61 protein-coding genes and 1 tRNA gene (2 of these 62 cut by a window edge) are annotated in these 57,080 nt (G+C 42.7%); 17 read left to right on the top strand and 45 right to left on the bottom strand.

The window, feature by feature from the left end:
* The 3 genes from NPE20_RS24190 to NPE20_RS24180 form a co-directional block, all read left to right on the top strand.
* Window positions 1-911: the 3' portion of a helix-turn-helix domain-containing protein gene (locus NPE20_RS24190; RefSeq protein ID WP_256541283.1), read on the top strand. 46 nt of this gene lie to the left of the window's left edge; the window shows 911 of its 957 coding nt (coding positions 47-957); the start codon falls outside the window, past its left edge; it ends in the stop codon at window positions 909-911.
* A gap of 396 nt (window positions 912-1,307) precedes the next feature.
* On the top strand, window positions 1,308-1,595 hold the full coding sequence (locus NPE20_RS24185) for a hypothetical protein (RefSeq protein ID WP_256541282.1): 288 nt from the start codon (window positions 1,308-1,310) through the stop codon (window positions 1,593-1,595).
* Window positions 1,596-1,695: 100 nt separating this feature from the next.
* The gene (locus NPE20_RS24180; RefSeq protein WP_256541281.1) at window positions 1,696-2,028 is read left to right on the top strand and encodes a hypothetical protein; all 333 of its coding nucleotides are present in this window, start codon (window positions 1,696-1,698) and stop codon (window positions 2,026-2,028) included.
* Window positions 2,029-2,068: 40 nt separating this feature from the next.
* Here NPE20_RS24180 and NPE20_RS24175 read toward each other — a convergent pair whose 3' ends face one another.
* From NPE20_RS24175 to NPE20_RS24165, 3 genes are read right to left on the bottom strand one after another with little or no spacing between them, the layout of a single operon-like run.
* Window positions 2,069-3,448: a RagB/SusD family nutrient uptake outer membrane protein gene (locus NPE20_RS24175; RefSeq protein ID WP_256541280.1), complete on the bottom strand. Its 1,380-nt coding sequence runs from the start codon at window positions 3,446-3,448 to the stop codon at window positions 2,069-2,071.
* A 25-nt stretch (window positions 3,449-3,473) separates the two neighbouring features.
* Entirely contained in the window at window positions 3,474-6,686 is a 3,213-nt protein-coding gene (locus tag NPE20_RS24170; RefSeq protein ID WP_256541279.1) for a SusC/RagA family TonB-linked outer membrane protein, read from the bottom strand.
* A gap of 35 nt (window positions 6,687-6,721) precedes the next feature.
* Window positions 6,722-8,056 (bottom strand): TlpA family protein disulfide reductase, encoded by a 1,335-nt coding sequence (locus tag NPE20_RS24165; RefSeq protein WP_256541278.1) that lies wholly within the window; start codon window positions 8,054-8,056, stop codon window positions 6,722-6,724.
* Window positions 8,057-8,739: 683 nt separating this feature from the next.
* Between NPE20_RS24165 and NPE20_RS24160 the strand changes: the two genes are divergently transcribed.
* Entirely contained in the window at window positions 8,740-8,946 is a 207-nt protein-coding gene (locus NPE20_RS24160) for a helix-turn-helix domain-containing protein (RefSeq protein WP_256541277.1), read from the top strand.
* A gap of 16 nt (window positions 8,947-8,962) precedes the next feature.
* On the opposite strand, the gene NPE20_RS24155 is transcribed toward NPE20_RS24160, so the two are convergent.
* The 5 genes from NPE20_RS24155 to NPE20_RS24135 form a co-directional block, all read right to left on the bottom strand.
* On the bottom strand, window positions 8,963-9,913 hold the full coding sequence (locus tag NPE20_RS24155) for a DUF5712 family protein (RefSeq protein ID WP_256541276.1): 951 nt from the start codon (window positions 9,911-9,913) through the stop codon (window positions 8,963-8,965).
* A gap of 12 nt (window positions 9,914-9,925) precedes the next feature.
* Entirely contained in the window at window positions 9,926-10,477 is a 552-nt protein-coding gene (locus tag NPE20_RS24150) for a BfmA/BtgA family mobilization protein (RefSeq protein ID WP_256541275.1), read from the bottom strand.
* 9 nt (window positions 10,478-10,486) lie between these two features.
* Window positions 10,487-10,804: a hypothetical protein gene (locus tag NPE20_RS24145; protein ID WP_256541274.1), complete on the bottom strand. Its 318-nt coding sequence runs from the start codon at window positions 10,802-10,804 to the stop codon at window positions 10,487-10,489.
* A 73-nt stretch (window positions 10,805-10,877) separates the two neighbouring features.
* Complete coding sequence (locus NPE20_RS24140; protein ID WP_256541273.1) at window positions 10,878-11,216, bottom strand: hypothetical protein; 339 nt, start codon at window positions 11,214-11,216, stop codon at window positions 10,878-10,880.
* Complete coding sequence (locus NPE20_RS24135; RefSeq protein ID WP_256541272.1) at window positions 11,213-11,479, bottom strand: helix-turn-helix domain-containing protein; 267 nt, start codon at window positions 11,477-11,479, stop codon at window positions 11,213-11,215. The genes NPE20_RS24140 and NPE20_RS24135 overlap by 4 nt, the downstream gene beginning before the upstream one ends.
* A gap of 290 nt (window positions 11,480-11,769) precedes the next feature.
* Between NPE20_RS24135 and NPE20_RS24130 the strand changes: the two genes are divergently transcribed.
* Window positions 11,770-12,477, top strand: coding sequence for a hypothetical protein (locus NPE20_RS24130; RefSeq protein WP_256541271.1), 708 nt, complete (start codon window positions 11,770-11,772; stop codon window positions 12,475-12,477).
* A gap of 384 nt (window positions 12,478-12,861) precedes the next feature.
* Here the strand turns inward: NPE20_RS24130 and NPE20_RS24125 are convergent, their stop codons facing one another.
* The 5 genes from NPE20_RS24125 to NPE20_RS24105 form a co-directional block, all read right to left on the bottom strand.
* Entirely contained in the window at window positions 12,862-13,287 is a 426-nt protein-coding gene (locus tag NPE20_RS24125; RefSeq protein WP_256541270.1) for a toll/interleukin-1 receptor domain-containing protein, read from the bottom strand.
* A 367-nt stretch (window positions 13,288-13,654) separates the two neighbouring features.
* On the bottom strand, window positions 13,655-14,659 hold the full coding sequence (locus NPE20_RS24120) for a DUF4407 domain-containing protein (protein WP_256541269.1): 1,005 nt from the start codon (window positions 14,657-14,659) through the stop codon (window positions 13,655-13,657).
* 2 nt (window positions 14,660-14,661) lie between these two features.
* The gene (locus tag NPE20_RS24115) at window positions 14,662-15,231 is read right to left on the bottom strand and encodes a hypothetical protein (protein ID WP_256541268.1); all 570 of its coding nucleotides are present in this window, start codon (window positions 15,229-15,231) and stop codon (window positions 14,662-14,664) included.
* 4 nt (window positions 15,232-15,235) lie between these two features.
* Window positions 15,236-15,616, bottom strand: a complete 381-nt coding sequence (locus tag NPE20_RS24110) for an HNH endonuclease (protein ID WP_256541267.1) — start codon at window positions 15,614-15,616, stop codon at window positions 15,236-15,238.
* Between the two features lie 32 nt (window positions 15,617-15,648).
* Window positions 15,649-15,936 (bottom strand): DUF3892 domain-containing protein, encoded by a 288-nt coding sequence (locus tag NPE20_RS24105; RefSeq protein ID WP_256541266.1) that lies wholly within the window; start codon window positions 15,934-15,936, stop codon window positions 15,649-15,651.
* 330 nt (window positions 15,937-16,266) lie between these two features.
* On the opposite strand from NPE20_RS24105, the gene NPE20_RS24100 reads away from it, so the two are divergent.
* Entirely contained in the window at window positions 16,267-16,476 is a 210-nt protein-coding gene (locus tag NPE20_RS24100; protein ID WP_256541265.1) for a hypothetical protein, read from the top strand.
* Between the two features lie 285 nt (window positions 16,477-16,761).
* Complete coding sequence (locus NPE20_RS24095; RefSeq protein ID WP_256541264.1) at window positions 16,762-17,520, top strand: SH3 domain-containing protein; 759 nt, start codon at window positions 16,762-16,764, stop codon at window positions 17,518-17,520.
* Between the two features lie 40 nt (window positions 17,521-17,560).
* Here NPE20_RS24095 and NPE20_RS24090 read toward each other — a convergent pair whose 3' ends face one another.
* Together NPE20_RS24090 and NPE20_RS24085 are read right to left on the bottom strand one after the other, a co-directional pair.
* Entirely contained in the window at window positions 17,561-18,226 is a 666-nt protein-coding gene (locus NPE20_RS24090; RefSeq protein WP_256541263.1) for a response regulator transcription factor, read from the bottom strand.
* 5 nt (window positions 18,227-18,231) lie between these two features.
* Entirely contained in the window at window positions 18,232-19,881 is a 1,650-nt protein-coding gene (locus tag NPE20_RS24085; protein ID WP_256541262.1) for a tetratricopeptide repeat-containing sensor histidine kinase, read from the bottom strand.
* 442 nt (window positions 19,882-20,323) lie between these two features.
* Here NPE20_RS24085 and NPE20_RS24080 point away from each other — a divergent pair, with 442 nt between their 5' ends.
* Window positions 20,324-21,295, top strand: a complete 972-nt coding sequence (locus NPE20_RS24080; protein WP_256541261.1) for a hypothetical protein — start codon at window positions 20,324-20,326, stop codon at window positions 21,293-21,295.
* 299 nt (window positions 21,296-21,594) lie between these two features.
* On the opposite strand, the gene NPE20_RS24075 is transcribed toward NPE20_RS24080, so the two are convergent.
* The 7 genes from NPE20_RS24075 to NPE20_RS24045 all read right to left on the bottom strand — a co-directional run bounded on the left by NPE20_RS24075 (window position 21,595) and on the right by NPE20_RS24045 (window position 27,994).
* Window positions 21,595-21,978: a hypothetical protein gene (locus NPE20_RS24075; protein ID WP_256541260.1), complete on the bottom strand. Its 384-nt coding sequence runs from the start codon at window positions 21,976-21,978 to the stop codon at window positions 21,595-21,597.
* 65 nt (window positions 21,979-22,043) lie between these two features.
* Entirely contained in the window at window positions 22,044-22,547 is a 504-nt protein-coding gene (locus tag NPE20_RS24070) for a hypothetical protein (protein ID WP_256541259.1), read from the bottom strand.
* Window positions 22,544-24,178: a hypothetical protein gene (locus NPE20_RS24065; RefSeq protein WP_256541258.1), complete on the bottom strand. Its 1,635-nt coding sequence runs from the start codon at window positions 24,176-24,178 to the stop codon at window positions 22,544-22,546. The genes NPE20_RS24070 and NPE20_RS24065 overlap by 4 nt, the downstream gene beginning before the upstream one ends.
* Window positions 24,175-25,134, bottom strand: coding sequence for a DUF4407 domain-containing protein (locus NPE20_RS24060; protein WP_256541257.1), 960 nt, complete (start codon window positions 25,132-25,134; stop codon window positions 24,175-24,177). The genes NPE20_RS24065 and NPE20_RS24060 overlap by 4 nt, the downstream gene beginning before the upstream one ends.
* A gap of 4 nt (window positions 25,135-25,138) precedes the next feature.
* Window positions 25,139-26,485 carry a DUF4407 domain-containing protein gene (locus NPE20_RS24055; protein ID WP_256541256.1) on the bottom strand — a complete coding sequence of 449 codons (1,347 nt, stop codon included), beginning with the start codon at window positions 26,483-26,485 and terminating at the stop codon, window positions 25,139-25,141.
* Window positions 26,466-27,029 (bottom strand): hypothetical protein, encoded by a 564-nt coding sequence (locus NPE20_RS24050; RefSeq protein WP_256541254.1) that lies wholly within the window; start codon window positions 27,027-27,029, stop codon window positions 26,466-26,468. The genes NPE20_RS24055 and NPE20_RS24050 overlap by 20 nt, the downstream gene beginning before the upstream one ends.
* Before the next feature lie 113 nt (window positions 27,030-27,142).
* Window positions 27,143-27,994, bottom strand: a complete 852-nt coding sequence (locus tag NPE20_RS24045; RefSeq protein WP_256541253.1) for an ion transporter — start codon at window positions 27,992-27,994, stop codon at window positions 27,143-27,145.
* Window positions 27,995-28,058: 64 nt separating this feature from the next.
* Between NPE20_RS24045 and NPE20_RS24040 the strand changes: the two genes are divergently transcribed.
* Window positions 28,059-28,295 carry a hypothetical protein gene (locus NPE20_RS24040; protein ID WP_256541252.1) on the top strand — a complete coding sequence of 79 codons (237 nt, stop codon included), beginning with the start codon at window positions 28,059-28,061 and terminating at the stop codon, window positions 28,293-28,295.
* Here the strand turns inward: NPE20_RS24040 and NPE20_RS24035 are convergent.
* A complete protein-coding gene (locus NPE20_RS24035) occupies window positions 28,288-29,076 on the bottom strand; it encodes a DNA/RNA non-specific endonuclease (protein ID WP_256541250.1) in 789 nt (262 codons plus the stop codon). The genes NPE20_RS24040 and NPE20_RS24035 overlap by 8 nt on opposite strands.
* A 98-nt stretch (window positions 29,077-29,174) precedes the next feature.
* On the opposite strand from NPE20_RS24035, the gene NPE20_RS24030 reads away from it, so the two are divergent.
* The 3 genes from NPE20_RS24030 (at window position 29,175) to NPE20_RS24020 (ending at window position 32,874) form a co-directional block, all read left to right on the top strand.
* Window positions 29,175-29,327, top strand: coding sequence for a hypothetical protein (locus tag NPE20_RS24030; RefSeq protein ID WP_256541249.1), 153 nt, complete (start codon window positions 29,175-29,177; stop codon window positions 29,325-29,327).
* 380 nt (window positions 29,328-29,707) lie between these two features.
* On the top strand, window positions 29,708-30,607 hold the full coding sequence (locus NPE20_RS24025) for a Hachiman antiphage defense system protein HamA (RefSeq protein ID WP_256541247.1): 900 nt from the start codon (window positions 29,708-29,710) through the stop codon (window positions 30,605-30,607).
* Window positions 30,577-32,874: a helicase-related protein gene (locus NPE20_RS24020; RefSeq protein WP_256541246.1), complete on the top strand. Its 2,298-nt coding sequence runs from the start codon at window positions 30,577-30,579 to the stop codon at window positions 32,872-32,874. Before NPE20_RS24025 ends, NPE20_RS24020 begins: the two co-directional genes overlap by 31 nt.
* Here the strand turns inward: NPE20_RS24020 and NPE20_RS27025 are convergent.
* The 3 genes from NPE20_RS27025 to NPE20_RS24010 all read right to left on the bottom strand — a co-directional run bounded on the left by NPE20_RS27025 (window position 32,858) and on the right by NPE20_RS24010 (window position 35,375).
* Window positions 32,858-33,205 (bottom strand): ORF6N domain-containing protein, encoded by a 348-nt coding sequence (locus NPE20_RS27025; RefSeq protein ID WP_354003292.1) that lies wholly within the window; start codon window positions 33,203-33,205, stop codon window positions 32,858-32,860. The genes NPE20_RS24020 and NPE20_RS27025 overlap by 17 nt on opposite strands.
* A gap of 229 nt (window positions 33,206-33,434) precedes the next feature.
* A complete protein-coding gene (locus tag NPE20_RS24015; protein ID WP_256541245.1) occupies window positions 33,435-34,655 on the bottom strand; it encodes a site-specific integrase in 1,221 nt (406 codons plus the stop codon).
* Between the two features lie 363 nt (window positions 34,656-35,018).
* On the bottom strand, window positions 35,019-35,375 hold the full coding sequence (locus tag NPE20_RS24010; RefSeq protein WP_256541244.1) for a winged helix-turn-helix transcriptional regulator: 357 nt from the start codon (window positions 35,373-35,375) through the stop codon (window positions 35,019-35,021).
* A 242-nt stretch (window positions 35,376-35,617) separates the two neighbouring features.
* Here NPE20_RS24010 and NPE20_RS24005 point away from each other — a divergent pair, with 242 nt between their 5' ends.
* The 4 genes from NPE20_RS24005 (at window position 35,618) to NPE20_RS27020 (ending at window position 38,075) form a co-directional block, all read left to right on the top strand.
* The gene (locus tag NPE20_RS24005) at window positions 35,618-36,358 is read left to right on the top strand and encodes a 3-oxoacyl-ACP reductase family protein (protein WP_256541243.1); all 741 of its coding nucleotides are present in this window, start codon (window positions 35,618-35,620) and stop codon (window positions 36,356-36,358) included.
* A gap of 492 nt (window positions 36,359-36,850) precedes the next feature.
* On the top strand, window positions 36,851-37,264 hold the full coding sequence (locus tag NPE20_RS24000) for an Arm DNA-binding domain-containing protein (RefSeq protein WP_256541242.1): 414 nt from the start codon (window positions 36,851-36,853) through the stop codon (window positions 37,262-37,264).
* 30 nt (window positions 37,265-37,294) lie between these two features.
* Entirely contained in the window at window positions 37,295-37,729 is a 435-nt protein-coding gene (locus NPE20_RS23995) for a phage integrase SAM-like domain-containing protein (protein ID WP_256541241.1), read from the top strand.
* Window positions 37,668-38,075, top strand: a complete 408-nt coding sequence (locus tag NPE20_RS27020; RefSeq protein WP_354003287.1) for a site-specific integrase — start codon at window positions 37,668-37,670, stop codon at window positions 38,073-38,075. Before NPE20_RS23995 ends, NPE20_RS27020 begins: the two co-directional genes overlap by 62 nt.
* Here the strand turns inward: NPE20_RS27020 and NPE20_RS23985 are convergent.
* From NPE20_RS23985 to NPE20_RS23895, 19 genes are all read right to left on the bottom strand, one after another.
* Window positions 38,000-38,230 carry a hypothetical protein gene (locus NPE20_RS23985; protein ID WP_256541317.1) on the bottom strand — a complete coding sequence of 77 codons (231 nt, stop codon included), beginning with the start codon at window positions 38,228-38,230 and terminating at the stop codon, window positions 38,000-38,002. The two genes, NPE20_RS27020 and NPE20_RS23985, sit on opposite strands and share 76 nt — an antisense overlap.
* A 354-nt stretch (window positions 38,231-38,584) precedes the next feature.
* On the bottom strand, window positions 38,585-38,755 hold the full coding sequence (locus NPE20_RS23980; RefSeq protein WP_256541240.1) for a hypothetical protein: 171 nt from the start codon (window positions 38,753-38,755) through the stop codon (window positions 38,585-38,587).
* 8 nt (window positions 38,756-38,763) lie between these two features.
* On the bottom strand, window positions 38,764-39,249 hold the full coding sequence (locus NPE20_RS23975; RefSeq protein ID WP_256541239.1) for an SRPBCC family protein: 486 nt from the start codon (window positions 39,247-39,249) through the stop codon (window positions 38,764-38,766).
* Complete coding sequence (locus NPE20_RS23970; protein WP_256541238.1) at window positions 39,246-40,127, bottom strand: ribose-phosphate pyrophosphokinase; 882 nt, start codon at window positions 40,125-40,127, stop codon at window positions 39,246-39,248. Before NPE20_RS23970 ends, NPE20_RS23975 begins: the two co-directional genes overlap by 4 nt.
* Window position 40,128: 1 nt before the next feature.
* On the bottom strand, window positions 40,129-41,640 hold the full coding sequence (locus tag NPE20_RS23965; RefSeq protein WP_256541237.1) for a thymidine phosphorylase family protein: 1,512 nt from the start codon (window positions 41,638-41,640) through the stop codon (window positions 40,129-40,131).
* A gap of 12 nt (window positions 41,641-41,652) precedes the next feature.
* Window positions 41,653-42,249, bottom strand: a complete 597-nt coding sequence (locus tag NPE20_RS23960) for a DUF1003 domain-containing protein (RefSeq protein WP_256541236.1) — start codon at window positions 42,247-42,249, stop codon at window positions 41,653-41,655.
* A 28-nt stretch (window positions 42,250-42,277) separates the two neighbouring features.
* On the bottom strand, window positions 42,278-44,977 hold the full coding sequence (locus NPE20_RS23955; protein ID WP_256541235.1) for a cation-translocating P-type ATPase: 2,700 nt from the start codon (window positions 44,975-44,977) through the stop codon (window positions 42,278-42,280).
* Window positions 44,974-45,825 (bottom strand): ATP cone domain-containing protein, encoded by an 852-nt coding sequence (locus NPE20_RS23950; RefSeq protein WP_256541234.1) that lies wholly within the window; start codon window positions 45,823-45,825, stop codon window positions 44,974-44,976. Before NPE20_RS23950 ends, NPE20_RS23955 begins: the two co-directional genes overlap by 4 nt.
* A 31-nt stretch (window positions 45,826-45,856) precedes the next feature.
* Window positions 45,857-46,957, bottom strand: coding sequence for an efflux RND transporter periplasmic adaptor subunit (locus NPE20_RS23945; protein ID WP_256541233.1), 1,101 nt, complete (start codon window positions 46,955-46,957; stop codon window positions 45,857-45,859).
* Window positions 46,957-48,186, bottom strand: a complete 1,230-nt coding sequence (locus NPE20_RS23940) for an efflux RND transporter periplasmic adaptor subunit (protein ID WP_256541232.1) — start codon at window positions 48,184-48,186, stop codon at window positions 46,957-46,959. The genes NPE20_RS23945 and NPE20_RS23940 overlap by 1 nt, the downstream gene beginning before the upstream one ends.
* Before the next feature lies 1 nt (window position 48,187).
* Window positions 48,188-49,447, bottom strand: coding sequence for a TolC family protein (locus NPE20_RS23935; protein ID WP_256541231.1), 1,260 nt, complete (start codon window positions 49,445-49,447; stop codon window positions 48,188-48,190).
* A complete protein-coding gene (locus NPE20_RS23930; RefSeq protein ID WP_256541230.1) occupies window positions 49,444-51,354 on the bottom strand; it encodes an efflux RND transporter permease subunit in 1,911 nt (636 codons plus the stop codon). Before NPE20_RS23930 ends, NPE20_RS23935 begins: the two co-directional genes overlap by 4 nt.
* Window positions 51,351-52,628 (bottom strand): efflux RND transporter permease subunit, encoded by a 1,278-nt coding sequence (locus NPE20_RS23925; RefSeq protein WP_256541229.1) that lies wholly within the window; start codon window positions 52,626-52,628, stop codon window positions 51,351-51,353. Before NPE20_RS23925 ends, NPE20_RS23930 begins: the two co-directional genes overlap by 4 nt.
* Window positions 52,629-52,766: 138 nt before the next feature.
* Window positions 52,767-53,231, bottom strand: coding sequence for a 5-fold beta-flower protein (locus tag NPE20_RS23920; protein ID WP_256541228.1), 465 nt, complete (start codon window positions 53,229-53,231; stop codon window positions 52,767-52,769).
* A gap of 134 nt (window positions 53,232-53,365) precedes the next feature.
* Window positions 53,366-53,551: a DUF302 domain-containing protein gene (locus tag NPE20_RS23915; protein WP_256541227.1), complete on the bottom strand. Its 186-nt coding sequence runs from the start codon at window positions 53,549-53,551 to the stop codon at window positions 53,366-53,368.
* A gap of 526 nt (window positions 53,552-54,077) precedes the next feature.
* A complete protein-coding gene (locus NPE20_RS23910) occupies window positions 54,078-54,692 on the bottom strand; it encodes a zeta toxin family protein (protein WP_256541226.1) in 615 nt (204 codons plus the stop codon).
* Window positions 54,693-54,736: 44 nt separating this feature from the next.
* Window positions 54,737-55,009 (bottom strand): hypothetical protein, encoded by a 273-nt coding sequence (locus tag NPE20_RS23905; protein ID WP_256541225.1) that lies wholly within the window; start codon window positions 55,007-55,009, stop codon window positions 54,737-54,739.
* An 87-nt stretch (window positions 55,010-55,096) separates the two neighbouring features.
* A complete protein-coding gene (locus NPE20_RS23900) occupies window positions 55,097-56,317 on the bottom strand; it encodes a site-specific integrase (protein ID WP_256541224.1) in 1,221 nt (406 codons plus the stop codon).
* Window positions 56,318-56,566: 249 nt separating this feature from the next.
* Window positions 56,567-56,638 (bottom strand) — tRNA-Glu (locus tag NPE20_RS23895).
* A gap of 215 nt (window positions 56,639-56,853) precedes the next feature.
* Here NPE20_RS23895 and NPE20_RS23890 point away from each other — a divergent pair.
* Window positions 56,854-57,080, top strand: the 5' portion of a protein-coding gene (locus NPE20_RS23890) for a DUF427 domain-containing protein (RefSeq protein WP_256541223.1). Its footprint extends 55 nt past the window's final position; the window shows 227 of its 282 coding nt (coding positions 1-227); it begins with the start codon at window positions 56,854-56,856; the stop codon falls past the right edge of the window.

Genomic DNA, 57,080 nt, shown 5'->3' with positions numbered 1-57,080 from the left:
GGAGCCCCATTCGTCAAAAACCGCCAGGGTACAGTCGTTACCCGGTAAACTATACCGATGCCGAGTTGATCCGACTGGAAGGGGGTACATTACTTCGCCAGTATCATAACCATTACCTGTTTTATATTGAACTGTATGAATTTAACCTGGACAGGGAGTTGTCCCTGAGTTACCAGGTGGATGAACCAGCCCTGTTCCTTTTTTTCATGCTGGAGGGACACATTCGTTTTTCCACTCCAGATGGTACTCTCATTACCGAAGCAGACAAGGGTTCCTGCTATGCTACTTTCAACAAACCAGGCGAATACTTCGGTAGCCTGCAGCCCGGTATTCACCGTATCTTTTACATTGCTCCAAGAATGGAGTGGCTGAAAAAAGATATCGGCCAATATCCCAAACTGAAAGCATTTGTTTTTGACCTCGATAACGGAAGTTCCTTATATGGACATATGCCCAGATGCCCGATAGCAGGACCCATCTACCGGACACTGCTCCAGTTATACGAGCTGAATGATCATAAAGTAACGGATGTTGAAGCAGAGCTGCTCCGGTTCTTCAAACAATTGCTGGCCCAATATGACGAACTGGTTTCAATCAAATTGGAACAACCGGCCTACCGCGTTAAGGACTTCCTGGAAAAAAATTATACAGACTCCGAACTCAGCAACCAAACACTGATCCGCACTTTTCATATCACGGAGAAAACACTGATCGAAAATTTCAAAGAAGAATTTGGCACTACACCACATGCATTCCTGATCAACCTCCGTCTACAGAACGCAAAACGACTGTTTGCAGCGGGCCAACTATCCACCAATGAAGTATATAAGTTAGTGGGATATAAGGATGTGCAAAGCTTCCGTATACAGTTCAAGAAGTTTTTTGGATACCCGCCTTCAGATAGTCTTTAAGGCTTGTTTTACCCCATTCACTTCTTTTTCTCAAAGACAGGCATAAAAAAACTTACCTCCTTTAGTGTTTTTCCATCCTCATTATCTCTGTTTTTTTATGCTTTTGGGGAAAGCAGATACCGAGATTTACTAAATGCAACGATCAATACAGTTGCAAAAATATGCAGGGGAGTACCGGGAGCCGAGCCGCCATTTCCTGGCGGCAGAGCATCAGCAACATGATAGCAGCCCCTAAAGTAAAAACTATCAGTGGGATATCCGGCCGGTACTGTTAAGATGGCACCGGATGCTGATGCATGGAACGCGGGTACAGCGATAAAGTGCACAAACCCAGGATAGGTGACGCCAAGGCTGCGCCGCTGGTGTTAAGTTGATTAACAAGAAAAAATGTAGAGGATGAAAACGTTTGATGCAGCAACAATCAGGGACATGGCAGAGGATTATAACTCAAAGGTCATGCTGGCCGCTATGGCAGCGCTTTGCATCCGTTTTATCCAGAGGTACATGGCAGCATGTCTGTGGTTTTATACCATCAACATCCGGCCTCTTTTTAATCATGCTTACGTCCGAAAGAGAATTACCCACACCAGTGTTCACGACCGTAAAGATGCATTATTCACGAAAAACCCGAATAGCCGTGCCGGGCTATTCGGGCAAATGGAAACAGCAGCACCCAGGGTGTAAAAGTTTCCGGTGAGGCCTGCCTAAAGGCAAAACGTCACATAACTATACGAATATAAAGTTTTTGGAGCCCTTTTTTGCTATTATAAAAAGTTCACCCATTATGAACATTAAACTGTTCAAAAACAAAGTTGTGGCTATAGTAGCCATGCTTACAATTATTTTAGGAGTTGGTGCGGCAGTCGCTATGAAAGTCCCCGAAAAAAAGACGCTGGCCAATCCGTACTGGCAGTATGATGGCAGCGGAAGTGTAACCTCCCCAAGCAATTATGTTGAACTGTCAGGCAGTCCATCTTGTAGTGGGAACGCCAATATCTGTGCAATACAGGCAGCCGAAGATCCTAACAATCCCGGTGAGCCACAAATTGACACAGGCCTGAGCGGACGTATCACTGCTAAAAACACATCGGCCGGAGATGTGTTTCTTAAAAACTAATTTGAGTTAATAAAGAAAGGGGAGAAATTCTCCCCCTTCTTTATCTGGTATTCTGACTTATCCCGCTCTCTTGTATCACACTTACCGGTATCAGCCAGGCATATCGCTTGTCGTTGGGCGGTAAAGTATAGATCTGGCCATTAATTACCCTTGTTAACGTCTTCGCATATTGAGGTTCTTTATTGAGCCTTCTCAAATCACTCCATCTGATCTCACTTCTGAAAGCCAGTTCCTTTCTGCGTTCCTGCAAAATTAATGGCAATGGGTTTGCATAATTCTCCGGGTAAGGTATAAAGCTCGATTTGGAGTATCGTTTGACCAATAACAGATTCAAATCGGCAATGGCATTGGAGTTGTTGCCCAGTCTTGCATAGGTTTCAGCCCTGACCAGCAGCATTTCGTCTACAGCGATGCCACCAAATAATGAACCATAACTCTGCCCGGTATAATCTCCTTTAAACTCATAATAACCATCATCCGCGTAGGTATAAAAAATATGCTTACGAAGATCATTATTCGTATAGGTTGCATAGAGATTGGTATCTACCCGTGCATAATAGGGGTTTAAAACACCATCCCTGCCCGATGTTGTTGCATGAAAGATCACTTCATCATTGAACTGGCTGATCGGATTGGCGATTGTACTGTCCAGTGTATTGTAATCCATTAATTTGTTGTACAACTGCAAACAGGAATCAGCATATTTATTGGCATTCGTATAATCACCCATCGCAAGATAGGTGCGCGCCAATGCCCCGTAAGCAGCTGGCTTGGATGGCCTTGTTTTTACCTTTGGTGATACCTGTAATAAAGGCAGGGATGATCTCAGATCACTGATGATCTGCTGATAGGTTTCCTGCATGGAACTCCGGGTTGTCTTAACGGTAATATCAGCACTTAAACGTAATGGTATTCCCGGTAAGCTATTACTGTTCCCGGCGTCATAAGGTAATGAAAAAACATTGGCCACCTGGAAAAAGGTATATCCCCGGAAGAATAAGGCACTTCCCTTAATGGATGCCCCGCCCTGAACATTGTTCTTTTCCAAACCATCCAAAACCACATTGCAGCGCTCAACCATATTGTACGCATAATTCCAGTCCAGATCATTGGCGGTATTCGCACCCCAAACGTAAGTAAGCTGATCATTGGTTGAAAAATTTGACAGATCACTTGCTTTTAAAAAATAATCATCGCTACCAATATCTCCCGCAAAGGGGTAATCCAGGTTTAAGAAATTGTTATCCAGAATAGCCTGGAAATCCTGCAACGTTGATGGTACAGCCAAAGTTTTGTCGGGCTTGGCATCCAGGTATTTTTTACAGGAAGCGAGTACCAGGCAGGTTAAAAGTAATAGCAACCATTTCGTGTAACTGCATTGGTGCATTAGTCGTATATAAAGGGAGTTTTGCTTTTTCATATTAATTCTAATTTTAGCAGTAGTATCATAAATCTATTTTGCATCCAAAGGCTATTGTTCTCACCGCAGGAAGCGACTGTCCGTAATCAGGGTCGAGGCCCAGTTTATTTGCCCGCCAAAGGATGGCAATGTTATTGGCATAGGTATAAAACAAAATACCCTTTACCGGCAGTCGTGGATAGTTCGACCTGTTGAACTGATAACTTAACCGGATATCCTGCAAACGGATATTGTCCCCTTTCTCCACTGTAACGCTGGAATAATCATAAACCGCGTCACGGCTGCTGTTGGCCGGATAGATCATGGAGGGTACATTGGTGATTTTTTCATCACCGGGTTTCTGCCAGCGGTTTTCGTATTCACTATAGCCTATCCAGCTATTAAAAAGGCTGTAATAACTGAGCGCGTTCCTGCGGAAATAATAATCAAAACGATAAGTCAGGTTAACAGAAAGCGCGAAACCTTTGTATTCAAAATCATTGCGCAGCGAACCGAAGTACTGCGGTAAGGCAGAGCCATGAAATACCAAGTCATTGAAACCCGCCGAACTGGTAATAGCATTATAATCCTGGCTTACTTTTCCGTTCAGGTAAGCTTGTGGATTCCCGGTAGCCGGGTCAAGCCCCGCCCATTTATAGCTTACAATTTCGTAAGCCGCTTGTCCGATAATGGGTGAAATTAAGGAGCCGTTACCGATATAAGCGGTGGGGCTTGACGGGGTGTAGAGATATTGGGCGACCTTGTTTTTATTCATAGAAAACAAAAGAGCCGAGTTCCAGTTAAACCTGCCCCGCAAATTGATCGTATTCAGTGTAAAATCCAATCCATGTGTCTTTAGATCTGCGCTGTTTTCATTGAGGTAGTCACCCGCGCCAATCGTCAGATCGGCGGGAACAAGACCGATCAAATCTGTTGCATTCTTATAATAATATTCCAGGCTTCCTGAAATGCGGTTACCCTGGCTGCCAAAGTCAAGTCCTAAATTAAACATGCCTATCTTCTCCCATCGCAGGTTGGGATTAGGGAAATTGGTAATATTGGCAAAGGGTAGTCCGGTAATACTGTTAGCGGAGTTTGGCGTGTTATACTGTATCGTTGTTAATGCCGGTATGGTATTATTGACATTACCGCTAAAGCCATAGGTGGCCCTCAATTTTAGATAGGGCAATGCTTCTATATGATAAAAGCCTTCATCTGATAATAACCAGGATGCACCAGTTGACCAAAGAGGAACCCATTTACGATTCGTTTCTACCCCAAAAAGATTAGATGCATCCCGGCGTGCGCTCAAGCTAAGGGTATAGCGGTTATTATAGGTATAAGAACCGTTGCCGTAAACAGAAACAGTCCGGTTTAGCAGACCGCTAAAGGAATTGACATAAGGAACCGCGGCATTGACCCCTAAATTGCCATACTGCGGGTAGAGATTAACCAAATCCACAGCAGAAGAGGTCAACGATTCACTATTGTAGCCATAGGTTCTTTCTTTGCTGATGTCGGTACTGCTTTGGGTGATCTCTGCTCCGGCAATGGCATTAACCCGGTGTTTTTGGTGCCAGTCTTTATTAAAGTTCAGCTGACCGCGTATATCATTGGATTTTATATTGTTTTGTGTAAGGTCAAGTATCCCGCCGTCAGGGATAATTTGGGTAATGGTATTGCCGGCCACCTGCGTATAACGGTTGATGAGGTTACGGGTAAAATAAGTATCAGGGCTGTAATAATTTCTTACGTTACCATCTGCATTTTCATATTGATAACGTACTTCGGCGCTTAAAGCGGGTGTAAACTGATAGGATAAACCGGCATTCAATAAGAGGTCATGTAACTTATTGGTATTATCCGCAAGCTGGATCTCCTGTAAAGGGCGATATTTCCAGTCCAGTAAAGTGCCGTGACCGACGGTATCAATATAGTTATACCGGTAATCTTTGGCTATGGGCAATGGATTGCCGCTGGCATCGGCTAATTGTGCATAGGGATAAAGCCCGGTTTTACCACCGCCCGGATAGATACTGCCATATCCGCCCTGGCTGTTGGTGATGGTAATGCTTTGAGTGTATTGGATACTGGTCTGTAATTGCAGGTTTTTTACCGGTCGGTATGTATTACTATTTCTGAATGTAAAGCGGGCGTACTGATTATCTACCAGACTTTGCAGATTGCGATCATACCCTACAGAAAGGTTGTTACTCATATTGTTGGTTCCGCCTGAAATCTGTAGATTATGTTGTTGACTAAAAGCCTGCCGATAAACATATTTTTCAAAATCATTACGTACATCAATTTTCCGTAAGGCATCAATCTGCGCAGTGGCAGTAGCGGCGGAGATTGCTCCCAATTTTTGCTGATTTAAAATTTCAACAACAGGCGAAATCACGGGCCGCCTTCTATTGCTCAAAGCGGAAGTATAGTTTCCGTTGGCAAACAAATATTCTTCCACGTCAATAAAATCCGAAGAACTGATCATGGGCAGATAAAACAGATCAGGTCTGGCTGCCACGGTAAAGTTGGTATTCAGCATTATTGCCAAAGGCTGATTGTATTTGCCTTTTTTAGTAGTAATCACGATTACCCCGTTTCCGGCCTTTGTACCCCATATAGAGCTTGCCGCTGCATCTTTTAATATCGTGATGCTTTCTACATCGTTTGGGTTGATATTGTTAACATCACCATCATAAGGGAAATTATCCAAGATAATCAGCGGTTTGCTGATGGTGCTGGTGAGTGTACTTAATCCGCGAACACTGAAATTCGTTGTGCCGGTGCCACGCTTGTCAAACAAAATGCTGCTTGCTATTCCGTCCAGGCGGGTGAGCACATTGGCGCTCACCTCACGGTCAATTAACTTATTACTGATCTGCTCAAATGAACCGGTGGCGCGTTCCCTGGGTAAATGCTGATAACCGGTAGAAACGACCACTTCCTGGAGTGTTCGGGTATCGGGTGTTAAGGTGAAAGTCAAGGGAGTTTTAAGCGGTAGCTTCAACGGCACTTCCGAACTGATATAACCTATATAGGTAATTTGCAGGGTATCGGGCAGGCGGGCTGCCTGGAAAAGAAAGCCCCCGTTTTTATCTGTAATGGCAGAAAGGCTTTGTCCTTTCAATTTAACGGTCGCCCCAGATAATGGACTGCCATCCCTTACGTCCAGCACCCGGCCATTAATTGTATGCTGGGCCCTGAGAAATGCAGGGATGAGCAGCAGTATAAATAATAAGTATATCGTTCTTTTCATCTAAACGGTTCTTTAAGGTTAAAATGATCTGTTAATTATCTGGTGATTGATTCTAAAGCAGGGCTTGAAATCAAATGCCTTTGCTCGGTCAAAACAAACATGTCCAGCTTTCTCGTTTGCTTTATAAACTCAAAGCCAAGTGGCTTTAACACGACGTTCCATTCTTCCATGGTTACCGGAAGGGTTTTGAAATCAAGATCGAAAGGCGCTGTTGTTACTGATTCGTTTATTACTGGGAGAGCATTTTCTTTTTGATTAAGCAGCCATTCCAGATCGGCTGCCTGAATGTGGTGTGTAAACAAAGGATGATTTGGGTTCAATTGAATATCCTTTTTTGCATAAGCGGTTTGCAGCGTGGCCGGACTGTCTTTCCGTTTTAGTATCCAGCAATCCGTTTCCCGTTCCTGCACCGATCCTTTTATTTTCAGCAGGTATTCGATTTGAAATTGCAGTTGTTTTAATACCTCACGCTCTGAAAAACCGACAGGCACAATAGCTTCATAGGTATAAGTATGCGTTTTAAGCCATTCGTCATAATAGCCCGATTGGACGGCATACACGTAAATGTTGGAATGATCTGTTGGAAGTATTCTCCGGGTTGCCATAAAAGGCAGGCCGTTGTTTAAGATTAGTGCATAGAGATTAAGTATCGGCTGATTGACAAATGAAAAGCGCTTTGTTTGATTCAACGTGTCTGTTTTCACCTGTTGGTCAGGAGGAACTCCTTCGAGATAGCCTGTAAAGGTGGTAGAGTATAAAAATGACCCTGGTTTTAATTTTACATTATTATCCGAAAAGAATAAGGGTCTCTGTGCATTATAGTCCAGCTTATCATTTTTAAAATCCCATTGCGGTTTTTGACCTTTTAAAACCTGCTCAATATTCTGGGCAGTAACATATTCGTCAGTTGTAACTGCGATGAGCTTACCTTGCGGATCGATCCAAACCTCATGAGGCAGCTGATTATGGGGGAACAGTTTTGTTAATACTTGATCATTTACTACGGAAGTAATCTTGTAATTTTTCAGAAAAGCGCTACCGAGCAAAAACTTTTGGATGTTTTCAAGTTTTTGTCCCGTAACAGGCAGAATATATGCTCTATCCAAAAACGTCCTATTCAAAGTATTTGCTCGTGGCAAAAATTGAATACAACTGCTACACCAGGTATCCCAAAAATCCAGTATCAGCAGTTTTCCTTTAAAATCGGAGATTTTGGCCGTTTTAGCAGGATAGTTGATGATGTTGTTGTTGGTAATATCGGGTACGATGTCGCCGATTTTGAGGGCGGTGACGGTAGGTTTATCCTGGGCGTTTGCGGTTAATTTTAAGCAAAGCATAGCCAGTACGATGTATATCGTTAATTTTTTCATGAAGTTTCTTTAGCTGGTTTGGTTAAAGGGTTCGTCAGATTAAGACTATGAAAAGGAAAACGGCAACCTGAAATGGACTATTAACTATTAAGCTGATCTTAGGTTGCCGTTTGTACTGATATTTATTCAGGAGCACAAATAATGTTTTTTAACAAGCTTTTTAGGGAGAGATAATAATTAAAAAGAAAAATCAACCTGCCAAACTTTGAGCAAGAGATTTTTAGCTTAAGTAAGCGCTTGTTTTGTGACTTCATCGTTTTGATTTTTATCAAAACCTCAAGCCAAATTGAAGAACTAAACTCCCGAAGGAGCCGGGCACTACTTTTTGATTCGTCTACACAATGGACCGCTTAGGACGGCTCTCCCAAGGGAGATACTACCCGAAGATAGCACCAGACACAAATCGCAAGCAGGCCCGGACCCCCAGGTATATAGGGTTTCCGGACGCTCACTTACTCCTCTTTGTGTCTTAAAGTTCCTAAGCTTGTGTAGACGTGAGGCTCTGGTGAGCACCATAATAATTACAAAATGATGCTTCAAATTTATAAATTAATTCTAATGCTATAATTTGTTACATGATCTAAAGGTAATGAGTATTTTTTCTAATAGCAAATTTGCTATTATTTATTTTGATTCATAGGTGTCTATTTGTTACTGTGAAATATTTAAAAGATCAGGACTTTATGGACCAGTTCGGAAGAAGGCTAAAAAAGGTACGTGAGGCCAAAGGCTTATCTCAAGAACAACTTGCATTAATCACAGAAATTTCACAAAGTCAAATAGCCAGAACAGAACTCGGTCAAGTTAATACAAGTATAAGTCATGTAGCAACTTATGCTAAGAAGCTTAATATCGATGTTAGAGAATTATTTGATTTTTCTGATCTATAAGCACCAGCTTTTATAGTTATCGGGTATTAGTTCTCGCCTGTCTTTTCCTATGGCGATTTCTCCCATGTATAGCCTCATCATCCACATCATCCTTGATGTCGAAATAGACAGGACTAATAAAGTCTTCAAGAGGCTGATCTATGGTGGGGAAATATGGATGAATGCCGGGTGCTAATTCCATGTCGGACCAATCTTCGTCAAGGACGGTACCTGAGTGTGCGGCTTCTTTTTCCTGATTGCGGGTTTCCATCAACACCCGCTCGGCCAGGCTCCCGTTTTTCTGAGCATTGGCATAGGCCATTGTATCTTTAAGTTGCCTGTCAAACTCAAATAATTCGTCAAACAGCGTTTCACCACACTGCTTAAAAATCACCCGGTCAAATTGCCCCATCTTTTTAGAATGATCTTCATTCTTGCCTCTTGATGTGTTCATCGGACTAAGCTTGATTTTGTTGGTCACATCTTTCCTGCTGACAATGACCTGTACATGCAACTGTTCACCCTCCTTGCGGTCACCCCGCTTTTTGATGCCTTGTTTAACCTCCGGGTCATTGTGGGTGTAATAACGGTAGTTTTCCAGCTTCCCAAACCATATCAGATCTTCGTGATTGTTGATACCCTCCCGTTTAAAATTCTGTGCGTAGGCATCCATCACCCTGACAGCAAACCCTTTCATTTGGGCTTTGGCACCATCCTCGCCGTATTGTTCCTTTAAAAAGGAGATTTCTTTTTGACTGGGGCTGATATTAAGCAGGAAGAATTTCGCATCGTCCTTCCCCAACTTGGCGATATTGTTGTCTATTGTGCGCATAGCCAAGTATGGGTCTATTCTGACTTGTTGGCCATTGAACCAATACTCGGGTTCATCCTTATTATATATCCGGTTCTCTTTTTCCAGGTAATGAACCAGTCCACTGCTGCTGCCCTTGTTAGCCGCTTCTTTATTATCGGTAATATTGATAAACATAAAGTCGATTCGTTATAATAACCTAATCTGCTCTTTGGTAATAGCGATCAGTTCCTCTTTTTCCCTGCCCGGTGTCATCATACCAAAAGCCTCCCTGGATCTGATATAACCATCCAAGATAAACAGGAACTGTTCTTTCAGGGTCTCCTTACTTTTCATAACCTTCAAGATCACATCCATTACGCGGGCTACTTCCCCGAACGCTTTGGCATGGCTTTGCAGGTTATTTAACACGTCCACATTATGCTTCAGCACTTCGGAATTAAAGCGGTCGATGATCTTTCCCTGTGATCGGGAAACCCTATCCATCTCTGTTTTGATAGGAATGAGCAGCATATTTTCCTGTGCCTTAATAAAACCGATGTACTGCTGGTGGTTCTTCATCAGCGCATTTTTTAAGAGTTCATCATTCAGGTCTATTGGATCTTTCTTGCTTTTATAAAAATAATCGACCATCTGAATAAAAACCTGGCGCTTTGTCCGCCCCAGTTTAAGGGCGATCTTTTCAAACTTCTGGTCCACCACAATGGGGTATCGTACTGATCTTACATTAATATCTTCCATCACTTCATTTCATTTGTTGGCATAAGGCTGTACAGACCTATATGCCTTTATATATCTATACAGGATACTTGGCAGTATCCTGTTTTCTTCTTCTTTGCAGGTAAAAACGCGGTAAAGTATCCCCGGAGGATACGCAAAACCCCATTTGCAGCGCAAATGGCAAGCAAAGTAGGGCTCTGCCCAACTTCCGCTTGCTCCTTTTCTTCCAAGAAGAAAAGGACGTTTTGACGACTGCACATTCCAGTAGAAGATTGTATTAAGGGTATTAAAGTTCTTTGGAGATAGTGTTTTGCAATAAGGGCCGGAGTGTTCGTTGTATGACTTCATTTGGTAACATTATATCTAACTATCGTTATAACAGATTATCAGCCGATCTTACTATCGGGTTATCTTTGTAACATTATATCTCGCTATCAGCCGATCTGTTATCATGCTTATCCTCCGGCCACTCAACCAGGCTACCTTTTACCGGGTGATATGATGGGTAATAATGGATGTACTCAAACGTTTCCAGTTCCTTTATGCATTTATGATAAGTAGCGGTAGAAGCGATCCTGCTGTAGGACATGAGCATCCTGCGACTAACCGGAAAAGGGTTATTATATCCGCTCCGTTGCCAGCAAACAAACAAAGCATTATAAAGGCTTACATGGGTAGCGAGCAGATGCGGATTTTTACCCATTTGCCTTACCCGCTCCGCATAGGCCGCCATTTCTTTTGTTTTAACGATTGGTTTCAATGTTTACTCCCTTCCAGTACTTTATGAATGTCTTCCAGTTTGTAATACATCATACCGCCAATCTTGGTATAACTGAGCGTACCGTTGATACGCAGGTTTTGCAAAGTGCCGGGTGAAATGTTTAATAGCTTTCTCACATCTTTGCTCTTTAACCATTGCTTGCTTTGTGCTTTTCCCGGCTGAAGAATAAGCTCTATTTTTTCCAGGAGTTTATTCCCAAATACTTCCAGATCCTCTTTTGTAACTAATTCATTTGATGTCATTGTTTTAAATTAATAGTAAAATGTGTCTTGCCACCCGCTACTTTATGGGAATGGCTCACCCTAATCTGCAATTGTTTGAATGCAGTCGCTTTCGCGTAAATCAAATATAAAATATTGTTTTGATAAAATAAAATATGTCAAAACAAATGATTAATTTTGACCTGTTCAATCAGAAAGCAACTTCATTTGGTTTGCCTATTTTTGATTAAGCTTGATAAATAATCATCGATTAATTAAAAGCAGGGAACACCAAAAGCAGTCAAATAGCATCAAAAAATATTTTTTAAAAAGTGAATAAAATCAGTTACAAAACCTACCTGAATGACCGTCTGAAGCAGGTTGACTTTCACGGGCAGCTTACATACCCTTTATATGTGCAGGTAACTTTTGAGCGGAAGACCATATTTTTTAAAAGTTATTATTTCGAGCTGTTCTCTAAATCCAGGTATGCACTGGAGTTGCCGGATGGTAGTGTTAAAGGGCCTGATATGGAACAGATTATCGAAAAGGAGAACGAAGTGATCAGTTTTGTCATTGATAAAATGAAAGACGGGTTTTCATTGGAGGTATTTAAAAAAAATTATGCTTATTTGAGTAAGGATCTTTGTGATGTAACTGAATTCGATTTTATCACTTTTCTGTATCTATTCTTTGACGACAAAGAAATGCCATACATGGCGGAATTAATAAAATGGGGTACTCTTCAATTGGTAACTTATGATCTGATCATGGATTTTAAGAAAGTGCTTAAAAAGGCTTTATATAATGAGCTTATCGAGCAAGCATTTGAAAAGGCACCACCTTATCTGCAATTATATAGCTTTATGATGGCTACCAAAAAATGGCCTATGCTTTGCCTTACGGCTATGGAATGGGATAATATGGAAACGATCAGGTCTTTTAAGAAATATGTGGAATTGCATTATCCGAAGTTAAAATCTACTACTCTGATTGGACAGGTGAATGCCTGGCCGAATTATCGAAGAAAGGCTTTGTAGAGTTCCTTTAAAGAGGTCCGCTATCTCCATCGTACAGTAAATATAAGGTATAAGGGAGTACGCTATTAGGGCATAAAATTTAACCTTATTTAACAATTAAGATGAAACAGTTTATTTCAATATTAATTGCACAACTGCTTTATAATTAACACATTAATTCTATGAAATCTACTATAAAAGGGTAGTTAATACCTCAAATTCAGAATAGCTATGAAATTATGGTTTCCCTGCGCGCCTGATCACCTTGCGCAAGGTAACGTTAAGTTGTTGCTGGATTTCCAGGTATAAATTAAAATGGATGTTGAATTGCTCAATTACCAACGGCGATATAGCCCCTTGTAATTTTAAGATATTCGCGTGTTTCGCAAGCTGTCGCAACGGGCATTAATAACGTGGTTCAATGACAACCAGCTCAGCTAATTTGGCAGCTATATCTTTCATTGCCTCTTCTGAAGTACTAAGACCGCTTCGTGATCCGAGCAATGGACTAACATCACGTAGAGCTTCGTACGTCGTGTTATGCACGATCGGAACGAGTAAATCTCTCGCCAGTAGTACCGAAAGTTCTTTGTCGGCGATACCTTCTCCTGCAAGGCGACGGAGTAATGCGGGAGTTACCAGCACGATTCCAACTCGTGACTTTGTCAGTCCCTTGTCGATTTCGCGAAGCAAAGATGAACCTATCAAAACATCTTTTTCGCTGAACCAAACTGAAACGCCATTAGACTCTAGTAGATCATGTAGTTCCTTCGCGGCTCCTTGTCGATCATCCCATGCATGACAAAGAAAAACGTCTCGGAGGTCGGGCAAAGATGATCTATTTTCTATATTTTCACGTACTGGTGTGAGCGTACGAACCTCAGCAGGTGTATAAAAAATAGATGAACCCGCTGGAGACCAACGCGGTTTACTGCTTCTGGTGGATCCGCTGCTGCTACTACGGTTTCCCGAGTTGTTCGCTGACGAAGTGTAAGGTGATGAGTAGGACGGGTAGGAATCGTAGGATGTGTATGAACGGTAGCTGCGACTGCTACAAGCTGGGCAGGCTGCGGCTCCGCTCGCTGTTCTATGTCCATATGTTGGTGCTGTACATTTTGCCATATTCTTTATTATTTACGTAAATTATTAGTGATACCCCAGTTTTTTAATAGTCGTTCCTTATTTGTTCACATTGCTATCAGTGGTTAACTTCCGGCACCTGCATCGCCAGTAGCTTAAGTTTGCGTTTTTGTAATTCCATATGATGCTGTATAGTCGCATCATAATCCGTTTCACCATGGGTCATTTTGTTGATCATGATGAAAATCTCGATGCCCAGCAAAAGCAGAGCCCACAATGCCCAGACAAATAAAGCCGGTCCGGAATCCCGCAGGATATGGTACATCAGTTGTAGTTCAAATAGAAACCCTGTGTTAGCTTTAGCTTCTTGCGTCACTTCGTCTCTTAACTTTAATATTCGATTTTCCTGATCTACTTTAATTGCCCGTATTTCTTTGATTTGCGCGTCAATCGGTGCCAGCATTGACATTTTTGGATTGGGTATGGAATTGATCGTTACTGCCGTTTTTCTAACAAGGTTCGTTTTAGTTGTCGTTGTTTTATTCGTATCAGTAGTAACTGTAGGTACCGCAATAGCGTCACTTTGCTTACTAATCATTTTTATTGTTGGGTTTTTGGTCAGTTCATCTACTAGTGCTTTGCGTTCCGTTTCTTTTTTATTGATAGTAAGATCCGTTTCCGTAACCTGGGCTTTCAATTCCCTTTCTCTGGCTGGTAACAGTGAATCCACCTGTGCATTGAGTTCGAACGATTCTTTGTGTTTTATGTCCTCACGGAAAATGATCTGGTCAATGATGATGGAACCAATGACCGCCATTACCAGGGCAATAAAGGCACGCACGCCATATTTCCATTTGCTTTGCGAATCTGAAAGAATAATTTGTCGTTCTACCTGCAAAATGATCAGTACAAATAAGATCCCCCCGAGAATACTATAGTACCATTCTGCCGCCAGGTATTTGCTGACAAAGGAATAGCCTATAAATGCCCATAAGATACAAATGATCATTAGCGCGGCTGTGTAACGCTTGACTGCACGGTGCGCAATTTCACTGCAACCTTGCAGTACTTCATATTTATAGCCTGTAAGAAAACACCCGAACTTGATCCACCGGTCTTTCATCGTTAAAATCTCCTTGATAAAATATGGTGGTGAGAAATGGCTGCTAGCCCATTTTTGAATCCACGGGTATAACTGATCAGGATACCTTTGCAATCGCCTTCCTCGCGTGCCGTGTCAGCCTCGATAGCTTTTACCTTGTCAATATGCCCCTGTGCGATCTTTTTTTTCATCTCCAACTCCTCGACCATATCTACCATGCCGCTCCGGGACCTACTCGTAATGTGAAATTCAGTTTCCTGGACAAAATCCTCGTAGAACGTTTTTACTTTATTGAGTGTTCGGACCAGTTCGCTTTTTAGCGCCTCAAGGTTTTGGTTCAGGTTGCTGACATCTGGGTTTAGCAAAGCATCGTCATAACCTTTTACTTCATGATTTTTATCCATAAAGGCATATAACACGCCGATATGATGATCAATCTGCGTTGGTGCCTGGGCTTGATCCTTCGGAGCACCTGTTTCGACAAACACGCGTTCCTCAACCTTTGGCAGAGCTGGTGTTGGGGTCTGATAATGCCCGTTGAAGTGCGTGGTCTTTGCACCGTCATTGTCGGCGCGTTTAAAAAAACTTAACATAGGTTCAAACTATTAAGACTGGTACTTTGAATTTACTGTGGCCTCGTTGGTGACAGTTTTTGCATAAGGTAATCAGTAGGTGATCGGAATAATCCCAGGGGACTTTAAATCCTTTCATTGCCTTGACATATTGGTACTGGCGGTGATGCACTTGGATCTCGTCTGTGCTTTTGCAAATTACGCAACACCCTTTATCGCGGGTGATAATCTCATTTCGTTTGGCCTTCCAACGCGGGTCGAATAGTAAATTGCCATAAGAGCCGTGCGGTGGTGCATCAATAAGCGGTGCATCGGGATCGATCCGAGCTAAATCATTTTCACGCCGGTAGCGTCCAACCTGCTTTTGGTTGACAATTCCCAATGTACTGTTACGATTGATTTGCATTATTTGTGATAAGGTTTAGGATAGCTTTCCGGTTAGCACTCTTCGAGTTTTAGCAGATTATCAGATTTAACATCATCTGCTACTGTCTTTACATACTTCGTACCCTTATCGGTTGTCTTTGCTACAAGTTTTGCTTTGTTACCCAATGAATCCTTTACATAAGCTTCGTTGCCATCTTTTACGAAATCATACATTTGCTCGCGTGTGCTGGTTCCTGAATTTTGATTGGCTTCATTTAACCAGTTCATACTCTTGATAGCGACATAAGGATTTTCATGGTTGCCATTGTCCTTTTTTATACATGTGATTTTTACTGACATAACATTTTGCTTTGGTTATGTCTCAAAAGTACAGCGTAGGGAAAGCGTATTTTTACGGAAAACCGTAAAGCAGGACTTTTGAAAAACTTATAAACCTGTGGATATCGTATGTCACCCAAAAAATAGTAAAAATTTAATTTAATAACCATACATCACTGTCGGTGTACCGGTAAATTGGATTTAACGGAAACTTCACTGGCTGTGAAGTGATTAATAAGTTGGTGGGAAGCGAAGTGATTACTCTGGAACTTTATTTTATACTGTATTACGGTTTTCCGTAAATAATTCAGGATTAGGGAGGTTACTTTTGATTATATTAAAATAAAAGTTATGAAAAGTTACTACGTAAACAAAAATGCACAGAGTAACGGCGACCATGAAGTTCATGATGACAGCTGCTCTTTCTTGCCAGACTCATCAAACCGCGAGTACTTAGGAGAATTCAGCGCTTGTGGGCCGGCAGTACAGAAAGCAAACGATAGGGGTTACAAAAAGGCAAACGGTTGTTATTACTGTTCAAACCCTTGTCACACCAGCTAACATTTGGAACTGTTTTTATTGTTTGAATTCCGGCATACGATGATCGCTTAGTTGTAGTTTCACCATTGAACCATTAACCGATCATCTTTGCTTTTACGCAGTACGTTAGCCAATTTCAAACCACCTAATCATACATCAATATGGGAAACCCTGACCAGCTTAATTATTCAGTTAAACAGTTTCTTTCCGGCTTTTCAATTTTTGTAAAGGTTTGATGGCTTCCGGCTTTACTGATCATAGTTGACCCAGTCTAATCCCAAACTTTCTTTCACCATTCACATAATTATGAAAAGAGAATTCTATACCGGGCTGATTGTCGCAGGAATGTTGGCGCTAAACGCCTGTTCCGGTGGGCAAGATTCAAACACTAATGCCAATATTGACTCCGTGCAAGTGGCAGTAGATAGTGTGCCAGTATTATATACAGTTAACTGTGAAAGTATCGCCATACGTACCGGACCTGGGAAAAAATATCCTAAACTGATTAACCAAAAAGCTTCGGATGCGCTACACGAAAAGCAATATTGTACAGTTGACCAATCCGTAAAAGTGGAAATACTCGACGAAAAAAGCGTCTGGACAAAGATCCGGGTGGTCCAACCGGACTGGCTTAGGGATACGCATATCGGCTGGATACCTTCTGAAGTGTTGATCAGCGCGCAGGATATGGATAAAAAGACAACTGTAGAACTTGATCCTAAAGAATATCAGATCATGGTGACTGATCATCGGCCTGTCGTTCAGAACTTTCATGTTTGGCTTAAACATCGCCGGTTCGATAAAGACTATATATATGCATTCACAAAGGCGTTCCGTAAAAAACACTGTACGATGCAGTGTAATGTGGCTATATATGATAGTGAATCGATAAAGAATTTAGTACTTGTTTATCCATTAAAAGATAAAGATTACCTACGCCTCGCCGATCACCTCATATCCATTTCCACTTTTGATGCAACGGATGTGAAAGATTGGTACCCTTACCAGGACTTTCATTATCGTGACCTGGGTGGTAAAAATTGGAAGAAAGAACCGGTCAACTAAATTTTAGGCAATAAAATGGCGTAAAGCCGCACAGTAAAAATTATATCAACCCCATTTCTCGGCAGAACAGTACCAGTTGTTCGTTATTGGTAAAATTCATAGCCGATTTGATGTGATTTAACCGTTTTTCCATGCTGCTTTTACCAGCTGGCTGAATATTATTTGTCGTCAGGTAATCAGAAATGTTTTTTTGCGGCATACCATCGGCCAGTAAACGGACAATAATTTTGTCGTAAGCGGTGAAAGAATGCATGTTTTGTTGCTCCGTGGCGTTGCGCAGTTCACGTGGATGATATTTTTCATTGCGGACAATGCGTTGGAGGGCATCTTTCAGGTCCTTGGCATCGCCCCGCGCTTTACGCACGTAGCCATCGATGTGCAGCTCATCGAATAGCGGCCTGATAATAGCCGGTCTGCTTTCAGCTGAAAAAACGAGTGTTTTTAAACCTGGTTGCAAACCCTTGGCCAGCTTGATCAGTGCCGCGCCGTCAGGTAATTGACGGGTGCTTCCTTCCGGTTCAAAATAGAGATCCGTGATCAGTAGGTCATAAGGCTTATTATCAGATAGCGATTTCCGGATTTTTGATAAAGTTAAATCGCAGAAAAAAGCATAATCCGGTTTTGGCACACCCATATCTTCCAGCGTTTTTCGCAGGGAAATATTAGCAATTTCGTGGTCTTCAGCGATAATGACGTGTTCAAACATAATGATCAATTAATAGGAATCGAAATGTGCAGGCGTGCGCCTGGTTTCTCTTCTGCTCCAAAGATAAGCTCGCCACCCATAACCCTAATACGGTTTTCCGTATTTTGCAAGCCTTTCCCTTTACGAATGTTGTTAGGAAAACCAACACCATTGTCGCGGTAACTGACTAATAGTTGGCCCGACATAAGTTCAAAATCAATGATGGCCTGCGATGCGTGGCTGTGTTTACTCATATTGACCAAAAGTTCCTGCAGTACAAGTTCTAACTGGTCTTTGATCTTGTCATTTACGGCTTCCCACAATTCCGGTTCATTGCCGGATAAGGCCAGTTTAATTGAGTCGCTTTTAAACGCGTTAACCAACTGTTGCAATTTCTCGCTGAACTCTTCCTGCAGTCCCGGGTCTTCGTCCTGACTGATCTTACGTGACTGCTCGTACATAAAATCCAATTGACCCAGGAGATAGTTTTTATCAAGCTCATCGCTGTAATCGACTTCGTTCATTACGCGGTATATTCCGTTGGCGACAACATCATGCACTCTTTGCGACAATTGTAGCCTATCCTGACGGATACGGTTATCGGCTTCGAGTTGAAGCCGCTGTTTTCTTTTTCGGTACCAAATGATGATGGCGGGAATACCAGTCAGGAGCAGTAGGATAATGAACCCGAGCTGGTATTTTTTTTCTGTATTTGCTTTTTGCAATTTTAAGTTTTCTGTTTTGTTTTTTTCTACGCCGTACCGGATCAATGCAAACTGATTTTTCGCCGCTTTCCGAACATACGATATACTGTCGTTTAATGCCTGATATCTCAGATAGTAGGATTTGATATTTGCCGGATGAGAGAATAGGATCAGTTTTTGAATCGCCTCTAATTTATCATCAGGGCTTTGTAACTGGTCAGCGACTAAAAGCATCTTGCGCGCATAGAACAGCGCAGAATCCGGTTTGGTAGTGCTGTAAAAGTCAGCAAGATGGGCATAGCTTGAATTTTGTCCCCAGGTATCCTGCTTTTTGAGCCGGATGGTCAATGCGGTATGTAAGTCAGGCGCCGCATTATAGCCCGGGTCTTTTAGCCATTTTGTAACGGCCACGTTTGTTAATGCTTTTGGATGTTCAGTGCTGTCGTTGGCGGTAAGCCGCAAAACCTCCGAATAGGTACTAATCGCCTCATCATATCTTTTTAATTTCTGAAGGGCATTTCCTTTATTGTTCAGGATATAGTGCAGGAGGCTTGAATCGGCTGCATATTTTAATGCGTTATCGCTATAGTTAAGCGATGCGGCATAATCCTGGAGGTTGAAGCAGGCCATACTGAGTTCGTTGTGGTCTATCGCCAGATAATTCCGGTCTTCCGGCCGGTGTTCATCAAGTGATTTTAACGACAGGGTCAGACTTTCCTGTGCACCGTAGTGGTCGCCCGCATTTGATTGCAGAAGCGCCATATTATAGTAGGCAAGCGCGACTTGTTGCTTATCCTTCGAATTTTCTGCCAGTTGGTTAAAATACAGGAAAGCGGAATCCTTGTTTGTACTGAGAAGGGTATACGCCTTTCGATAAGCTGCCCAAGGGTCGATAGCGGTCCGTTTGCCGGTTTTCTGACAGGATGTGAAAAACCAAACGGGCAGGAGCAATAGAAGTACAAGTTTTTTCAAATATTTTTTCAACTAAATTAAACAAAATAAGGCACGCTTTGCGTGCCTTATTTTAACCTCAAGGAGCAGGAGGCGGAGGAGGTGGTGGGATATGAGAACCATCACCTCCAGTATCCAGGGTCGTCAACTGACTATTTTGGTTATGATTGGTATTATGATTATGCGCAGGGCATGACAGTGCCATAAAAATGGCGAAAAAAATTTCAAACATTTCACAAAAAATTAATGGTTAATGATGCTGCTGATCCTTCGGGACTATCCCGTGGATGATGCAGGTTAATTTTTGGGAAGTGAGCGTTTGGAAAACGGGAGCTTTTATCTGCTTCCCAAGCCGGGTATCGGCCCCCGCTTTCGTCGCGCTGTTTAAATCAATTTTCGTGCACTGTCCCGACCGGCCGACCGGGGTTTGTTTTGATTATGAAAGCAAAGGTATAGCGGCTAAATGCCTTTACAGCAGGTTCTTCCGTTTCTTCCTTTAATTCCGTTGTTCCTCCGAAAACTCCTTGAAGTTTCCGGAAAAAAGTTATTTTTAGGGGTGATTTATACCGAAAGATTTGCCGCTTACAAAAAGGCTGTGGTTAGTGCTTACCTTCAAAAGTGTAGCCAGGCGCAGGAGAATTGGTTGATAAAGCCAACCAGGGGAAGGATTAGGCAATTATGTTGCAAGCTCGTGGAAGACGGTCTTAGCAAACGAGATGAAAATATGTTGTATAAATACCTCGAAATGGAACCCGGTGACCGTGATTTTTTGGCAGCGATCAAAGAAACGGATGCGGACGATTTTCAAGGTTTCGTACAATTCCTGAATAATACAGAAATAAACCCGGCAGAGCCAAAGGTGGAATTGTTGGCCTGGCTGATCGATTTTCCGGCCCGGCCATATTCGAAATATATCGAAACAGGAAAAGATGAGCTGGATGTAGCAGAAGATGAGCTGAAAATTAAACCTCCGGCTAAAAATGATGATGAAACTAATTTACCGCCAAAGGATACAAAACAAGAAATCGCCCCAATACCTCCACCAGTCAATAAGAAAGATTGGCGATGGTTGATCGGGATTGCGGTACTCTTGATAGGAGGGGTAATATTATGGCGGGTTTGGACAGATGGTAAAAAGTGCATGTATTGGAGCGATGATCATTATGTGGCGACGTATTGCGATGTCCCAAGACTGGATACGCCGATTCTTCCTATTGACCGGGCAAAGTTGCGGGGTTTTCGAAAGATCAAAAAGACCGACACCTTGACTTCACCCTACGCCCTGAGAAATTTTTGGTATGTCCGGGTGGCGGATAGCCTGGAGATTTATTCTGCCAGCGGTACACATCCTTTATATCCTGATAAGCGGTTAGAGGCAGTTACCGACTACGTCGTGAATTTTTGTCGGAACCACAGTAAATACGGGAAACCGTAAAGGGAAGCGTGGGCAGAATTTTATTTTTGGATGACCGGAAATAAAAACGAAATTTAGCCTAAACTATTGAGGCCTAATCATAAACGCTCATGAAGACCCTGTTCCTGTTTTTCGCCCTTTCGGCGTATGTGCAAACAGCACCTAAAACCATGGTTTATATATGCGACAGTCCTTCCGCAAATAAATACCACCTCAAAAACGATTGTCACGGGCTTAGAAAGTGTACCCACCACATTATCAAAATCACACTTGAAGAGGCAAAGAAAAGGAAATTTGAACTTTGTAAGTTTGAAGACTAGCTAACCCATCCGTTTGTGTTTGGCAACCTCTATTTTGTTTACAAAATCGATCAATGCTTCTGTCGGCATATTTTCCGTACGAAAAACGATCTTGCTGGCCCCGTCCGATGTGATCGTGCAAACATGCCGACGCGACATAAAATAACCAACGATTATGAAAAATGGGATAAATAAGGAAATAACCACTTCCAGTGTACCGCCGTTGCGTGTAGTTGCCAGCGCTAAGCCTGCCACACCGGTTAGGGCGCCGAGTATCCAGAGCAATGGATAGGAAATAGACAATACTTGTACTGAGCTGATCTTTTCCAGCATGATGGAGATGAAGCTTGACTGGCCCCAGATCTTATTGTTATACCTGACGCTGTGGGTAGTTAGCGTTACCAATCCATTTTCGGTAAAGGAGGAAGACAGACTCTTGGGGCAATAGTTGCTCTTTATTCATTATTGTATTATCTGATGGTTGGAATAGAGGGTGTCGGAATAAAAGCTTGTAGAAATATGCCCAGGGAAAACAGCAAAACGATGGCAAGCCCCGTTAACAGAACCGATCTTACTACGGCTAAGCCAATATTATTCTCGCTTAATTCAACAGACAAGGACTGTCCCTTATATATCTGGCCCGATAAAACGCCTTCCATCCCGGTGGCAATACTGTAAGCAAAGAGCAGACCGCAGCAGCAAATCAATAAAAAACTCCATGATGTGGCCGAATTTAGACCGCCGTTGCTGGCAGAGATCAGCAAAAAATCACGTACGGGCGCGAATAGACCGGTGATCAATATCAGGGAGGCGAGCAGCCTGCCGGCGAGCACAATGGCCTGGGCAAGATTGGGGGACGCTTTTGGATAATGTTTTTTTCTGAAATAATAAGCGATCAGGCTGATCAGTAAATAGCTGAGGATCAAACTCAGGCCAAAGGCTACGCCCCCGGAGATTAAAAATGATGATTTCATATCGATGGTTTGTTTATAAGGTTAATTTCCCAGTAGTCCATGTGATCTATCTCCGGCCTGAGTTGCCCGGGAGAAAAACCCCTGGAAGTGGTCTCCCAAAGTACATAACGGTCTTGTCCGGCTGTTTTTGCCGATCCGGGCAAAGGCAGGTCGATCCCCAGCAAGGAATGCCGGAAGGCATTACTCCCCGCGATCGCGACTTTATAATGGTAATGGTTCAATACGGTAAATAGAAACAGCGTCCGGGTATCACAATCGCCCTGGAAGTTGGCCATAAACTCAACCGGCGATTGTACGCCGTAGGGCACATGGCCCAGGCAGCCTGCAATATTCCCGGCAGGGGATGCCGAAAGCAAATCAGTGTTATCCGACGAACAGGTGCCGTCGGTGATCGTATTATAGGGGATGTCCTGAACGAAACTCACCAACATGCCTGCAAAGTTCGCCTCATCAAGGTTCCTGGCTTTGCGGAGGCTGTCAAACAAAGGGTAGATCCCCTGCATCCTGTTTTCGTCCGATAAACTCATGTTCCGATAGACGTCTGACAAGCTGCTGACACCTTTCATGCGCAAGTGTTCGTTCTCCGCTGCCCGGAAGGCGGACGTCAACACCCTGACATCACCCTCATATTGGTTGCCGCTCAGATCTTCCCAGGCCCGGTGATGAATGATCCACTGGTCAGCAGCCGTTGTATCCAGGTTGGTGTTTACAGCGGGCTTTTTCACCGGCTTCGTTCGCGAGTAATCCCGCGTGTCCGGTTGGTGCACCGGAGTTTTTGCCGGTACGATTTTTGAACCGCGAAAAACGGAAACTGCCAGCCCGCCAAAGTAGAAAAGGAAAAACAGAATGTAAATGACAGAGGAGAATACCGTCGAGAAGCGGCGGTTAGTCAATCGGGAGATCAATAATATCAATAAGATGATCCCGATAAAAATGATCCCGGGCCAGGACAAACTGATCAAAAAGAATAAAAGGAAAATGCAAAGCAGGATCCCGCCCAGGAGCCCGAACGCGGAACCTGTAGTGACCCGGTTGTTCCGGACGGTATACCAGTTCCCCCAATGTAGGCTACCAGTATGATACCGGTACTGGTCACGGCGGTAACGGGTGCCGCCGATGTAAGAAAATTCGTGTCCCGCAGTCCTGGTCCAGTCGGGGTGATTGCTGAGCGGTATTGCACCGGTGGGCGGCGCGACCGGGTCGGGTATAAAATGCTCTTTCCGGACAATGGTTTCTTTCATTTCCAAAAGAGAGCCGTAAAGCGTCCCTGAGATACTGCCCAGTTGTTCCGTCCCTTCTTTCGTGACCAGTGATATTTGGGGATCGGCGATCTTTGGTTCGGAAATGTTGAGTTTAAAAAATGATTTGGATTTGGGATCGTAACAATTGACAGATTGTGCGAATGTACCGCTGAAAGTTTCCAGGCTTTTGTTTTCCGGAAAATCACCCTCCGCATTGCTCCTGACCTGTTCTAATATAACCTCAACATCGTAAACATGCATGTCGAAGAACTCGGTCTTTGCCCGGCTAAGCTCATCTATCCGTTGCGCGTGATATTTACCCCGGAACGTCCCTTTAATATACGTCCTGTTGGCTGTCATGATTTTTTCCTCCGACCAGTAACTTTTCATCGGTATAACTTTAAGAAATCTTCCTGTCCGTTGAAGGTGCGGCGATCTTCTTTCTTTTTTGTGTTATACGGCGCATCTGCATAAGTTTCGATTACCCTAGTCTCAATACCATACTTTTCAAAAAAGATCCGTTCGAAATCCAGCTTAAAATCCCGGTAAGCATTGATCACGATGGAATTATAAACCTCGCTTTTATGTTTAAAATAGGGGTTGGCCAGGTTTAAAGTCCTCTTTAAATAAATAGGTAACAGGAAAATAAAAATGATCAGCAGCGTGAATAACCAGGCTATGATAAAGGAACGATTGCCTGTAACCAGTTCCAGCCGCTGAACGAAATAATCGGCTCGTCCAATGACAAATTCGATACGTTCAAAGGCTTCTGTCTGTTCCGCTCTTAATTTATCGAGTTCGGCACGGAGCGGTGCTATATCGGATTCGGCGTAGTGCAGAGTTTCTTTTTTCCTGATCTCCGATGAGAGTGTTTTTTCTGCGCGCGCGGCTGCTTTTATGAGCTTTTGCTCCGCTTTACGGATACTTTCCTGTTTGATCAGTTCAATCTTTTCTGAGAGCAGAGGCTCGAAAAACCATGCTTCCAGCGGCTTGGAAATAAAGACGGCGAACAGGATGACGAAGCCCGCACGGAGGCTAAAGGAAAGATGTTTGATCACTCCTTTATTTTTGAACTGCAGGATGGGTTTGGCGAGTGTCGTCAGCAAGAGTAAATAAATATTGTTGATCATCCACGCAAAGAATAAGGCGACGGGTATCGCCAGCCAGGGGTTATCAAATAACATCTGGAAAGTATACCAGCAGGAAAAAAAGCTTATGATGAAAACAAAAAGTGTGATCGCGCCGACCAGGGCAAAACGGTCCCGAATCCCCCGATGAGCGCAGATCCGGATGATCCCGATGTCTTCGCCGGAGTACCGCCAAAAATAATTGGATTGTTCGGTCATTGCATTAGGATAAAGTGAACCTGTTATCTTTTTGTGCCCCTTCTTCTTTGACAGGTTCCTGCCCGTTATCATTTTCTACAACAGGAATCGTTTCGCCTGTGAGGGTGGTCACATAGGCCTCCAGATTATTGTCAATGGCTTCTTTTTGTTTGGTTTTCCAGCTATCGATGATGTACTCATTCAATTCTTTTTGAGCCTGGACCACCCGTACTTTCATGCTGGTCATACGGTCTACTTCATGGTGGATGACCAGGTCTCGTTCCAGGCCTTCTTTATCTTTATAGTAATCATGTTGGATCTCAATGCCGTTTTGCGCTTTGACCAGGTCTTTGATGTTTTCCTCCATGTAATCATATGGTCCTTTGATCAACATGAGCTTGAAAAATATCGGGGTCAGTTCGATCGCCATAAACAGCAGGGTAATAAAAAGGGAAATGCCGGGCGCGAGTTCGTGGGAGATCTTGATGCGTTCGAGCAAGCCGTCAAGACCAGCCGATACGGTCTTGTTCTTCTTCAAGGCGATCTCCAGTTCGCCATTCATTTGAGTACGCCTTTTCTGAATGTCGTCGATCTTTGATTTGTTTAGCGAAATGAAGCGGTTCATTTCTCCTTCTACCCGGTCTCTTTCTGCTTTATAGGAGCGTGCCATAGGGCCTTCTCCCTGCCCTCTCCCGCCTTGCCCTTTGGACGTTTCCAGGTTCCAGAGCGAGTCTTTGACGGCAATCACCTTCATATAATGCTCGATATTGTTTTGGATACCTGAATTTTCTTTATCCAAATCTTTGATCCTGTCCTCGAAATTTTTCCGGGTTTTGATCTCATATTGTTTTTGGGCCTCCAGCTGGGTCTGATAAAGCTGCGCATCGATCTCACTCTTGAACATTCGTATCTCCACGGGTTTCGAGATGGTGAAGGCGATGATCGTGCCCATGATCAGTCTTGGCAGCGCACTTTTCAGTTCCTGACGTGTGATGGCCTCTGTTCCGTCGCCCTTGCCGGTGCTGGTAACGATAAAACGGTCGATATTGAAAATGATTGCGCCCCAGAAAAGGCCGAATATCGTAGCTAGGATAAGTGTAGGTATATCGGTCGGGTCATAGTGGCCGGAAGCGGCGATCGTTTTGATATCGTCAATGGCATCGCCTTTAGGCGCAAAGATGGTGTAAAAGGCGTAACCGCCAGCCAGTGCCGCCATAGCACCGGTCGCCAGTACTATGCCGCCCATACAGGTATATTTAACCTGGTCCGAATAGGTGCTTCGTTCGAGGATATAGCGGTCACCGCCGGAGATCTTCCAGAATTGCCTCATCAGCCAGCTTGGCCTTGGATTTTTATAAAACGATGTTTCCATAATATGTAGTAAGGGTTTGGTTGTCAGTTTCGGTTTGTGCGTGATATAGTTGTGAAAAAAGATCTTGTTCAGATAGCTGCATCCGGTTTGTTTCCATATCGATGACCGGTTGCCGGACCATAGGATGTTGGCTGACGGGATAAACGTGCCGTATTCTGGGTTGCAAAGATTTGATCATATCCGGTTGCATGACGACAGGCTGGTTTAGCGCTGCTGCAGGCGCGGGACGGTAGTGAAGTGCAGCGACTTGCGGCCTGATCTCTTCACCCCGGCTATGGTATACGCCAATCGCTTTAATGAATATAATTCCATTTGGAGAGAGCTGGACATAGGGTGACTCTGCCGGCAGGAAGGAGCCCATCCTAAGACCATTACAGTAAACTTGTACCATACAGGCTCCTGTGATATCCCAAAGCAGACGGCAGGTGGCGCCTTCAAACAGGAGTTCCTGATCAGTCTCCAGGGCACTGATACGGACCTTTTGGAAACTGACCGCCAGCCAGAGCCAGCGCAAAGCCACTTTGCAGTAGTTCTTAAATAACATGATTTAGGCATTGCCTTTTTACCGGCAACAATGTAAACTTAATTAATTTATCCATCATTAAGTAAAAATAGCTATGCCTGCCGCATCTTTTTTACGGGAAACCGTAAAGCATTTTATTCATACAATGCCATGCCGCAATGCGGGCAGCATGCCGCGGCGACCCGGGCTTCTTTTCGTTTGAATTCTTCGGAAAACCCCGAAGCTAAGATACCCGCGGGCAGGGCGAACATGCCGATGCCAAGAATAGAGATACACGCGGTCAGCGTTTTTCCAATACTGGTGATGGGGTAGACGTCACCATACCCTACTGTTGTCAGGGTGGCGACGCTCCACCACATGGTTTCTGGGATGCTGGAGAATTTGTCCGGCTGCGTATCATGTTCCACGAAATACATCGCACTGGCAGCCAGAATAATGAGTGTAAAAACGAGCAAAACGCTGATCAGTAGCTCTTCCTTTTTCGACGCGAACACTCTGCGGATTACACGGGAAGCGTTGAGAAAACGCCCCAGTTTGAAAAAGCGCATGAAACGGATCATCCGCAAAACACGCAGGGACCGGAGGTCAAGACCAGATAGCGGTAAATAAAATGGCAGGATCGCCGCCAGATCAACCAGGGAACCCGCCGATAGGATATAGCGCAAGCGGCCCTTCAATGGGTGGCGGTACTTCCGGATACAGGTGCAGGACCAAAGCCGCAACAGGTATTCAATAGAAAAGATGGTGATCGAAAACAACTCGAAATTTCTGAACCATGACCGGTATCCCTGGTAAAGACTTTCCACGGTTTCCAGGCAAACTGCCGCCAGGTTTAAGAGGATCAAGCAGACGATCAAACTGTTGATGACTTGGTCCCAGAAGGTGCCGCCATCTGTGGGATCCAGCAATAAATGAACTTTTTTCTTCAAACGTTTGTATCCGCGGTCGCGGTTATTCCTGTTCAAAATTTGGTTAGTGACGTACATCGGATAAGGTTTTGATCAAATTTAATAATTTACAAGAAAAGTATTTTACATGTTTGCAACTTCTATGGGACAACAGTTTACCGTACTTGATTTTAACGCGATGCCGATGAATGGGCAGGCGGATATCGCGATCGCCGGCAATTTTCTGGGTGGCCAGAAGGAGGGGGATTTCATTGTACAGTTGCACCGTGTGGATAATTTTTACGTGGGGGTCTTTTATGACCCGGTGAAAAATGAGATCGTCCGGTATGAGGGATTTACCAATACGAACCGGCCGACCCCTTATATCAGGCTTAATTGAATATCGCTTTTGGATCAAATCCAAGTTTTTTGACCAGATCGGGGTAACTGATCAGCCGCTGCTCAAACAAACTTCTTTTTTCAGTGGGTTCATTCGGCATCCAGTAGCAAAGTACGATATCACCTCCGACGTTATGATTATTGTACTGTATGATTTTATAATAATGGCTGGGCACAGTTGCGGTCAGTTTACCTAAGGTATAGGTTTGTTTGCTACCAAAGGTGCCGCACCAGATCCGGACGCTATCTGTCAAAGCTTCCCCCCGGAAACCGGTAAGCTTGCGGCAAAATTCTTCTGTCGCCAGTTCCGTGCCAATGTTCTGTCCCTGGTATTCCATTCCTGAATTGAAAGTGTAGGTATCCGAAAGGATGGCGGCATCTGCAGACCAAGCCATCAGGATCCAGGCCTGACAATGGCCTTTGGCGATCATATCTGTACTGTTCTTATTCGCATATCGATAAAGCATTGTTTCATTAGCCTGCCCGTAAGCCGCGTGCCATGCTGCATAAATACTCTTTCTCGGCAGATTTAAGGCTTCTTGCTCCAAGCGATGCGCTTCGGTATATACATAATACGTGACGAGCGGCCGGTGTTCCGCCGTATCTGCGATGGACTTATAATAGGGATTGACCCATATCTTACAACCGGCACAAAGATCGGATTTCCGGGTGGGGTATTTTTTATAAAGTGCTTTCACATAAGCGGCATTGATCTCTTGCGCCGAAACATTTCCGGTAAAAAAGCAAAATATGATCAGGATGGCAATAACCGGTTTAGGCATGATCAAAGATAATTATTGACAGGGAAAGGAGTTTTACGGTTTCCCGTAAAGGCATTCAATATTTAATTTTTTCCTTTATCAAAATTTAATTAATCATCATGATGGACACGATTGAAGCGATCAAACCAGGACCAAAACGCGAGAATGAAGACGGTACACCCGACAAAAGACAGCGGGTGGATCCCCCTACCGCGCCAAAGCACCCTGCTTTAAAACCGCATGTGCATAAACCCGGTGAAAAGAAACGTTAAAGGATAAAGCGGCATAGGTGTTTTTCACTTATGCCGCTTTAAGAAAAATAAAAACGTTTCAAAATGCGGTTAAAGTTTGCTGAAACTTTTATAGAAATTCAATTATCATGGTAGATTAATCAGCACCGGCACCAAAATGTCCTCGCCTGAGGAATTAATCTCGTCGGCCAAAGACAAAGAAGTCAATGATTTGACCCTGAATATCTTTAATGCCCTGCTGAATGTGGGCGAGACACAACTGAGGTGTATATATCAAACCCGGTATATATAGTATTACACCGTTTACTATTGTTAAGCGTTAAATACTCTTTTTCGTATCCATTTGTTTACTTTCGGCGTCACCGGCAATTGATTTATCCTTCATACCTTATCAACAATTAATGAAAAAAGAACTGGTCGATCTGATAAATGATACGATAATTTTAAAATACGAGCTTCCTAATAGCAGCTCCGGGATTTTAAAAACTGTTTATTCAACGCATAATGACAGGTGTTATTCGGCTGAGGATAAAGAAAAGATCGCAGAAATAATCTATAATTCAATTGTTTACTACTCTATTAATGAATTTGAGTTAGACGGAAAAGACCTGGCGGCTATGCATGCCGGTGCGCTCAAGAACAAGATAAAATACAATCCTGAGGCTTCGGATGAAGCCAAGATTAAATACGGTTTTTTTGGCGAAGTTTTATTATACAGCATGCTCTATGTCCTTTATGGCGCAGAACCGCTGATCGCCCGTGGCTATTTTTATAATCCACTGGAAAACTCCGAGACCAAGGGCTATGATTCCTACCAGCTTGTTGAAACTGACGGAAAACTGGAATTGTGGTTTGGTGAGGTGAAATTTCATGCAGGGTATCAGTCCGGCGTCGACAGCGTTTTATCTAATATTGATAAAGCCCTTTCCGATGCATATCTTGAAAGGAATCTCCTCGAGCTCCATAACCATAAGAACAACTTTAATACGCAGGGTACCCAAATTGAGGCCGTTTTGAAAACCTGGGAGGCCAACCCCCTGATCAATCCCGCACATGAGGTGTTAAAATATGACATGACCCTGGTGTATCCAATTTTGATCTTATACCAAATGGACGATTCCGCAACCTACGATACCAACATCCAACGTATCCCGGATTACATTCAGAAAAATTATGTCCCCAAGCCATTTACCTTATCAGTAGACCACAAGATATTTTTTATGCTGTTGCCGATCGAGAAGGTTAAAGTCATCAAAGAAACTGTTATCTCATGGATAGAATCAAAGAAACCGCTGATCTGATCATAAAGGTCAATCAATTCCGGCAAAACAAACTGGCAGATTATGAATTGGTCACGGCAGTTTGCACCTATTTTGACCATTTTAAGGACGAAAAAATTAACCAGCCAGACCTGCGTTTTCTACGATTTATTGCCGGCGTGGCTGGTATACCGCACTTCTACGATGTTCTTGCCAAGTTTGGCAATGAGGTTGAACTGGAAGAAATGGATCTCAGCACCATCTCCACATTCATCTATGAAAGCACCTTGCATACCGCGGATACTGTTAAGGTCCACCGATATCAGAAAATAGTGCTGGATAAATTTGAAAAACAAAAACGGAACCGATATTTCCTTTCCGCCAGCACTTCATTCGGAAAAACGCACGTTGTTTACGAAGTGCTAAAAAAAATGGAGTATACAAACATCGTGCTTATCTTTCCTACTATCGCCCTGCTTTCTGAGAATTTAGAACGAATTATGGCCGATCAGGCATATGCGCGACTCAGCGAGCGCTATCAAATACACACGCTGAGCGAGATCGTTAGTTTCGGAGAAAGGAATTTTTTTATTTATACGCCAGAACGTTTTCTTTCCTACCTGGAAAAAAACAGCAACCTCGTCAGTTTCGACTTTGTCTTTATCGATGAGGTGTACAAAATTGATAACGATTATATTATTGATGAAGAAGTAAAAGAGAATGAGCGCGATGTCGCCTACCGCTTAGCGTTATACTATTCCCTGAAGCCAACTACCGACCTGCTGTTTGCGGGCCCATATATCAACTTTTCTGATTCACAAAAGGCAAATTATAATCCTTCATTTGACAATTTTATTAAATCGAATAACATCGAAGTGATAGACCTTAACCGTTATGAGATCGTAAATAAAAGCTTTACGGATATCAAATCCGTCCGCAAAATAGTTGCAGATGAAAAGCTGGATTTTGACTTTGATAGTGTCAATAAAGAACCGCGGCTGATCGAGATTATTAAATGCGTTATCGCTATTGGGGAAAACACGATTGTCTATTGCTCCACCAGGGCAGGTGTGGAAAGCTATGCAAAAAAGATCATTGCTTCGGAAATACTGACCAACCACGACTTTACATTCTATTATCATTTTGTTGATCATATCACCAATAATTTCAGTAAAGACTGGGTGGTGATCACGGCCTTAAAAAATGGCATCGGGATCCATCACGGCCTTGTTCCCAAATACATTCAAAAGGAAATAATCAATCTCTTTAATTTAGGTGCATTAAAAGTGCTGATCTCCACTACCACGATCACCGAAGGGGTGAATACCTCTGCCAAAAACCTAATTGTCCTGCAAGACAAAAAAGGCACCAAGCCGCTTAAGCGTTTTGACGCCAAGAATATCGCGGGCAGGGCGGGCCGCTTTCTTTACCATTATAGCGGCAGGGTACTGGTGCTCCAGAACAATTTCATGCAGGCCATCAATTCAGCGGAAGAAGGGATCAAGCACAAAAATTATGACCTGGATTCACCTAAAGATGAGATTGATCTTTATTACACGCAAGATATTTATTTAAAAGATGCCGACAAGAACAGGATCGTGAATATCCAGCAGGAACAGGATTCCCGCCAGATACCTGACGAAATCTTTGATGTATATAAAGTCGTGAGCCGTATGGACAAGATCGCTGTTTATGATAACATTAAAATGTTGACCCCGGCAGAGTTTAGATCCATCAAGAATTTGATCAGACGCCTTAATTTCCAAATGGATATTGACTATGACGGATTTGAAGTGATCCTGAAAGTCATCCGGCCTATTATCAAAAATCAAAAGCTGATCTTCCTGATCGATTACATCGGTAAGAGTGGTTATGCGACTTTGACCAATATGGTTCATTTTTACCTTACCGGAGGGTTCATCGGACTGATGAAAAATAGAATTAGCTCAGGAAATACTGTTGATATTGCCATTCGCGATACGGCAGAGTTTGTATACAGTACCTTAAAATACCAGGTAGTAAAATATCTGGGCGTTTTTAACATTATGTATAAATTTTACGAATCGCAGCAAACTAATAGCCCGATGGCTGATATTTCCGGTATTGATATCCTGCTCATTAAATTAGAATATAACGCCCTGACCGAACTTGGCAGGATCGCCAGCGATTACGGCGTTCCGGCTAACATTGTCACTTATTATGAAACCGAAAACAACCAACGGTTAAGGGGCAACTTTGATAATTATGAAACCATCATTTTTGACCGTATTGACGAAATCATCCAACGAAGCATCAAGCGTAATGAATGACTTCGGTAGTGAAAAACGAGATATTGAACGCGGAAATAAAAACGCGTATTAGAAAAATATATTGGGTCTGATTGTTGATCTTGGAGTTAATTTTTTCGATTTCGAGTCTCAATTCTGTATTGTTGAAAAGCATTTGGCGAATCTTCGTAAAGATTCTCATTACTTGAATATTTACTTCTATCGCTCTGTCGCTGTTAAGAACACTCGAAAGCATAAGAACACCATGCCCAGTAAAGACAAACGGTAATACCCTTCGCCCTCCACACCCTTTCTTTGACATCACAATTTGTGATGTCAAAGATGAATATTCATTTTCCGAAAGCTGAAACATGGAGTCAGGCGGGAATCGTTTTAGATTTCTATTTACTGACACGTGTTTCAATATTGTATAATTCCGCCAAATCGCTTGCCAGCTTTGTTTTGTGCCCACGGATATAATAGATTTTATTCATGATGATTTCATCAGGTATCAATTGGTTTTCCATTTTTTTAGATCGAAAGGATAAGATGGGAACAAGCTCAATAAGGTGCCATTTTGCCACCTTATTGAACTTTAATTATTAAACGATTAGATATTTCTGTTTAAGAGCTGCCATATCCTGGCTCACTTTTAAGTCCAGGATTTTAGCATAGTGCTGGGTGGTTTTTATATTTGTATGTCCTAACATTTTGCTGACAGTTTCTATCGGTACACTATTGGATAGAGTAACAGTTGTGGCAAACGTGTGCCTCGCCAGATGGAACGTCAAGTGTTTAACGACATCCGATAGATCAGCTATTTCTTTAAGGTAAGCATTCATTTTTTGATTACTCAATACAGGTAATAGCAATCCTTTATTTTCACATTGGGGATGATCCTGATAACGGTTTAATATTGCTAAGGCTACGGGGAGCAGTGGTATGCGGGAAGATGTCTCCGTTTTTTGGCGACTGGTAAATATCCACTGCTCACCATCCATGCCAATGCCTATTTCATTTCGTTTCAACTTCTTTACATCGGCATAAGACAAACCCGTGTAACAGCAAAAAACAAAAATATCCCTTACTTGCATCAGTCGTTCAATCGTAATCTTTGGGGATGTCGTAATATTATCAAGTTCCTGCTGCGTAAGAAACGTACGTTCCTTTGCCTTTGCAGTGGATTTAAAATTGATGAATGGATTTTGCTTTAACCAGCCATTAGCAATACAGTGATTAGCTATTTTTTTAAGATGTTTAATGTACTTGGCGGCAGATACACCGGTAATTTTACAATCTGCTTTCAGGTAGAACTCAAATCCTGTAATAAAGGCGTAGTTTAATTGGCTGATCTCTATATCTGTTTTGCCATATTTTTTTTGCAGGAAGCCAGTAAGGTGTTTTTCAGACGTATTGTATCCTTTTAATGTATTCGCTTCAAACCCATTACCAATCAACGCTTTTACTTTGGCATTATGTTCGGCAAACAGTTTCATCAGATAGAGGCTCTTTTCTGTTTTTCCTGTGAATTGGTTCTGCAGGCTTTCAGTGGTGATGCGCTGGTTTGCATCAATCAGCACCTGGTGCGCATTTCTAACTTTGGTTAGCAGGCTGTCCAGGTAATTATTAAGCGATTTGATCTCTTCTTTTGCGCCGATGGCTCGACCCGCATGGCTGTTCCATTTGGCCGGATCACATTCACGTCCGGCAGACATTTCTACGCGTTTACCATCTACGGTAATGCGCATGTAGACGGCCATAGGGCCGCCTTTGTAGTTTTTTTGCTTTCTCAGGTAAAAAAGCAGGTGGAAATTACTTTTCATAATTACAAGCTTAAAAGTGAAACAAAAGTAAGTTTGTAGCCTGCTATTATCAAGATGTTTAATGATTGAACATCTTGATAGTCAATTAATTATGAGCAATTCGGTGCGTAGCATTTTTCCATCTAGGTACGCACCGAATTTGCGTCTTTTTTGTTGCAATTTGGTGCATAAAATGGTGTTTTGATATAAACAAAAAAACCTGCAATCATTTGATTTGCAGGTTTTTAGCATCTTTCGATATTGTTTTTAGTAGCCCGTTTGGGGAACTGAAATGAGAAAGCCTAAGTCAAGAATTAAGGCTGTATGCGTTCAAGTTTGTTGGTATGCGCCTGAATGATCACCGTCAGCTAACAGGCGTAGACTCTAGCCAGCCTTGTTTGTCACTCTTTCATTTCTCATTTGATTCTGGGCCCAATCATTTAAATGTTCTAAAAATGGCACCAATGCCCGCCCGGTAGCTGTCAATGAGTACTCAACTTTGGGTGGCACCTCATGATACATTTTTCTGACAATCAAATTATCACGCTCCAGTTCTCTTAAAGCTTGGGTAAGCATTTTTGTGGTGACATCCGGCAAGGTTCTGGTCAATTCTCCATATCGCATTGTACTGATGTTCAAGTGCCATAATATTCGTGCCTTATACTTACCACCAATCCGTTTAAAAGCGTACTCTACACCGCACCTCTGGATCCCATCACCGGTTTGTAATATATTGTCCATAACTTAAATGTAATTTATTGATAATCAGCAATTATTTCTTTTTGGTATGTAAGATACAAAAAAGTACATACTTGTCAAAAGTATCAAATTGATTTAACATTGCAGCTCATAAAGTAAAAGATTTATTAAGCTCATGAAGCGCAATTCAAGTTCATTCTTAGTGGCGTAAGTAGCATTCTAAAAATCCGAGCTTATGATAAACAGAGAAAGTAACAACAAATAAATTTTCAAATAATCGCAAAATGGAATCCATTAAAAACAAAGTTGCCTTTGTAACCGGCGGGAGCCGCGGTATAGGCCAGGCAATCGTTCGTAAATTAGCTACAGCAGGTGTAAACGTCGCATTCACCTACAATAATTCTGCAGATGTTGCAAATAAGCTGGTTGAGGAGTTATCCGGGCCGGAAACGCAAGTCATTGCTGTAAAAGCAGATAATGGCGACGCTGATTCAATCGTATCTGCCATCAATAAGGCCCATCAAACTTTTGGCAAATTGGATATTTTAGTGAACAATGCCGGCATTGGAACAATGGCGACACTACCTGATATTACATTGGCTGATTTTGACCGGATAATTGCAGTTAACGTTAAGGGCGTGTTTGTCGCTATACAGGCCGGTGCAGCCGTGATGAATGATGGTGGAAGGATCATCAATATCGGCAGTACAGTGGCAGATAGAAATGCATTTCCAGGTACAGCCTTATATGGCATGAGTAAAGCTGCGGTCGCCGCTCTGACAAGAGGAATATCCCGTGACTTAGGTCCCCGTGGAATTACTGTTAACACCGTACAGCCGGGTCCAATAGATACAGATATGAATCCCGCAGATTCTCAGTTCGCCGATCTGCTTAGAAGCGCCATGGCACTTGGTCATTACGGATCAACTAATGATATTGCGGAACTGGTTGCCTTTCTGGCTAGCCCGTCAGCAAAGTTTATTACTGGTGCAAGTATTGATATTGACGGCGGGCTTTCCAGCTAAATAGAGGCTAAATACATTTGAACTTATCAAGAAAACCTCAAAGTTAAAAGATTTTGAGGTTTTTTTCTTGTTACAATCATTGGTGTGGGCTATTGTATTGGACAGAGGATTCGAATTCCTTTCAAGCAACTTTTAATTCATTTAGAAACCTCAATTGCTCCAGCACTAGGTTCGAATTCCGTCCATTCTGCTTTTTTACATAAACAACTGTAAGTCAACAACTTACAGGCGTTTATCATTAACCCCCGCTGGACCCGAACCTAAATACTTCAAAACATCTTAAAGCACCTCATATTCAATATTTTAAATATCTGAGCCTAATAATGATTTTACTGCTGTAAAAAAGTATACGCTTTATAAAGTACAGCGTTTTTTGTAGCGTCTTTTTTTTTCAAAAAAAAGACGCTACAGACTTTATTTAGTATGAGACTTCTATAACCATTAAGTTGAAAGTTTACATTTTGGGATTTATTTAAACTTAAAGATCTCAATATGTTAGAAAAAAGCTTTGGACTGTTTTATTATTTGAAGCAGGTTAAAAATCAAAAAAATGACGAAAGGTATGTTTACCTCCGAATAACGGTAAATGGTAGTCGAAAGGACATATCTATCAAAAGACAATGGGAGTCTCAGCGGTGGAATTCTCAGTATGGCAGAGCGATCGGTTCCAAAAGCGACGCAAAAGAATTGAACACCTATCTGGATGTGTTATTAAGCAAAATATATCAGATTAAAAGAGAGCTTATTGATACCGGCAAACCTATAACCGCTAATAATATTAAAAATCGACTCATCGGAAAAGATCAAGATAATCATATGATTCTCGTAGAATTCAAAAATCACAACACTCAAATGCAAGCTTTAGTCGGTAGAGAATTTGCTCCGTCAACACTTACCCGATACTGAACAGCCCACGATCATACCAAAAATTTTATTATGTGGAAGTATGGGCAAGAGGACATGAATATTAAACGACTGGATTATGAATTCATATCACAATTTGCCTTCTGGCTTAAAGGTGAGCGAAAATGTGGTCACAACGTAACTTTGAAGTATTTAGGTAATTTGAGGAAAATTGTTGTAGAATGCTTAAAAAAGGAATGGCTTACAAATGACCCATTCGCCAATTTTAAATTTAGTCGAATTGAAAAGGCTCCGATCGCGTTGACGAAACAGGAGTTAATTAGAATCGTCAATAAAAGGTTTAATATTGAACGACTAAACCACGTCAAAGATATTTTCCTTTTTTGTTGTTATACAGGACTTGCATATATTGATGTTTGCCAATTAAGACGTTTGGATATAACTTATGGCGTTGATGATGGCAAATGGATTACAACTGTTAGAAAAAAAAACAGGATCAGCTATTAGACTGCCTTTGCTGCCGTTAGCACTCGAAATAATGATTAAATACGACAAGGATCCAATTTGCATAGAAAGAGGATTTCTATTACCTGTATTATCAAATCAAAAAATGAATTCCTATTTGAAGGAAATAGCGGATGCTTGTAACATAAGGAAGAATTTAACATTTCACATCGCGCGTCATACTTTTGCTACAACAATAACGCTAAGTAACGGTGTCCCGATTGAAACTGTATCGAAAATGCTCGGCCATAAACCGGTGAAGCAAACACAGCATTATGCCAAGATTGTAGATATCAAAATCAGCCAAGATATGCAAGAACTTTGCAAAAAATTGAAAATGTCGTTATAAACTCCATATGCAGAGCCTGTACCTGGTGTGTTGGTAAATAGTAGAACACCAGGTATATTAAGTGACTGTGTGGAGAATATCGGATTTTGCAAAGCCTCCATTGCAACAACCAAACGCCCTTTTTGATGCTCTGAGAGCGGTTTTTTATTTTTCATTTTGTGCATTTTAGGGCATTTTTGGCAGAGTTGTGGCAGCGTATCCGTTTTTACATCATGCACCATATCCGGCATCACCATGTGTGCATCAGCAGGCATGAGAGCTGAACCAACAGCTCCAGTTCATTCGATGCCCCCATTACTGAGCGCATCTCTATCCAGTGACCCAAGAGCATAATGAGAATCAGCGTAGTCAGTTCCCAAAAGAAATCCATACCCTTCAAGCCAAACACAGTAGCTGCACTATAGATATAAGCTACGGTTATCGCAAAACCAACATAAAATGAAGACAACGGATGCAAATGCAAAAAGCACGTGAGGTGATCCTGTGGAGCCGAAATCTATGTGTAGCCATTACTGAATTTGCATGGACAACAACATGATTGGGATCGTCAAGACCAACACAACATAAAACCGTTTTTTAAAATCGGCGATCATCATAACATGATGGTCATGTTCTGACATGCCATGATGAGGATCATGACCCTGCTGCATTTTGCTGTGATCCATTTTTGAATGATCCATGTTGGTCGTTATTCCTTGTTTTCGAGATTTTTTTTGGTGTCTGTTAGCATGTTGCCCAAACACCAGTTACAGTACAAACTTGCAAAAAAGAAAGAAAGAATTTTGTAAAACCATTGCCGTGGGGGCAAATAGCTGATGGAAAGTTTGACATGAGTACCGTTTTCGGCAGCGGTTATTTCAAACCACATCCGGTACCATGATATAATAATAATTTTTGCTTCGCCAATAGTCTCCCATTCCTTGAACCGGGGCGGTTGCCATTTTGTAACCGTTTCACTTAAATCAATGATCATCCCCATCATTTTCCCATACCAGCGATATCGCGCCCCCAGCCCAGTTGGATTCGATGAAAGTTGCTCCAATGTTAATTTACTGCCCATCATCATTGTCGAGCTTTCATTCATGTGCATTCCGGTTTTGGAAAAGTCATCCATTTGAGCAAATACCTTCTCAGGCGTTGAATGGATCAGCATAGTTTGGGATTTTGTTTTCATTGTTCGTTTATAGCTAAGGAAAGTATCCTATCAATGTTAATCTCGTTGGATTTATGCGGGATGGAATTGCAGGTAACTATCTTCGCTGCCCCCGAATTCAGCAAAAGCGAATAAGCATCATTTGAAAATATGCCGTGGACGCCAATGCAAACCGGTTTATTCATCCCGGCAGTTCTTAGATGCGCAACTGTCGCGACCATTGTCCTGGCAGTTGAAATGATGTCATCTACGAGCACAGGTATATGGTCGGCATATTTCTGAACCTCTGGAACAGATACTTTCACATCTTCATCACCTGCCCTGATTTTTTCAAGGATGATATACGGCACACCTGCATTGGCGGCTACTTCCGCCACCCATTGCGTGCTTTCACTGTCAGGCCCAACCAGCAGGGGCTTAGAAACATTCTTTTTAATCCAGCCGGAAATCAGGGATGAGGCGTGCAGAACGGTTGTGGGAATCGTGTAAATTTCCGCCAGACTGCTTCTGCGGTGAAGATGCGGATCTATGGTAAAAAGCGAGTCGGCGAATGAAGATATGAGCTTGGCGAAATAAGCCGATGTGACTGCCTCACCTGGCTTAAATTGTTTATCCTGGCGCATATATGAAAGATAAGGCGCTACGAGACATGTAAAACCTGCTCCCAGGTCCTTTACGGTTTTGGACAAAAAGTATAATGGCAGTAACTTTGAATCAGGATTATTTAATGTGCATACCATCATCACCTGTTTATCCTTTACGTCAGATTCAATTTTAATGTATGTTTCCTGATCGGGAAAAAGCCGGATTTCAGCCTTCCCGACCTCGGCATCACATTTAGTTGCCAATGATCTTGTCAATTGTTCATTACCCGGCAAGGCAAAAAATATCTTTTTCATACTAAGTGATTTTGATGATCGGACCCGCTGATTTTACATAATCCAGCGTATACTGAAGCTCGCCTTTGGCTTCGGCATAAATCGTGTAAAGTACCTGGCCCGGTTTTACTTTTGTCCCGATCGGCGCGTTGAAATAAATTCCGGCAGAATGATCATGGGGGGCTCCAGCCAATTTGGCGACTCTGGCCAATTTTCTGTTATCAATTGAAGTTACTCTGCCGCCAACCTCCGACTTAATGTCGGTGTTATACCTGGCGAAAGCCGGCACTTCAAAGCGCCCCTGCGCCATGCAAATAGCCTTAAATTTTTTATAAGCTTTCCCACCTTCCAGGATTCGCCTTGCGAACTTGCTGCCTTTGCCTTGCTCAAAGGTGCCGGACAGCTCAAGCACAGCAGCGGCGATCATAATGGATTTTTCTTTGAGGTCAGTCGGCGCATCCTTCCTGTTTTCCAGCACAGAAAGAACATCCATTGCTTCCAGGGCGGGGCCAATGCCCCTGCCAACAGGCTGGCTGCCATCGGTGATTAGGACTTTAATATTCAGATGCATCGCTTCGCCAACCGCTTTGAAACACCTTTCGAGCTTCATTGCTTGTTCGCGGCTTCGCACTTTAGCCGATTCTCCGTATGGAATTTCAATAACGACGTGTGTTGAACCCGCTGCCACTTTTTTGGAAAGTACGGAGGCGATCATTTGCCCGGCGCTATCCACATCCAACGCCTTCTCTACGGCAATCAGGATGTCGTCCGCGGGACTCAGGTTCACCGAACCGCCCCAGGCGAGGCAACCGCCTTCAAGACTCACTACCTCTTTCAACTTTTCAAGCTCAAGATTGACATTAGTTATCGTTTCCATGGTGTCAGCAGTGCCTGCAGGCGATGTGATGGCACGGGAAGAAGTTTTAGGTATGGTCAACCCAGCTGCCGCAACGATGGCAACGACAATCGGCGTAGTCCGGTTTCCGGGTAACCCGCCGATACAATGTTTGTCAAAAACCATTTGAGTTTTCCAGGACAGGGTTGCACCGGAATTCACCATCGCGCTGGTCAACCAAGTAATTTCCTCGTCGTCCAGATTGTCGCCGGCACAGCCGGCAATGAAAGCAGCAATTTCGATGTCTGAATACAGTCCCTTGGTGATATCATCAACAATGCGCCGATAGGCTTCCTCCGAAATCTTGTGATGATACATTTTTGACCTGACGTCACTTAAGGACTCGATCTGTTTCAGATGAGAAACGGAAATAAAATCACCCGCGGTTACTTCAAGCCGGCTGAGCGCCATGTCAGAAAGCCCGGCTTCATGCTCCTGCAGTAAGTCTGAATGAACCACATTCAGCGTCGCTACAATCGATTTGCTGCCGTAACGAACCACCAAACGCGTCAATGCCGCGAAACCCTCAGACAGGCAGATATTGCAATCGCTCCGCATAAAAATAATATGCTCGCGATAGGTATCAATCCCGAGGGGTTTGACTTTTAAAGTATTTTCATGTGTCAGCTGCCTTTTCATATCCAGATCTTTTCAATGCGTGTTTTTCTTAACGTCAACGTTTTTATCGGATGATTTCATTTTAATCATGGTTTTTGAGGGCAGCTTACGGTTAATTTCCTCCATAATATCCATTTGCGCGCGCTGGATTTCAAAAAGGTTCTTCATCTGCTCCACGATCAATAAGTCAATTTTTTGATGCAGATTGCGGATCTCGATCTCGGCTTTCAGGTTAATAAGGTAATCGTTCTCCGCCCGTTTTCTATCCTTTGTTTCCTTTCTGTTCTGGCTCATCATAATAATCGGCGCCTGCAAAGCAGCAATGCAGGACAAAATAAGGTTCAACAGGATGAAAGGGTAAGGGTCAAACGGCTTTTCCCGCAACAGGGCAACGTTGACAGATATCCAAACCAACATGGCAAGCAAAAAGAAGATAATAAACTTCCAGCTGCCACCGAACTCTGCCACTCGATCCGCCAGCCGGTCGGCTATCGTAAGGCGTTCTCCTGAAACATAGATCTTGTTAGCGATCAGTTCTTCTTCCTTTATGGATTCGAGCACGATCTTATGGAGTTTCCGGATATGTTCATCTTCGTTTTCGAGCAATTCGGCAAACTTGTTTTTTTTCATGACGGTTTCATTACGTATTCGCTGTATGTTAAAAAATCACCTTTAATCGTTTAAGTACCTGGTTAATAAATAAGGAAAGCAGGCTGAACGCGAACATGATCGCAAAATCCTGCAAACTGGGCGAGTACAGTGACAGTGCTTTAGTCACCGGTGGAATAAGGTAGGCACCAAGTGTGATCGCAAGGCAAATCACCGTTGCATACCATACATATTTATTCCTGAACACATCAGTTTTAAAAAATGCCTTGTTGTTTTCTGTGCTCATGTTAAACACATGCCACAGCTGGCAGAGAATAAGTGTGATAAAAAGAATATTGTTACATAATTCCGGGTTCCATGTTTCCGATTTATGTTCAAAAATATGGGTAAATAAAACAGCCCCAAGCGTACACAGGGTGATGACCAGAGAGTAGACAGAAATTGATTTCCAGCGTTTCCTGTCAATAATAGCTTCATTTGAGTCTCTGGGGAGCTGGTTCATAATGGAATCGCTGCCCTTGGTAACACCCAGTGCAAGAGCAGGCAAAACATCTGTAACGATATTGATGTATAAAATTTGAAGCGGGAATAGCCCAAAATGCAAATTGAGTATGGAAGAACCGGCGATAATTAGCAATTCGCTTATATTGCATGAAAGCAGGAACACGACAAATTTCCGGATATTTTCATAAATGATCCTTCCCTGTTTTATTGCAAGCACAATAGATGAAAAGGAATCATCTTTAAGAACCATATCGGCAACTTCCTGCGCAACCTGTGTACCGCGCAAACCCATTGCAATGCCAATGTCAGCTTTTTTCAATGCCGGAGCGTCATTCACGCCGTCTCCGGTCATGCCAACCACGAACTTGTCTTCCTGCAGCAGCGAAACGAGGTCTAATTTTTGTTTTGGGCTGACACGCGCAAATATTTTTGAGGCCGACCAATGCTGCTTTTCCTTCAATGAAAGATCTTCAAAGTCGTTCATCTCTTTTCCATTAATGACCAAATCATTCTCGGAATCCAGGATACCCAGTTTGAGCGCGATGTTCCGGGCGGTGGCAGGATGGTCTCCGGTTATCATCACGACCCTAATTCCTGCCGATTTGCATTCACGAACAGCTGCAAAAACCTCTTCACGTGGCGGGTCTAACATCCCGATCAATCCGGCAAAAACAAGATCGCCCTTCAAATTACTGATCGCCTCATCGGCTTCCCTGTAAGCAGCAGCAATGATCCGCAGGCCTGATGCGGCACATATTTCGGCATTGGTTATCCAATTTTTTTTGGTAGTCTCGTCAAGCGCGATTAATTTGCCATTATCCCGGGTAAATGTGCAGCGCCCCAGCAATTCTTCAGCCGCTCCTTTTGCCGCCAGGAAATACCGCCCATCCGATTCATGCAACGTGCTCATCACACGGGTTTCAGAAGAAAATGGTTCTTCCCTAATCTTTGGAAACTTCGCCCTGAACGATTCAATATCCACGCCGCCGGAATAGGCAAATTTCAACAAACCTGTTTCCAGCGGATCGCCCAATTCCTCCAGCAAATTATTTTTTAAAGCGAGTTTGGCGGTATTGCACAGGACGGAGATCTTTTTGATTATTTTAAAACCATCACTTTCAGAAATTGGCTTTCCCACAAGGAAGCTGATTTCCTGTGCAGCCGGATTTGGTTTAAATTCCAGCCGTCCCTCGCTTGTGACGACTGTACTGACTTCAATTTTATTTTGCGTAAGCGTTCCGGTCTTATCAGTGCATATCACATTTGTGCCGCCAAGCGTCTCGACAGCCTCTAATTTTTTCACGATGACATTATGACGAGCCATGTTCAGCATACCCTGTGCAAGGGCAAGAGTGGCTACAATCGGAAGCCCTTCAGGAATAGCGGCAACAGCAAGTGCAATGGATGTTTCCAGCATTTTAATTACTGCATCACCATATAGGATTCCGGCCAGGAAGATCACCACGACCAGGCCAACAGTTATTTTGATCAGGGTGCGGCTAAAGTCTTCTAATTTTTTTTCCAGGGGAGTTACCGTCTGGTCCGCATCTTGCACCATCAAGGCAATGCTTCCAAGTTCGCTGTTCATCCCGGTACCTGTAACGATGGCCTTTGCATTGCCGCCGGTTACGAAGGTACCCTTATAAACCATGTTCAGCCGCTCGGCCAAAGGAGTGCCTCCCGGCACCATATCGTCCCGTTTTTCGACCGGCATAGATTCGCCTGTTAATGCGGACTCGTCCGCCTGGAATTGTGATGAGTTGAAGATTCGGGAATCAGCAGGAATTATATCACCTGCTTCCAGGAATAAAATATCACCGGGAACAATTTCGGCAGCAGGAATTTCAACGAGGTTATTTTCACGGATTACTTTGGCACTGACCTGCGTCATCCGTTTTAAAGCATCCATCGACCGTTCTGCCTGGTATTCCATTAAAAATCCGATCACTGCATTAATAACGATGACAACAAGAATGGCAATCCCGTCAAGCCATTCTTTGAAAAAGAAAGACAACACAGCGGCAACGATCAGCATATATACCATTGGGCTCGCGAACTGCATCAAAAAGATCAGGATTGGATTTTTCTTCTTTTTCTGCGCGATAATGTTCTCCCCGAAAGCTTGCCGGCGATCGGCCACTTCTTCGCCAGTCAAACCATTGACAAGATCTGCCTTTAACTGGTCCTTTATTGAATCTTTCGTAAGCGAATAGGCCTCCCTGAGCGGATAATGTATAGCATTCATGGCTTTTCTCCTTTACATAACACAGATGCTTCGTTCATAATTTCAGTTACCCTTTGCCGGGAGATGCCCGCCACGGAAAGCATACCAGGCTGTTCGCAAAGGTCCCGGCATAATACCAGTCGTTTATCGAGCAAAAATTGCTTTTCCCCGTGTGTCAAAGTGGTTAAACAGGTGACAGGATATAAACCCGATGCATCTATCTGTTCCCGCAGACTGTTGCCTTTTGGAAAATCCCAGCCCAATAAATTTAGTCCTGCGCACAATCCGTATTGTATAGCGTCCCCCGAAAATTTAGTGTTGGTCACCACCCAGCCCTGGTGCAGCTTCGTTGCATGGCCGGGAAGATTCTTCCATTGGTGCTCGACATCCTTAAAGCGCGCCTGGATGTAGAGCGGGATTTTCACATCGCAGTTTTTGCCCGGCAGATTGTGGAATTTACATTCGATCATAAAGTGGTGATTTTCCTTTTCTGCGATCACATCGATCTCGTGGTTCACACAATGCCCCTTCACGATTTCACCGACGCTGACCGAATAGCCCTGGTATTTAAGAATAGCCGCGATGAATTTTTCAAATGGAAAGCCGGACGGGCCAAATTCCATAATGGCGTTTTTCAGCCTGTATTTCGCAGCTGAATGACGCGATTCCTTTTTTAACAGGCCGAAGGCAACTTTATAAATCTGTTTTGTGGTGATACCATTATAAAGATTTTGCTCAACCTCCCGGATAATCTCATTGATGGTATCTTCGCCGGCACCGGAACGTTCCAAAGAATGACGTAACTTCTCAGGTGAGAAAAGGGCGATTTCACCTGAAGCCTTAGTGATATTTATCTCTTTGTTTTTCATTCTATTATTTACAGGATCGTCATCTTACAATCTACATTTTCATTCCGCCCATTGAATTTGCTCCATTCTTCAGGATAAATGCGCTATTGAGAAGATATGCACCGGATGAAACCACAAGCTCGCCTGGAGCAACGCCACTTAGAATTTCTATTTCCTGTTTGTTTTCTACCCCCGTTTTTACCATTCTCTTTTCATACATCCCGGGAACTGTTTGAACCCAAACGGATAATGACGCGTTGGCCGGCACAAGGGCGGATTTGGAAATGACCAGTGCCCTTTTCTCGTTGTGTTTTACTTCCACGGTAGCCATCATTCCCGGCCTGAGTTTCCCGCTGCGATTCTGAACAAGTATTTTAACGGATGATATCTGTTGTCCTTCCTCCAGCACAGGCGGATTCTGGCTAACCCGGCCATTAAACTGCTCATTTGGAAACGCTTCAAACCTTAATGCAACCTCAGCGTTCTGAAGAAGGTCAGCAACTTCGTTCTGATATATTTGGGCAATCACCCAGATGGTTCCGGTTGAAGCTATTTTAAAAAGCGGGGTTCCGGTTGTAACATATTCACCTTCACTGATTTTTAAATCAGCCAGGTATCCCTCAATGTTGCTGTAAAAGTTAACCGTCGCAGATACCTTGTTGGTCCTCGTTAAGTCCCTGACCTGATCTTCGCTTAAACCCCAAAGCAGCAATTTTTTCCGGGAGGCTTCAATCATCGTATTTATAGTTGATTTAATTGTTTCAGAGCCGGGTTGCTGCCTGAGCATGAGCAAATATTCATTTTCATCCGACAGGAGTTCTTCACTATAAACAGCATAAAGAAGCTGCCCCTTTTTAACGGTCTCACCAGGATTACGAACAAACAGCCTTTCTATTCTTCCATTTACCCGGGAACTGATGTCATTGATATTATTTTCATCGATAGCAACATTGCCGGTAAACTCAGAATTTTCAGCAATAACTTTAATTTTCGCCGTATCAATCGAAAGGCCTATCATTTTCCGTTCGTGTTCCGAAAGATGAAGCATTCCCGCCATTTGTTTTGGTCCGGCCTGCTCATGGTGCCTGGATTTGCCACAGCCAAAAAGTGCAGCCAGGCTCAGAATAAATAATATTTTGATCAGCGTGTTCATTATTCTCCTGGTTTAATTAAGCTTTCACTGTCGAGCAGGTAGCCGGCATCTTTCACGATTTCGTCCGTTTCAGCAAGTCCGGAGATAATCTGGGTGACGCCATTCATTTCGGCGCCTGCTTTGACTTCTTTTGCGTTCAGTACGTTATAACCATTTTTGCCGGTGCCCTTCTTTACCCAAACAAATTTTCTGTTACCTAATGACAGAATGGAGGAAGACGGGACAACCAGATACATTCCGGTAGCTTTTAATTCTGCACTTATGACGGAATTTACTTTCAGGCGGAGCGATTCGTTGTTTACATACGCTCTTGCCTGTATAAATTTCTGCCGTTCAGCAAAGGCTGGTTCTATGAAGTTTATTTTTGCTTCTATGCGCTGCTGCGGCAGTAATGGCGTGGTGATATCTAAAGCACTGTTGAGTTTGATTTTCGTGCCATCGTTTGCATCAAAAGCAAGAATGCCGTACAAGCTCCTGCAATCATTAATAAAAAACAGTGTCTGTCCCTTAGTGACATAGCCGCCCTCCCTGATCCGGATGCTGCTTAAATTTGTACCGGGAGGCTGCGCGCCGCCATTTCCGCCGCCCATTCCGCCCATTTCCCCCGCAGTAGAAGCAGAACCTGGAGCCATGTTGACGTTCTGCCGGTCAAAATCATAGAAGATAAAACCATCGTAGGGGCTGTAGACTGCCACTGAAGGTTCCGGCCGCCTGCTTGCCCGGATCCTGTTAATCTGCCCTTCAGATAGCCCGAGCAGCTTTAGCTTTATTCTCGTACCCTCAATTAAAATGGAGTCACTTTTTGTTTCCAGATGATGCAGGTATTCCTCCTGGTAAGTATTTAATTCCGGGCTGTACAAATCGAGTATCTTTTCTCCCTTACGGACATATTGATAATTTAATTTTACATAGAGTTTTTCAATTCTTCCGCTTGCGCGAACGGCTACCCTGTTGTTTTTCCGCTCATCAAGCGCAAAGTATCCGGGAGCATGAATGGTTTGGACGATGTTTTTTGTCTCAGGGCGGATCGTTTGTGCATTGGATAGAACAACCTGGTTTACCGGAGCCAATACGCTTCGGATTAAAGTATCTGTATCTGCTCCGTGGCTGCTCATCCCCGGCATGTCCGCCATCGAATCAGTTACAGGACGGCGCTTTTGTGCCTTATCATTGCGACAGGCGGCAATAAAAACGAAAGCGATGAGCATATATATAACTGATTTAGCCATTTTACTTTTTCTCTATTTCAAATTCATATTCCGCCTGGAGCTGAAGGACGTTATTAAGTTTATTCAGGTATTCCATCTGTTTCATTAGTTTCATTTCCCAGGCATCCAGCAGGATAAAAAAGCTTCCGGTATTCTGTTTGTAAGCCAGTAATGATGTTTGCAGGTTTTTCTGGTAAGAAGGAATAATTTCTCTTTCATAGTTTTTTAACTGATCCTTTTCAAATTTCAGCATACTGAGCTTTTCAGAACTCATCCTTTTCGCCATCAGCTGCATGGTTTCTTTTTCTTTTTGCATGGAAGAAATTTCATATTCCATGGATTTAACTTCTGACCGGTACATTTTTGAAGCCCAGGGGACAATGGGAATGGTGACCATTCCCATCAATGAAAACTGGTTCGGCATTCCGAACATCTGCATATGCTGCACCTTAAAACCAAAATCCGGCCTGCTTGATGTGGACATGTACTTCTTGTTCAAGGTCATTGAGGTAATGGAATTTTGCATCGAGGTGATGTCGCTTCGGTTAATTACAGCAGAGTCGGCGGAAGGAAGTTTCTCGTTATTATTAACTGTAATGCTGGTGTCGATATCAAAAACCGTGTTGATGTCCCGGTTCATCAGGATATTTAAACCAATATTGCTTTCGGCCACCTGTGAAAGAAGCATGGACTTCATATTCTTTAAATCAGTGGTTTTTGCCTGCGCTTTGTAAATCGTACTCAAATCCGACTGGTTATATTTATACCGTTCTTCTGCTGTGGCAATAAAAAGCTGAAGCAACTGCAGGTTCTCGGCAATCGTTTTTAGTTTTTTTTCGGCGACATACCGTTGATAATAGAGCAGTTTAGCATTACTGCGAAGAATGTTTTTTGTCCAGTTCGCATTACTTTGCTGCACACTTGCAAGCGAATTGATGTAATCCTTTTTGGCATTCAGTTTTGCCGAATTTGGAATCATTTGCTCTACAGAGAACATCACGCCAGCCTGGTTCATCGGGTCGTCTTTTGAATTGAGCATTTTCAGATCATAGGGAAAGCGGTCAAGTCCTAATGAAAAGGTCGGCGGCATCCAGCTTTTCGCGCCCTCTTCCTGCGCCTGTATGGATTTTATTTTGGAATCATATTTCAATATCTCCGGATACGATGTTTCAATTTTCCGGAAGATGGTTTGCAGGTCAAGATGGCTGGTGTCTTGTGCCAGTGAAGATGCAGAAGACAGCATTAAGAGTAAAGTGACGATATATGAACCTGCATTTTTCATTCCTGAATATCTAATATTTTAAGCTTGCCATATTTGTTGAATTCCCGCTGTTTCACCATTTCATAGATGAGCGGAAGTATGATCAGCACAAAAAATATGGCTGAGATTAACCCGAAGACAAAAGGAATGGCAATCGGCTTCATGACATCGCTGCCAACCCCGGTAGAGGCGAGCACGGGAATTAATCCGAGAATATTTGCCAGGTTGGTCATCAGAATCGGCCTCACCCGCGGTGTAGCACCGTTAAAGATTGCCGCTCTGATATCCGCCGATGTGATGCTTGAATTTTTGCTGACCATGTCGCCTATAGAATTGTTAAGGTAAGCGATCATGAGTACACCAATCTCAACGGCAACGCCAAAAAGGGCAATGAAACCGACAGCAACAGCCACAGAAAAATTGACGTGATAATAATATAAAGAGTAAACGCCCCCTACCAGTGCAATCGGAACACTGATAAAGACGATCAGAACTTCTTTTGCGGAGCGAAAAGTGAAATACAGGATAAAACCGATAACCAGGATAACTATCGGAATAATGATTTTCAGCCGGTTTTGGGCACGAACCTGGTTTTCATATTGCCCGCTCCATTCTATGAAATAGCCCTTTGGAAGTTTTTTAAAGGCTGCTTCAATTTGTTTCTTTGCGTCGTTCACTACACTTCCCATATCCCTGCCTCTGACATTAAATAAAACAGTGCCCCGCAGCAACGCATTTTCGGAATTGATCATAGGCGGACCTTCACTTATCGAAATATCCGCCAGAGCGGAAAGTGGCAGGGCCCCGTATTGTTGTGTCTGGACAGGAATACGTTTGATCTCGGATAAATCATTCCTGAAATCCTGTGCTAAACGGATGCTTACATTAAACCGTTGCCGGCCTTCAACGGTAGTGGTCAGGTTCATTCCGCCCAGGGCAGATTCGATCAGCATATTGACATCATCGATACTCAATCCATACCGGGCAATTTCTTTGCGGTTAATTTTTATCTTCAGGTATTTCCCCCCGGTCAGCTGTTCAACGTATAGGTCTGCAAGGCCATCAATACCTTTCAATGCTTTCTCCACCTTTAAGGAGATATTATAAATACTATCAAGGTTCTGTCCGTAGATTTTTACGCCGACATCTGTACGGATGCCGGTTGACAGCATGTTAATGCGGTTAATAATGGGCTGTGTCCAGCCTACGGTGACCCCCGGTACCTGAACTTTCTCGTTCATTTCTGCAATGAGTTTTTCCTTGGTAATCCCATCACGCCATTGAGATTTTGGTTTAAGAACGATTATGGTCTCAATCATACTGATGGGTGCATTATCAGTAGCCGTATAAGCTCTTCCGGCTTTACCCAAAACATTTTCCACTTCGGGAAAGCTTTTCAGAATTTTATCCTGTACCTGTAGAATTCGTTTTGCCTCTGAGTTGGACACATCAGGAAGAGTGACCGGCATCATCAGCAATGACCCTTCGTCTAACGGCGGCATAAATTCTGTTCCAAGATTGACGATCATCGGAACACTGCCGATAACAATGATGGCGCAGATGGTCAGAATTATCTTTTTCCGGTTAAGACAAAAGTTTAAAACCGGTTTATAAAGACGTACAAAGAAATTTGAAACAGGGTTCCGGTTTTCCGGAATGAGCCGTCCTTTTACCAAAACCCTCACCAGCATCGGTGAGACCGTTATCGCAAGAATTGCAGCGCCAAGCAATGAAAACGTTTTGGTAAGCACCAGTGGTGAAAATAATTTTCTTTCCTGCCCAGTAAGGAACAGGATAGGCGAAAAGGATATGATCATAATGATCACCGAAAAGAAAACAGACCGGCCCAGCGACGTCGTTGCCTTTTCCACAATCGATATTCTTTCGTCGTCCGAAAGCTCTCTGGTATTTGCGATCCTGTCCTTCATGCCGGTTTCTTTTTAATTGCGTAATCCGTTAAAGAGCGGTAGGCGTTTTCTGCCATCACGATTCCGGGGTCAACAACATCTCCAATAGCAAGGGCAATTCCCCCCAGTGACATGATGTTTGACGTAATACCGAATAGCGACATCAGAATGAAGCCGATTAAAACAGAAAGGATAATGGAAATAATAGCGACCAGTCCGCTCCTGACATGGAAAAGAAATAAAATGACAATAAACGATACAATGAGGATTTCCTGCCATAAAGCATCCGTGAGGGTGCCGATGGAGGCTAAAATAAGGTCACTCCGGTCATAAGCAATTTTAAATTTCACCCCTTCAGGCAATCCTTTTTCTACATCTTTCATCTTGGTTTTCACACGCCGGATAACATCCCTTGCGTTTTCGCCATAGCGCGCCACGACTATACCCCCCACAACTTCACCCTGGCCGTTTATCTCGGTAACTCCCAGCCGCAGGTCGCTGCTCATCTGAATCGTTGCAACATCGCTCAGCTTAACAGGGATAGATTTATAAGAGCCGATGCCGATGTTTTTGATATCTTCAATATTTTCAATGTAACCAAGCCCCTGCACCATCAGTCCTGCATCATTGAATTCATATAAACTGCCGCCCACATCTTTATTATTAGCTGTAATTGCTTTGGCTACATCCATCATCGGAATGTTATAGTACAGCAGTTTATAGGGATTGATGGAAACCTGGTACTGTTTCTGAAATCCCCCGAATGAGGCTACCTCGCTGACACCTTCCACATGCTGCAGGGCAAATTTGACGTACCAGTCCTGCAATGCCCGTAATTCTCCAAGATTATAATTTGGTGCGTCAAGCGTATACCAGAATACATGGCCAACGCCGGTACCATCGGGGCCGAGTGACGGGGTTATCCCGGGCGGAAGAAATTTCTGGGCATAATTTAACCGTTCCAGCACTCGTGTCCTCGCCCAGTATACATCCACGTCATCATTGAATACCACAAAAATGAAACTCATTCCAAACATCGAGGATGCGCGGATCGACTTAATTTGGGGAATACCCTGCAGATTTGACACAAGCGGATAGGTGACCTGGTTTTCCATGATCTGAGGGTTCCTCCCCATCCACTCTGTAAAAACGATCACCTGGTTTTCCGACAGATCGGGAAGCGCATCAACGGGTGTTTTATAGATGGAATATACCCCGCCGATGACAATCATGACAATCCCGACCCACACAAAAAAGCGGTTATGTATTGACCATGATATTATTTTCTCAATCATTTCCTTGGTAATATTAAATAGGGGTCAGCTTCGTACGTGGAGGCAGGACAATTTTATTTGCCTGCACGCATTTGCAAATTGAAATCCGGCATTCGGTTCAGGGCAACCTGGTCAGGGTTGATGAAAACAGAATAAAAATTATTGAGTTTTTTCTTTTTCCTTCTTCAGCTTTGCTTGTTCCAGCCAATAGCAGTGGGCAGCACATGCGTGGAGTTTATAATTCCGGTGAACATATCCCTGGCTATGACCTTTTGGATCCAATATTTCACACCGCTCAGCATCGGGGTTTTTTAGCTGAAGCACGATTTGTCCATCATTGTTATAATAGTCGCCGTTCTTTTTGGCCTTCCCCAGCTTTGTACCATCTGCGCTGATCACATTTCCCTCTCTGTCGATGAAATATAATTTTTGCCCTTTGTTATTTCGGACAATATTGTTTTTATCAATATAACCGAGTTTAGTGCCGCCGTGGTCATGTATTCCGCCTTTGCCGTCAATGGTAATGAAGTTGTACCTGGTTGAATCTTTTGTTTTTTGTGCAAAGGCACTCGCAGCGAACACTATGATCGCTATAGAGGTAGTTAGGAGTTTTAACTTTTTCATAACTTTAATTTTTGCTGTGATTTTTTAGTAAAAATACTTCGGTATTCGCGCAAAGCGTGTGATAATCAGCAATGTAAAAAGTGATCATTGTCATTTTATTATCGTTTATGATAAAAAAATACGTTGAATTTAACTTATAACTCCTTTATGATTTTTTTCAATTTATCTCTTACTTCAATTGCGGTTTTGTGTAAATCTCCATTTAGTATCGCCTGCATAGACGCTACTGAATTTAGGGCTGAAACTTCCACTTTGCCAAGCGTTTTTTCCTGAACAATCACGCTGCAGGGCAGCGCCGTGCCAATCTTGTCTGTGGCCAATAATGCCCGCATATTTATGTATATAGTAACCCGACATTTACATCTAACTGAGCGGGTTTATTTCGGAATAAACCATGAATTTTGCGTCCTTTTTAGTATGGTTGTATCAACATAGTTCTTTAAAATCAACTCAAAATACCTCAGATTATTCGGTGACCTAATCGGTGGCTAGTGCAGTTGTTGTGTTGTAAAATATTGATAAATAGATATTTAAGTTATATATCTGCGGTCCCGTCCAACTCAATTCCACTTGCTCAAAACCATAAAGTCTAATCTTCCTTGAATTATAAAAGGGTAGAATGTACGTTAACACATAAATTCTAAGTTCACTTTTGTAGGTTGATTTGATATCCATGTTATAAATAGTCAAAGCATTTTTATAAGCGTCTAAACCGATAACTTTACTTCGCTCGGCAAAATCCTAAAATGCTTTTGACATCGAAAAATAGCTCACATATTTGAAGATTACTCATCAAAAAATTTCTGCATTATCCAGTATTGCCGCAAGTGTTAGGTATTTTATTAATTAACGTCTAGGCCCTCTATATGGTCTCAGTTCTTGCTTGGGTGGCGGCGGGGTAAACCTGTCAACAATAACATTTACGGTTTGGGTAAGTCTTTCAGGCACGTTGTCGCTTATATGTGTTAACTTACGGTTCTGAATACTAAGTAAAGAACGCAGTTGCCAATCTGTACCTGATGCATCTATGATTTCCAAATTGTCAAACTGTTCAGCAAATTTTTCAAGGTATTGTAAGCCAAGGTCAAAGTTCTGCTCAATGTTATTTTGATCCACGTAATGCCCACCATTTGCTACTCTTTCATTAACACGGTCGATGGAATGTCGAATACTTTCCAGGGTCAGATAAATCATGTTTGTTGTATATCCGAATCGCTTGAACTCAGCCACTATGTCCATCAGGTTGTCATCTCTGAAATTGGTCTCTAAAGTAAAATGCTGCCGTTTTTCTATGGCTTTTGCAGCCTGGATGAAAAATTCTTTTGTCGCCTCCTGATACGCATGTTTTTTAATTATATCAGGTTTTTTGGGCCTCGATATGAGCAATAACTTTGTCCACATCAAAAATAATAGCGCCAATTTCCGACAGATCTTTTGAAAAAGTCGATTTTCCTGCGCCATTAGGCCCCGCGACAAACAATAGTTGCGGGTTATTTGACATAAGACTAAAGGGTTTTTACATGTTGCGCTTTACCATTCTCATCCAATTTAACCAGTTCTTTTCTGTCGCTATATTCATGCACCGCATAGGTATTATTAGGACAAACTGTTGGGTCGTAATAGGTAAGGTAACCACCCTTGGCAAATTTTTCCGCTTTCATGCGTTCGTAGGTTGGCCGCAGTCTTTCACGTAGTTCTTCGTCAGATAACTGGAAGATAGGCGTCGAGCGTAAATCGATGGCGGTTGGGTTACTCATGGTTTGATGAAATGTTCTCATACAAATATAAAGATTGTAGTGTTAAAAAATAAAATGTTATCCGTAAAACTTAAGGTCACAAGGTGCGACCTTGAGTTTTTAATACTCTTAAACCTTAGCATACTTTTGCTTAAGCAAAGACATATCATGACTCACCTTCGTGTCTAGTATTTTGGCGTAATGTTGTGTGGTTTTTATATTCGTATGACCGAGCATTTTACTAACCGTTTCAATTGGTACATCATTAGATAAGGTAACTGTTGTTGCGAACGTATGCCGTGCCAAATGGAATGTTAAATGTTTGACTATACCACTTAGATCCGCAATTTCTTTTAAGTAAGCATTCATCTTTTGATTGCTTAATACGGGTAATAGCAAACCTTGATTTTCGCATTGCGGATAGTCTTGATAGCGATTTATTATAGTAAGGGCTGCCGGCAAAAGCGGAATTCTTGATGACGTATCGGTTTTCTGTCTGCTGGTAAAAATCCATTGTTCACCATCCATTCCCTTTCCAATTTCAACACGCCTGAGTTTTTTAACATCAGCATAAGATAATCCTGTGTAACAGCAAAAAACAAATATATCCCTTACCTGCTTTAAGCGCTCTACAGTTAACTTTTTGTTGTTTGATATGGCGTCCAGTTCCTGCTGTGTGAGAAAAGTACGTTCTTTTGCCTTGGCAGTGGATTTAAAATTGATAAATGGGTTTTGTTTTAGCCAACCATTAGCAATGCAGTGATTAGCTATTTTTTTAAGATGTTTAATGTACTTAGCAGCAGATACACCGGTTATCTTACAATCAGCTTTTAGGTAAAACTCAAATCCTGTGATAAAGGCATAATTTAATTGACTGATCTCTATATCTGTTTTGCCATATTCTTTTTGCAGGAAGCCTGTAAGGTGTTTTTCAGACGTCTTGTATCCTTTTAATGTATTCGACTCAAACCCATTGCCAATCAGGGCCTTTACTTTGTCGTTATGCTCGGCAAACAATTTCATCAAGTAGTGGCTCTTTTCTGTTTTTCCCGCGAATTGGTTCTGTAAGCTTTCAGTGGTAATACGCTGATTGGCATCAATTAGTACCTGATGCGCATTTCTAACCTTAGTTTGCAGGCTGTCCAGATAATTGTTAAGGGATTTGATCTCTTCCTTTGTGCCGATGGCCCGGCCTGCATGGCTGTTCCATTTCGCCGGATCGCATTCTCGTCCGGCAGACATTTCTGCGCGTTTTCCGTTTACGGTAATACGCATGTAGACGGCCTGGGGGCCTCCTTTGTAGTTTTTTTGCTTTCTCAGGTAAAAAAGCAGGTGGAAATTACTTTTCATAATTACAAGCTTAAAAGTGAAACAAAAGTAAGTTTGCAGCCTGCTATTATCAAGATGTTTAATGATTGAACACCTTGATAATCAATTAATTATGAGCAATTCGGTGCGTAGCATTTTTCCATTTAGGTACGCACCGAATTTGCGCCTTTTTTGTTGCGATTTGGTGCATAAAATGGTGTTTGATAGAAACAAAAAAACCTGCAATCATTTGATTTGCAGGTTTTTAGCATCTTTCGATATTGTTTTAAGTAGCCCGTAGGGGAATCGAACCCCTGTTTCTAGAATGAAAATCTAACGTCCTAACCCCTAGACGAACGGGCCATTTTAGGGTGATAAACCTGTTATTTCAGATTTAATTCCCCTTATTTTGGGATTGCAAAGATATACGTTTCCTGATAAATTAAAAATAAATTTTCAGAAAAAATTTATTCCATGACATTCCCCTTAAAAATCAACCCAAAATAGCAAACAAAAAACGCCTCCGGCTATTATAATTTCCATACATATAAACTACCTTTATATAAATACTTACCCCTATGAAAGCAGTTTGGAACAACCAGGTAATTGCCGAAAGCAATGATACCATTGTAGTAGAAAATAATCATTACTTCCCAAAGGATAGCGTTAAGCCCGAATTTTTAAGAGAATCGCCTACACACAGCACCTGCCCGTGGAAAGGCCTGGCCTCCTATTATACCCTTGAAGTTGACGGCAAACAAAACCAGGATGCAGCATGGTATTACCCCGAACCTAAAGAAGCAGC

Source organism: Mucilaginibacter aquariorum (assembly GCF_024498135.1).
Taxonomy (GTDB): Bacteria; Bacteroidota; Bacteroidia; order Sphingobacteriales; family Sphingobacteriaceae; genus Mucilaginibacter; species Mucilaginibacter aquariorum.
The sequence above is the reverse complement of the archived record's forward strand: the minus strand, read 5'-3'. Positions and strand labels throughout refer to the sequence as shown.

Excerpts from the sequence above, each read along its gene's own strand:
- NPE20_RS24185 (WP_256541282.1), top strand. The coding sequence starts at position 1,308 with ATGAAAACGTTTGATGCAGCAACAATCAGGGACATGGCAGAGGATTAT.
- NPE20_RS24180 (WP_256541281.1), top strand. The coding sequence starts at position 1,696 with ATGAACATTAAACTGTTCAAAAACAAAGTTGTGGCTATAGTAGCCATG.
- NPE20_RS24175 (WP_256541280.1), bottom strand. The coding sequence starts at position 3,448 with ATGAAAAAGCAAAACTCCCTTTATATACGACTAATGCACCAATGCAGT.
- NPE20_RS24170 (WP_256541279.1), bottom strand. The coding sequence starts at position 6,686 with ATGAAAAGAACGATATACTTATTATTTATACTGCTGCTCATCCCTGCA.
- NPE20_RS24165 (WP_256541278.1), bottom strand. The coding sequence starts at position 8,056 with ATGAAAAAATTAACGATATACATCGTACTGGCTATGCTTTGCTTAAAA.
- NPE20_RS24160 (WP_256541277.1), top strand. The coding sequence starts at position 8,740 with ATGGACCAGTTCGGAAGAAGGCTAAAAAAGGTACGTGAGGCCAAAGGC.
- NPE20_RS24155 (WP_256541276.1), bottom strand. The coding sequence starts at position 9,913 with ATGTTTATCAATATTACCGATAATAAAGAAGCGGCTAACAAGGGCAGC.
- NPE20_RS24150 (WP_256541275.1), bottom strand. The coding sequence starts at position 10,477 with ATGGAAGATATTAATGTAAGATCAGTACGATACCCCATTGTGGTGGAC.
- NPE20_RS24145 (WP_256541274.1), bottom strand. The coding sequence starts at position 10,804 with ATGAAGTCATACAACGAACACTCCGGCCCTTATTGCAAAACACTATCT.
- NPE20_RS24135 (WP_256541272.1), bottom strand. The coding sequence starts at position 11,479 with ATGACATCAAATGAATTAGTTACAAAAGAGGATCTGGAAGTATTTGGG.
- NPE20_RS24120 (WP_256541269.1), bottom strand. The coding sequence starts at position 14,659 with ATGAAAGACCGGTGGATCAAGTTCGGGTGTTTTCTTACAGGCTATAAA.
- NPE20_RS24115 (WP_256541268.1), bottom strand. The coding sequence starts at position 15,231 with ATGTTAAGTTTTTTTAAACGCGCCGACAATGACGGTGCAAAGACCACG.
- NPE20_RS24110 (WP_256541267.1), bottom strand. The coding sequence starts at position 15,616 with ATGCAAATCAATCGTAACAGTACATTGGGAATTGTCAACCAAAAGCAG.
- NPE20_RS24105 (WP_256541266.1), bottom strand. The coding sequence starts at position 15,936 with ATGTCAGTAAAAATCACATGTATAAAAAAGGACAATGGCAACCATGAA.
- NPE20_RS24100 (WP_256541265.1), top strand. The coding sequence starts at position 16,267 with ATGAAAAGTTACTACGTAAACAAAAATGCACAGAGTAACGGCGACCAT.
- NPE20_RS24095 (WP_256541264.1), top strand. The coding sequence starts at position 16,762 with ATGAAAAGAGAATTCTATACCGGGCTGATTGTCGCAGGAATGTTGGCG.
- NPE20_RS24090 (WP_256541263.1), bottom strand. The coding sequence starts at position 18,226 with ATGTTTGAACACGTCATTATCGCTGAAGACCACGAAATTGCTAATATT.
- NPE20_RS24080 (WP_256541261.1), top strand. The coding sequence starts at position 20,324 with ATGCCTTTACAGCAGGTTCTTCCGTTTCTTCCTTTAATTCCGTTGTTC.
- NPE20_RS24070 (WP_256541259.1), bottom strand. The coding sequence starts at position 22,547 with ATGAAATCATCATTTTTAATCTCCGGGGGCGTAGCCTTTGGCCTGAGT.
- NPE20_RS24065 (WP_256541258.1), bottom strand. The coding sequence starts at position 24,178 with ATGAAAAGTTACTGGTCGGAGGAAAAAATCATGACAGCCAACAGGACG.
- NPE20_RS24060 (WP_256541257.1), bottom strand. The coding sequence starts at position 25,134 with ATGACCGAACAATCCAATTATTTTTGGCGGTACTCCGGCGAAGACATC.
- NPE20_RS24055 (WP_256541256.1), bottom strand. The coding sequence starts at position 26,485 with ATGGAAACATCGTTTTATAAAAATCCAAGGCCAAGCTGGCTGATGAGG.
- NPE20_RS24050 (WP_256541254.1), bottom strand. The coding sequence starts at position 27,029 with ATGTTATTTAAGAACTACTGCAAAGTGGCTTTGCGCTGGCTCTGGCTG.
- NPE20_RS24045 (WP_256541253.1), bottom strand. The coding sequence starts at position 27,994 with ATGTACGTCACTAACCAAATTTTGAACAGGAATAACCGCGACCGCGGA.
- NPE20_RS24040 (WP_256541252.1), top strand. The coding sequence starts at position 28,059 with ATGGGACAACAGTTTACCGTACTTGATTTTAACGCGATGCCGATGAAT.
- NPE20_RS24035 (WP_256541250.1), bottom strand. The coding sequence starts at position 29,076 with ATGCCTAAACCGGTTATTGCCATCCTGATCATATTTTGCTTTTTTACC.
- NPE20_RS24030 (WP_256541249.1), top strand. The coding sequence starts at position 29,175 with ATGATGGACACGATTGAAGCGATCAAACCAGGACCAAAACGCGAGAAT.
- NPE20_RS24025 (WP_256541247.1), top strand. The coding sequence starts at position 29,708 with ATGAAAAAAGAACTGGTCGATCTGATAAATGATACGATAATTTTAAAA.
- NPE20_RS24020 (WP_256541246.1), top strand. The coding sequence starts at position 30,577 with ATGGATAGAATCAAAGAAACCGCTGATCTGATCATAAAGGTCAATCAA.
- NPE20_RS27025 (WP_354003292.1), bottom strand. The coding sequence starts at position 33,205 with ATGTTTCAGCTTTCGGAAAATGAATATTCATCTTTGACATCACAAATT.
- NPE20_RS24015 (WP_256541245.1), bottom strand. The coding sequence starts at position 34,655 with ATGAAAAGTAATTTCCACCTGCTTTTTTACCTGAGAAAGCAAAAAAAC.
- NPE20_RS24010 (WP_256541244.1), bottom strand. The coding sequence starts at position 35,375 with ATGGACAATATATTACAAACCGGTGATGGGATCCAGAGGTGCGGTGTA.
- NPE20_RS24005 (WP_256541243.1), top strand. The coding sequence starts at position 35,618 with ATGGAATCCATTAAAAACAAAGTTGCCTTTGTAACCGGCGGGAGCCGC.
- NPE20_RS24000 (WP_256541242.1), top strand. The coding sequence starts at position 36,851 with ATGTTAGAAAAAAGCTTTGGACTGTTTTATTATTTGAAGCAGGTTAAA.
- NPE20_RS23995 (WP_256541241.1), top strand. The coding sequence starts at position 37,295 with ATGTGGAAGTATGGGCAAGAGGACATGAATATTAAACGACTGGATTAT.
- NPE20_RS27020 (WP_354003287.1), top strand. The coding sequence starts at position 37,668 with ATGGCGTTGATGATGGCAAATGGATTACAACTGTTAGAAAAAAAAACA.
- NPE20_RS23985 (WP_256541317.1), bottom strand. The coding sequence starts at position 38,230 with ATGAAAAATAAAAAACCGCTCTCAGAGCATCAAAAAGGGCGTTTGGTT.
- NPE20_RS23980 (WP_256541240.1), bottom strand. The coding sequence starts at position 38,755 with ATGGATCATTCAAAAATGGATCACAGCAAAATGCAGCAGGGTCATGAT.
- NPE20_RS23975 (WP_256541239.1), bottom strand. The coding sequence starts at position 39,249 with ATGAAAACAAAATCCCAAACTATGCTGATCCATTCAACGCCTGAGAAG.
- NPE20_RS23970 (WP_256541238.1), bottom strand. The coding sequence starts at position 40,127 with ATGAAAAAGATATTTTTTGCCTTGCCGGGTAATGAACAATTGACAAGA.
- NPE20_RS23965 (WP_256541237.1), bottom strand. The coding sequence starts at position 41,640 with ATGAAAAGGCAGCTGACACATGAAAATACTTTAAAAGTCAAACCCCTC.
- NPE20_RS23960 (WP_256541236.1), bottom strand. The coding sequence starts at position 42,249 with ATGAAAAAAAACAAGTTTGCCGAATTGCTCGAAAACGAAGATGAACAT.
- NPE20_RS23955 (WP_256541235.1), bottom strand. The coding sequence starts at position 44,977 with ATGAATGCTATACATTATCCGCTCAGGGAGGCCTATTCGCTTACGAAA.
- NPE20_RS23950 (WP_256541234.1), bottom strand. The coding sequence starts at position 45,825 with ATGAAAAACAAAGAGATAAATATCACTAAGGCTTCAGGTGAAATCGCC.
- NPE20_RS23945 (WP_256541233.1), bottom strand. The coding sequence starts at position 46,957 with ATGAACACGCTGATCAAAATATTATTTATTCTGAGCCTGGCTGCACTT.
- NPE20_RS23940 (WP_256541232.1), bottom strand. The coding sequence starts at position 48,186 with ATGGCTAAATCAGTTATATATATGCTCATCGCTTTCGTTTTTATTGCC.
- NPE20_RS23935 (WP_256541231.1), bottom strand. The coding sequence starts at position 49,447 with ATGAAAAATGCAGGTTCATATATCGTCACTTTACTCTTAATGCTGTCT.
- NPE20_RS23930 (WP_256541230.1), bottom strand. The coding sequence starts at position 51,354 with ATGAAGGACAGGATCGCAAATACCAGAGAGCTTTCGGACGACGAAAGA.
- NPE20_RS23925 (WP_256541229.1), bottom strand. The coding sequence starts at position 52,628 with ATGATTGAGAAAATAATATCATGGTCAATACATAACCGCTTTTTTGTG.
- NPE20_RS23920 (WP_256541228.1), bottom strand. The coding sequence starts at position 53,231 with ATGAAAAAGTTAAAACTCCTAACTACCTCTATAGCGATCATAGTGTTC.
- NPE20_RS23910 (WP_256541226.1), bottom strand. The coding sequence starts at position 54,692 with ATGGCGCAGGAAAATCGACTTTTTCAAAAGATCTGTCGGAAATTGGCG.
- NPE20_RS23905 (WP_256541225.1), bottom strand. The coding sequence starts at position 55,009 with ATGAGAACATTTCATCAAACCATGAGTAACCCAACCGCCATCGATTTA.
- NPE20_RS23900 (WP_256541224.1), bottom strand. The coding sequence starts at position 56,317 with ATGAAAAGTAATTTCCACCTGCTTTTTTACCTGAGAAAGCAAAAAAAC.